This is a genomic window from Neorhizobium sp. 2083, from assembly GCF_031455615.1.
In the GTDB taxonomy this organism is placed as follows: domain Bacteria; phylum Pseudomonadota; class Alphaproteobacteria; order Rhizobiales; family Rhizobiaceae; genus Neorhizobium.
On the sequence record NZ_JAVDTC010000007.1, the window covers coordinates 228321 to 285991 of the forward strand.

General features: G+C 59.9%; 50 protein-coding genes, 2 pseudogenes and 1 riboswitch. Of the genes and pseudogenes, 40 read left to right on the forward strand and 12 right to left on the reverse strand.

Annotation, left to right across the window (positions count from 1 at the left end):
- The first annotated feature begins 8 nt into the window (after positions 1-8).
- The 10 genes from J2X76_RS25020 (at position 9) to J2X76_RS25065 (ending at position 10151) form a co-directional block, all read left to right on the forward strand.
- The gene (locus J2X76_RS25020; RefSeq protein ID WP_310220178.1) at positions 9-950 is read left to right on the forward strand and encodes a sugar ABC transporter permease; all 942 of its coding nucleotides are present in this window, start codon (positions 9-11) and stop codon (positions 948-950) included.
- 9 nt (positions 951-959) lie between these two features.
- Positions 960-1805 (forward strand): carbohydrate ABC transporter permease, encoded by an 846-nt coding sequence (locus tag J2X76_RS25025; protein ID WP_310220179.1) that lies wholly within the window; start codon positions 960-962, stop codon positions 1803-1805.
- Positions 1806-1855: 50 nt separating this feature from the next.
- Complete coding sequence (locus J2X76_RS25030; RefSeq protein ID WP_310220180.1) at positions 1856-3154, forward strand: sugar ABC transporter substrate-binding protein; 1299 nt, start codon at positions 1856-1858, stop codon at positions 3152-3154.
- A 290-nt stretch (positions 3155-3444) separates the two neighbouring features.
- Positions 3445-4473: an aldo/keto reductase gene (locus tag J2X76_RS25035; protein ID WP_310220181.1), complete on the forward strand. Its 1029-nt coding sequence runs from the start codon at positions 3445-3447 to the stop codon at positions 4471-4473.
- Between the two features lie 129 nt (positions 4474-4602).
- Positions 4603-5421 (forward strand): sugar phosphate isomerase/epimerase family protein, encoded by an 819-nt coding sequence (locus J2X76_RS25040; protein ID WP_310220183.1) that lies wholly within the window; start codon positions 4603-4605, stop codon positions 5419-5421.
- Entirely contained in the window at positions 5412-6239 is an 828-nt protein-coding gene (locus J2X76_RS25045) for a shikimate dehydrogenase (RefSeq protein ID WP_310220184.1), read from the forward strand. The genes J2X76_RS25040 and J2X76_RS25045 overlap by 10 nt, the downstream gene beginning before the upstream one ends.
- A gap of 30 nt (positions 6240-6269) precedes the next feature.
- Positions 6270-7202, forward strand: a complete 933-nt coding sequence (locus J2X76_RS25050; RefSeq protein WP_310220186.1) for a dihydrodipicolinate synthase family protein — start codon at positions 6270-6272, stop codon at positions 7200-7202.
- Positions 7203-7352: 150 nt separating this feature from the next.
- On the forward strand, positions 7353-8120 hold the full coding sequence (locus tag J2X76_RS25055; RefSeq protein ID WP_310220188.1) for a 2-keto-4-pentenoate hydratase: 768 nt from the start codon (positions 7353-7355) through the stop codon (positions 8118-8120).
- 184 nt (positions 8121-8304) lie between these two features.
- Positions 8305-9114: a sugar phosphate isomerase/epimerase family protein gene (locus J2X76_RS25060; RefSeq protein WP_310220190.1), complete on the forward strand. Its 810-nt coding sequence runs from the start codon at positions 8305-8307 to the stop codon at positions 9112-9114.
- Positions 9115-9359: 245 nt separating this feature from the next.
- Entirely contained in the window at positions 9360-10151 is a 792-nt protein-coding gene (locus tag J2X76_RS25065; protein WP_310220192.1) for an SDR family oxidoreductase, read from the forward strand.
- Between the two features lie 394 nt (positions 10152-10545).
- On the opposite strand, the gene J2X76_RS25070 is transcribed toward J2X76_RS25065, so the two are convergent.
- Positions 10546-11400: a GNAT family N-acetyltransferase gene (locus J2X76_RS25070; protein WP_310220194.1), complete on the reverse strand. Its 855-nt coding sequence runs from the start codon at positions 11398-11400 to the stop codon at positions 10546-10548.
- A gap of 302 nt (positions 11401-11702) precedes the next feature.
- On the opposite strand from J2X76_RS25070, the gene argE reads away from it, so the two are divergent.
- The 6 genes from argE to J2X76_RS25100 all read left to right on the forward strand — a co-directional run bounded on the left by argE (position 11703) and on the right by J2X76_RS25100 (position 18293).
- Positions 11703-12833 (forward strand): acetylornithine deacetylase, encoded by a 1131-nt coding sequence (gene argE, locus J2X76_RS25075; RefSeq protein ID WP_310220356.1) that lies wholly within the window; start codon positions 11703-11705, stop codon positions 12831-12833.
- Between the two features lie 22 nt (positions 12834-12855).
- Positions 12856-13779, forward strand: coding sequence for a glyoxylate/hydroxypyruvate reductase A (locus J2X76_RS25080; RefSeq protein ID WP_310220196.1), 924 nt, complete (start codon positions 12856-12858; stop codon positions 13777-13779).
- A gap of 24 nt (positions 13780-13803) precedes the next feature.
- The gene (locus tag J2X76_RS25085; protein WP_113127449.1) at positions 13804-14166 is read left to right on the forward strand and encodes a cupin domain-containing protein; all 363 of its coding nucleotides are present in this window, start codon (positions 13804-13806) and stop codon (positions 14164-14166) included.
- A 133-nt stretch (positions 14167-14299) separates the two neighbouring features.
- On the forward strand, positions 14300-15763 hold the full coding sequence (locus tag J2X76_RS25090) for an aldehyde dehydrogenase family protein (protein WP_310220198.1): 1464 nt from the start codon (positions 14300-14302) through the stop codon (positions 15761-15763).
- A gap of 14 nt (positions 15764-15777) precedes the next feature.
- On the forward strand, positions 15778-16818 hold the full coding sequence (locus tag J2X76_RS25095; protein ID WP_310220199.1) for a tartrate dehydrogenase: 1041 nt from the start codon (positions 15778-15780) through the stop codon (positions 16816-16818).
- Positions 16819-16835: 17 nt separating this feature from the next.
- Positions 16836-18293: an NAD-dependent succinate-semialdehyde dehydrogenase gene (locus J2X76_RS25100; protein WP_310220200.1), complete on the forward strand. Its 1458-nt coding sequence runs from the start codon at positions 16836-16838 to the stop codon at positions 18291-18293.
- A gap of 87 nt (positions 18294-18380) precedes the next feature.
- Here the strand turns inward: J2X76_RS25100 and J2X76_RS25105 are convergent, their stop codons facing one another.
- Both J2X76_RS25105 and J2X76_RS25110 read right to left on the reverse strand, forming a co-directional pair.
- The gene (locus J2X76_RS25105) at positions 18381-19655 is read right to left on the reverse strand and encodes an FAD-binding oxidoreductase (RefSeq protein ID WP_310220201.1); all 1275 of its coding nucleotides are present in this window, start codon (positions 19653-19655) and stop codon (positions 18381-18383) included.
- 17 nt (positions 19656-19672) lie between these two features.
- Complete coding sequence (locus tag J2X76_RS25110; protein WP_310220202.1) at positions 19673-20341, reverse strand: haloacid dehalogenase type II; 669 nt, start codon at positions 20339-20341, stop codon at positions 19673-19675.
- Between the two features lie 327 nt (positions 20342-20668).
- On the opposite strand from J2X76_RS25110, the gene J2X76_RS25115 reads away from it, so the two are divergent.
- The 7 genes from J2X76_RS25115 (at position 20669) to J2X76_RS25145 (ending at position 29110) form a co-directional block, all read left to right on the forward strand.
- Positions 20669-21505: a GNAT family N-acetyltransferase gene (locus J2X76_RS25115; RefSeq protein WP_310220203.1), complete on the forward strand. Its 837-nt coding sequence runs from the start codon at positions 20669-20671 to the stop codon at positions 21503-21505.
- A gap of 13 nt (positions 21506-21518) precedes the next feature.
- Entirely contained in the window at positions 21519-22895 is a 1377-nt protein-coding gene (locus J2X76_RS25120; protein WP_310220204.1) for an aspartate aminotransferase family protein, read from the forward strand.
- Positions 22896-23134: 239 nt separating this feature from the next.
- On the forward strand, positions 23135-23848 hold the full coding sequence (locus J2X76_RS25125; RefSeq protein WP_310220205.1) for an HAD-IA family hydrolase: 714 nt from the start codon (positions 23135-23137) through the stop codon (positions 23846-23848).
- 81 nt (positions 23849-23929) lie between these two features.
- Entirely contained in the window at positions 23930-25537 is a 1608-nt protein-coding gene (locus J2X76_RS25130; RefSeq protein WP_310220206.1) for an ABC transporter substrate-binding protein, read from the forward strand.
- Positions 25538-25619: 82 nt separating this feature from the next.
- Positions 25620-26609 carry an ABC transporter permease gene (locus J2X76_RS25135; RefSeq protein ID WP_405030089.1) on the forward strand — a complete coding sequence of 330 codons (990 nt, stop codon included), beginning with the start codon at positions 25620-25622 and terminating at the stop codon, positions 26607-26609.
- On the forward strand, positions 26606-27454 hold the full coding sequence (locus J2X76_RS25140; RefSeq protein ID WP_310220358.1) for an ABC transporter permease: 849 nt from the start codon (positions 26606-26608) through the stop codon (positions 27452-27454). Before J2X76_RS25135 ends, J2X76_RS25140 begins: the two co-directional genes overlap by 4 nt.
- Positions 27455-29110, forward strand: coding sequence for an ABC transporter ATP-binding protein (locus tag J2X76_RS25145; protein WP_310220208.1), 1656 nt, complete (start codon positions 27455-27457; stop codon positions 29108-29110).
- Between the two features lie 42 nt (positions 29111-29152).
- On the opposite strand, the gene J2X76_RS25150 is transcribed toward J2X76_RS25145, so the two are convergent.
- Positions 29153-29629, reverse strand: coding sequence for an Lrp/AsnC family transcriptional regulator (locus J2X76_RS25150; protein ID WP_105372329.1), 477 nt, complete (start codon positions 29627-29629; stop codon positions 29153-29155).
- A 247-nt stretch (positions 29630-29876) separates the two neighbouring features.
- Between J2X76_RS25150 and J2X76_RS25155 the strand changes: the two genes are divergently transcribed.
- Entirely contained in the window at positions 29877-31205 is a 1329-nt protein-coding gene (locus J2X76_RS25155) for an FAD-binding oxidoreductase (RefSeq protein WP_310220210.1), read from the forward strand.
- A gap of 59 nt (positions 31206-31264) precedes the next feature.
- A complete protein-coding gene (locus J2X76_RS25160) occupies positions 31265-32170 on the forward strand; it encodes a LysR family transcriptional regulator (RefSeq protein WP_310220212.1) in 906 nt (301 codons plus the stop codon).
- A 7-nt stretch (positions 32171-32177) separates the two neighbouring features.
- Here J2X76_RS25160 and J2X76_RS25165 read toward each other — a convergent pair whose 3' ends face one another.
- From J2X76_RS25165 to J2X76_RS25180, 4 genes are read right to left on the reverse strand one after another with little or no spacing between them, the layout of a single operon-like run.
- Complete coding sequence (locus J2X76_RS25165; RefSeq protein ID WP_310220214.1) at positions 32178-33545, reverse strand: FAD/NAD(P)-binding oxidoreductase; 1368 nt, start codon at positions 33543-33545, stop codon at positions 32178-32180.
- Positions 33542-33865, reverse strand: coding sequence for a (2Fe-2S)-binding protein (locus tag J2X76_RS25170; protein ID WP_310220215.1), 324 nt, complete (start codon positions 33863-33865; stop codon positions 33542-33544). Before J2X76_RS25170 ends, J2X76_RS25165 begins: the two co-directional genes overlap by 4 nt.
- Positions 33862-35850: a hydantoinase B/oxoprolinase family protein gene (locus J2X76_RS25175; RefSeq protein WP_310220216.1), complete on the reverse strand. Its 1989-nt coding sequence runs from the start codon at positions 35848-35850 to the stop codon at positions 33862-33864. Before J2X76_RS25175 ends, J2X76_RS25170 begins: the two co-directional genes overlap by 4 nt.
- A gap of 6 nt (positions 35851-35856) precedes the next feature.
- On the reverse strand, positions 35857-37941 hold the full coding sequence (locus J2X76_RS25180; RefSeq protein WP_310220218.1) for a hydantoinase/oxoprolinase family protein: 2085 nt from the start codon (positions 37939-37941) through the stop codon (positions 35857-35859).
- 214 nt (positions 37942-38155) lie between these two features.
- Here J2X76_RS25180 and J2X76_RS25185 point away from each other — a divergent pair, with 214 nt between their 5' ends.
- Complete coding sequence (locus J2X76_RS25185; RefSeq protein WP_310220220.1) at positions 38156-39277, forward strand: FAD-binding oxidoreductase; 1122 nt, start codon at positions 38156-38158, stop codon at positions 39275-39277.
- 136 nt (positions 39278-39413) lie between these two features.
- Here the strand turns inward: J2X76_RS25185 and J2X76_RS25190 are convergent, their stop codons facing one another.
- Both J2X76_RS25190 and radC read right to left on the reverse strand, forming a co-directional pair.
- Positions 39414-41294 (reverse strand): methyl-accepting chemotaxis protein, encoded by a 1881-nt coding sequence (locus J2X76_RS25190; RefSeq protein ID WP_310220221.1) that lies wholly within the window; start codon positions 41292-41294, stop codon positions 39414-39416.
- A gap of 495 nt (positions 41295-41789) precedes the next feature.
- Positions 41790-42440 (reverse strand): annotated as a pseudogene (radC, locus tag J2X76_RS25195) (DNA repair protein RadC); the annotation flags it as partial.
- Between the two features lie 253 nt (positions 42441-42693).
- On the opposite strand from radC, the gene J2X76_RS25200 reads away from it, so the two are divergent.
- The gene (locus J2X76_RS25200; RefSeq protein ID WP_310220223.1) at positions 42694-42900 is read left to right on the forward strand and encodes a hypothetical protein; all 207 of its coding nucleotides are present in this window, start codon (positions 42694-42696) and stop codon (positions 42898-42900) included.
- A 424-nt stretch (positions 42901-43324) separates the two neighbouring features.
- Here J2X76_RS25200 and J2X76_RS25205 read toward each other — a convergent pair.
- Positions 43325-44338 (reverse strand): annotated as a pseudogene (locus J2X76_RS25205) (3-methyl-2-oxobutanoate hydroxymethyltransferase).
- A gap of 131 nt (positions 44339-44469) precedes the next feature.
- On the opposite strand from J2X76_RS25205, the gene aztD reads away from it, so the two are divergent.
- The 5 genes from aztD (at position 44470) to J2X76_RS25235 (ending at position 50285) form a co-directional block, all read left to right on the forward strand.
- Positions 44470-45708 (forward strand): zinc metallochaperone AztD, encoded by a 1239-nt coding sequence (aztD, locus tag J2X76_RS25215; protein WP_310220225.1) that lies wholly within the window; start codon positions 44470-44472, stop codon positions 45706-45708.
- 307 nt (positions 45709-46015) lie between these two features.
- Positions 46016-46212, forward strand: a riboswitch (cobalamin riboswitch).
- A gap of 98 nt (positions 46213-46310) precedes the next feature.
- Positions 46311-47090 (forward strand): (2Fe-2S) ferredoxin domain-containing protein, encoded by a 780-nt coding sequence (locus tag J2X76_RS25220; RefSeq protein WP_310220228.1) that lies wholly within the window; start codon positions 46311-46313, stop codon positions 47088-47090.
- A gap of 21 nt (positions 47091-47111) precedes the next feature.
- Complete coding sequence (locus tag J2X76_RS25225; protein WP_310220229.1) at positions 47112-48608, forward strand: ABC transporter substrate-binding protein; 1497 nt, start codon at positions 47112-47114, stop codon at positions 48606-48608.
- A 7-nt stretch (positions 48609-48615) separates the two neighbouring features.
- A complete protein-coding gene (locus J2X76_RS25230; protein ID WP_310220230.1) occupies positions 48616-49530 on the forward strand; it encodes an ABC transporter permease in 915 nt (304 codons plus the stop codon).
- 80 nt (positions 49531-49610) lie between these two features.
- Positions 49611-50285: an ABC transporter permease gene (locus tag J2X76_RS25235; protein ID WP_310220231.1), complete on the forward strand. Its 675-nt coding sequence runs from the start codon at positions 49611-49613 to the stop codon at positions 50283-50285.
- Positions 50286-50595: 310 nt separating this feature from the next.
- Here J2X76_RS25235 and J2X76_RS25240 read toward each other — a convergent pair whose 3' ends face one another.
- Positions 50596-51165, reverse strand: a complete 570-nt coding sequence (locus tag J2X76_RS25240) for a DUF2478 domain-containing protein (protein WP_310220232.1) — start codon at positions 51163-51165, stop codon at positions 50596-50598.
- 641 nt (positions 51166-51806) lie between these two features.
- On the opposite strand from J2X76_RS25240, the gene J2X76_RS25245 reads away from it, so the two are divergent.
- The 8 genes from J2X76_RS25245 to J2X76_RS25280 are packed head-to-tail and all read left to right on the forward strand — an operon-like array spanning position 51807 to position 56941.
- A complete protein-coding gene (locus J2X76_RS25245) occupies positions 51807-51959 on the forward strand; it encodes a hypothetical protein (RefSeq protein WP_310220233.1) in 153 nt (50 codons plus the stop codon).
- A complete protein-coding gene (locus J2X76_RS25250) occupies positions 51959-52255 on the forward strand; it encodes a Fis family transcriptional regulator (protein ID WP_310220234.1) in 297 nt (98 codons plus the stop codon). Before J2X76_RS25245 ends, J2X76_RS25250 begins: the two co-directional genes overlap by 1 nt.
- A gap of 46 nt (positions 52256-52301) precedes the next feature.
- Positions 52302-52514, forward strand: a complete 213-nt coding sequence (gene napE / locus J2X76_RS25255; RefSeq protein ID WP_113131650.1) for a periplasmic nitrate reductase, NapE protein — start codon at positions 52302-52304, stop codon at positions 52512-52514.
- Positions 52515-52519: 5 nt separating this feature from the next.
- Complete coding sequence (napF, locus tag J2X76_RS25260) at positions 52520-53020, forward strand: ferredoxin-type protein NapF (RefSeq protein ID WP_310220235.1); 501 nt, start codon at positions 52520-52522, stop codon at positions 53018-53020.
- On the forward strand, positions 53013-53294 hold the full coding sequence (locus J2X76_RS25265) for a chaperone NapD (protein ID WP_310220236.1): 282 nt from the start codon (positions 53013-53015) through the stop codon (positions 53292-53294). The genes napF and J2X76_RS25265 overlap by 8 nt, the downstream gene beginning before the upstream one ends.
- Complete coding sequence (gene napA / locus J2X76_RS25270) at positions 53269-55773, forward strand: periplasmic nitrate reductase subunit alpha (protein ID WP_310220238.1); 2505 nt, start codon at positions 53269-53271, stop codon at positions 55771-55773. The genes J2X76_RS25265 and napA overlap by 26 nt, the downstream gene beginning before the upstream one ends.
- On the forward strand, positions 55743-56237 hold the full coding sequence (locus tag J2X76_RS25275) for a nitrate reductase cytochrome c-type subunit (protein WP_310220239.1): 495 nt from the start codon (positions 55743-55745) through the stop codon (positions 56235-56237). The genes napA and J2X76_RS25275 overlap by 31 nt, the downstream gene beginning before the upstream one ends.
- Entirely contained in the window at positions 56234-56941 is a 708-nt protein-coding gene (locus tag J2X76_RS25280; protein WP_405030084.1) for a NapC/NirT family cytochrome c, read from the forward strand. Before J2X76_RS25275 ends, J2X76_RS25280 begins: the two co-directional genes overlap by 4 nt.
- Positions 56942-57671 lie beyond the last annotated feature (730 nt).

The following is a 57671-nucleotide window of genomic DNA, read 5'->3' on the forward strand; positions in this document are numbered from 1 at the left end:
ATAACCGAATGTCGATACCTCCATTACAAGTCAGCACTGACCAAAGCGCGACACATCTGGCGAACGACGTCGTGGGCGCCACTGACGACGCCAACCGCTTCAGTTGGGCTCCCTTCCTTTGGTTTACGCCCGCGATCTTGATCCTGTTTCTTGTGACGCTTTATCCAACCATCTTTGTGATCTGGTTGAGCTTCCAGAAAACGAAATACTACGCTCTCGTTGGCTTTAATGGTCTCACCAATTACATTGAAGTTCTAGGATCATCCGCGTTCTGGGACACGACCGTCATTTCCCTCACGTACGTCGCGGGATCGCTCGCAGGTGCGATAATCCTTGGGATGGCCTCTGCGCTGGTATTGAATCGGGCGGGCATTACTGGGTCTGCGCTGCGCGTCTTCATACTTTTTCCCTGGACGCTATCCATGTCCGTCGTTGGTAGCATCTGGCTCTGGCTCCTCAATCCCTCGTTTGGACCCATACCCTACGTGATCCAGAAGCTGGGGATCGATCCCGGCCTGATGTTGGGGGATCCGGCCATGGCATTGCCCCTTCTCATCATCGTCACAGCTTGGTGGTCGTTCCCATACGTCATGGTCATGGCGACAGCAGCCATGCAGTCGATTCCCAAAGAACTTTACGAGGCAGTCGAAATCGATGGAGGCGGTGCGTTTGTGAAATTTCGTTACGTCACGCTCACCGAAATCCTGCCCACTTTGGGAAGCACGGCGCTGACCCTCTCCATCATGTACCTGACCTTGATGACATTGATCATTGTCATGACCGGCGGAGGACCGCTGGGTTCGACTACCACGCTCAGTTTCGAAGCGTTCCGCGGCACCGTCCAGGCGGTCAACATTGGGCCGACTGCCGTCGTCTCGATCGTCGTCCTTATCATCAATGTCGCCCTTGGTGCTCTTTATACCCGGCTGACCGGCCGCGTTACCGGATAGGATGCTAAAATGAGCAGCGCTCTCTCGAACCGCACAACCGGACAAATGCCCGCGATCCTGGGATCTTTGGTTATCGGGATTATCGTTCTCGGACCCGTGCTATGGGCCTTCGCGACATCCTTCAAGACAGAAGTAGAAGCGGTTGTTGTTCCCCCGACCTTGTGGCCGAATTCGCCAACCCTAGAAAACTATATCAAGGTCTTGAAGGACGCTGCTTTCTTCACCGACCTTTGGAACTCTGTCGCCTACTCCGTCGGCGCTGTCATCATCGCTCTTCTCGTTGGAATTCCTGCGGGCTACGCCGCCGCCCGCTTTTCATTTAAAGGGAAGCGAGCACTGATGCTCGTGGTCCTCGCGACGTCGATGGTGCCAGGGGTCGCGCTGCTGGTTCCCACTTATTACCTGCTGGAAACGATCGGTCTGCTCAACAGCGGAATCGTAGTGACGCTCATCCTCTCGGCAAGGATTATCCCTCAAACGGTCTGGTTCATCGCCAATTTCGTTGAAGCTGTTCCAGTTGAGATCGAGGATTCTGCGATGATCGACGGCGCATCCCGATTTCAAATTATCTGGGCTCTGATCTTGCCGCTCATCCGGCCAGGCATAGCTGCCGTCGCGACAATCGGCATTGTGACGACCTGGAATGACTATATCACGGTGGCGGTCTTTGCGCCCGAGGTGGCAAAACGGACCCTGCAGGTCGCCCTTGTCAATCAGGTTTTCGACGCTGTCGGCATTTCGTGGTCCTACATGATGGCCTTTGTGATGGTCGCATCATCACCAGTCATCCTCATGTTCGGCTTCGTCCAGAAGTGGTTCATCTCCGGCCTGACGGCCGGCGCCGTTAAAGGCTGATGACGCAAACAAACCATCCACACACCTTGTTCAACCTGGGAGGAAGACGCATGCAAACCATATCGAAACGGAAAATCATCAAATCGTCCGCGGCGCTGGCAATTGGGACCGCCATCTTCGCTTTCGCTGCTCCGCAAGCTTTTGCCCAGAGCACGAAGATCATTTACCAGACGTTCCTGGATCCGAACAATTCGAAGGATCCCCGGTCTGCTGCTCAGACCAAGATGATCGATGCTTTTCAGGCGAAGAACCCTGACATCAAGATCGAACTTCTTGTTGATCCGACCGGGGGAGCTGCAGCTCGCGCCATCAAATCCGGCGCCCAAACCCCAGATGTGATCCGCGTCGTCGGCTTCGCGGTTTCCGAATTCGCTGCCACCGGCAATCTCCTCGAGCTCGATGATCTGGTGAAGAAGGACGGCATTCCGGATGGGGATTGGCTCCTGCCGCTGTCGGGCACCAAGGTTGCCGGGAAGCTTTATGCTCTTCCCCAGGACTTCCGTATTCCAATCCTCTTCTATCGCAAGAGCATGTTGGAGAAGGCCGGGGTCAAGCCGCCGGCCACCTGGGATGAAGTGTGTGCACTAGGCGCCAAGTTCGGCCAGTCGGATACGATCACGTTCGCCGTTCCGTTGGGCGCCACCGGCGGCCTCGGGGGTGCTCAAAGCCTCGGAGAATTTTTCCTCAGTTCAATGTTACCGGGAAATGGCGGTAAGTATTTCACACCTGACGGAAAGATTGCTTTCTCGAAGGAGTCTTTCATCAAGGCAGCACAAACCATCAAAGACTTCTACACGAAGTGCAAGGTCACTCCGCTTCGCAGCGCTCAGATGGGGTTCAATGAGTTGCACGACGCGCTTCGTTCCGGCAGCGCCGCGACAGCGGTGTTCGGCGTTTATCGCTACAAAACTGTGCAGCAACAAGGGGGCGGTGACGATCTGGCCTGGGCACCTTCGCCTGGGTATGCGGCCAGCGACAAACAGACGGTCTACAGTTATAATATTGCGATCAACAAGAAGACCGCCAATAAGGATGCCGCCTGGACTTTCGTGAAGTACATGGTGTCTCCGGAAGCTCAGGCTCTCGCAGCCGAGGGTGGTGAAGTCGTTTCACGCAAGACCGCATACACTGCGCCATACTTCCAGACCGACGCCGGCAAGGATCAGAAGCAATGGGCTGATCTTGTCGGACAGCGTGGTCAAACCGTTGAGTATACACCGATCCTCTCGACCTATCACACCATTCTCGGCGAAGCATTCCAGAGAATGATCCTGAAAGACGGATCGCCGGCGGACGCCTACGATGAGCTGATCGAGCGGTACAACGCGGCGCTCGCTAAGGCACAGTAAATGACCTTGGCTTGAAATAAGACACTGGATGGATCCGGCTTGGCTGCTCCATCCAGCCCCCTGTCACAACACGACAACCCCTGACGTCGTCAAATCGGCGACGCTCGAATTAGTGGTTCCGGCTTCCGAATTTTCGCTTTTTCAAGGTTGAAGAGCGGACGGCATTATTGCGCCCTGCGATCGCGGATGCGCACGAGCTTTCTTCGGATTGAGCCGAATACAAACAAAGAGAGGCACCCGTTATGAGGTATCGTTTTCTTGGAAGAACCGGAGTTCAAGTCAGCGAGTACATGCTCGGTACCATGAGCTACGGATCAGATGGGAACACAGACGAAAACGAGTGCATAAACATTTTGCACCGAGCTCTTGATCGCGGCATCAACTTCATCGACACCGCTGACACCTACTCTCATGGAGAATCCGAAGAGATCGTCGGTAAAGCGATTGCCGGCCGCCGCGACAAAGTGGTGCTTGCGACGAAGTTTCGCTTGGCGGCCGGCGAAGGGCGCAACGAGCAAGGCGGCTCCCGCTACTGGATTATGAAGCAGATCGAAAACAGCCTGCGAAGGCTAAACACCGACCATATCGATCTTTATCAATTTCATCGACCCGACCTGCAGACTGATCTCGAGGAAACCCTCGGCGCTCTCAGTGACCTGGTTACTCAAGGCAAAGTTCGGTACATCGGCTCCTCAACATTGCCAAGCTGGTACCTCGCAGAGACGCTATCGGTAAGCCGATCGAATAAGATTGCACGATTCATCAACGAAAGCTCACCCTATTCGATCTTTCAGCGCGCCGCGGAGAGAGAGACCCTGCCCGCCGTTCAACATTACCGTATGGGTTTCACCGCCTGGAGCCCGCTGAACGGCGGCTGGTTAACTGGAAAATACAAAGCCGATGGCGCAACGCCGTCAAGCTCCAGGGCCGAGCGCGTAAAAGGACAGTGGGGACACCACTACCCGATCCTGCAAACCCGCTTCGACATGACACGCGAGGGTAATAGGCGCAAACTGGATTTGCTTCCGGAACTTGAGCGCGTCGCAACCGAGGCAGGTATGTCTCTTATGCACATGGCGCAGGCATTCCCACTCGCGCACGCCGCTGTGACGTCTGTGATCCTTGGCCCTCGCACAATCGAGCAATTTGAAGCCATGGAGGCCGGTTTTGAAGCCGTCCTTCAGCCGGCGACGCTTGACCAGATCGACGCACTTGTTCCCCCGGGTGTGCTCGTCGAGGAAGCCGACCGGGGCTACGTTTCTCCGTGGCTCGTGCCAGAGGTACGTCGTCACGGCGCAAAGGTTGCTAATTTAATCTGACTGCGACGGGGCTTCGGTATCAGCCGGAAAGCTCGCCCGTTTGCTAAAGGGCAAACGTGATCCTGATACCGAGCACCCCCCTCGCCCCGGTCTGAGAACCATCGATATTTAAGAACTGAGAAGGGGCCGATGACTAACATTGTCTTCAACCACGCGACTGTCCGCGAGAGAGCAGATATGTTGACCTTTCTTCGACTGAGCGCGGAGCGAGGACTGCAGACCGTTTCCATATGGGGAGACGAAATTGCCAAGGTCGGCGAAAATGACGCGCTCTCTGTTTTGCACGATTTCGGAATGACGGTCTCTGGATACAATCGTGTTGGACCGTTGGCAGCGGGTTCTCTTGACCGGGCCGAGGAAGAGCTCGAGCGGGCCGCCAGATTTGAGGCTGATCATGTCTTCCTGTTTACCGGGGGCTTGCGAGACAATGAAAAGGATTTGAGTTCAGCAAGACGAAGGACCGAGGATTCAATCGGCAAAGTGCTGGACATCGCACGCAAGATCGGAGTGAAACTCGCCATTGAGCCACTTCATCCTATGGTCACCGGTGACCGAACCCTCATTTCCAGTCTCTCGCACGCAAACTCTATTTGCGACGCGTTGGGCCCGGGTATCGGAGTCGTCATCGATGTCTACCATTGCTGGTGGGACGAAAGACTGGCAGCCGAGATCCAGCGCGCAGGCGACGCAGGCCGGCTCCTTGGTTTTCATGTCAATGACTGGCTCATCCCTACGCGGCATCTCCTGACCGATCGAGGCATGATGGGAGATGGGATCATAGACCTGCGCGGCATCTACTCGATGGTCCGAAGTGCCGGATACACGGGCACAGTCGAGGTGGAAATCTTCTCTACCGAATGGTGGTCTCGCGACCCCGCGGAGGTGATGGATATCGCGATCGATCGCTGCCGCAGCCTGTTTCAGCCCGGAATGAAATCATGCAAGTAAACATTCCCAACCTTGATGGAAACTCGCGTGTGTACGCTGTGTTTGGCGACCCTATACATCAGGTTCAAACGCCGCGTCTTATTAACCCGATCTTCGCGGACGCCGGGGTCAACATCTACGCGGTACCATTCCTAATCACCGCGGAACGTTTCGCTGCGACGTGGGATATCTTCTCTGCTATCCCCAACCTCTGCGGTATCAGCACCACGATCCCTCATAAAGTTGCGGCAGCCAAGAGATGCTCAACGCTCACGCCCACGGCGAAGGCTGTCGGTGCCGTCAATTGCGTCCAACGCGGAGAAGACGGCCTGATGAACGGCGCGCTCTTTGACGGTGTGGGTTTCGTTAACGGTCTCGGAGAGGAGAAGGTGCGGTTGCGCGGCGCTCGTGTGCTGATTGTCGGAACTGGTGGGGCTGGCCGGACTATCGCGTTTGCACTCGCGGAAGAAGGTGTCAGGAAGATCCATCTAATGGATCTCTCGGCTGAATCCGTCGCCTTTACCGCCGCGATGATCAATAGTTTCTGCGGTGAAGAATGCGCGGTTGCGGTCGATGGGTCGGCAGGGTGGGATTACGATATCGTCATCAATGCATCTCCCATCGGCGTGAAGGGAAATAGCAAATTTCCTATGCCGGAAGCCGCGATACGGCCAGAGATGCTTGTTGCCGATATCGCTAGTTTAAGTGAGGAAACGGCCCTATTGGCCGCCGCCAGGGCAGCCGGTGCAACGGTATCTGACGGCAATGACATGCTGCTCGCGCAGGTCCGCCTGATGGCGGGTTTTGCCGCAGGTCTGCCGGCAGGAACTGCGCTTTAAACATTCTCAGAAAGAGCGAGAGATTACATCATGAAAATCCAAGCCCAGGGCATCGTTCCCGTCATGCTTACCCCGTTCACCCCGGATAACCGGATTGACTGGGAAGGTCTCGAACGACTTGTTGAATGGTATATCACAAACGGTGCAGACACTCTCTTCGCCGTCTGCCAGTCGAGCGAGATGCAGAAATTGTCACTGGAGGAGCGAGTTGAGCTTTCCAGAAAAGTCGTCTCGTTGGCTGCCGGGCGCGTAGCGGTCATCTCATCAGGACATATCAGCGAGAGCCGGGATGACCAGCGCGCCGAACTGGAGGCGATGGCCAAGACAGGGATCGACGCGCTTGTCCTTGTCAGCAACAGGCTCGACACAATGAATGAAGGAACCGTAGCATTTCGCTCCAGCCTCGACGCGATCTTGAGTTGGCTTCCCAGCGACCTACCCCTCGGTCTGTACGAATGCCCGGCACCCTATCGCCGTCTCTTGAGCGATGACGAGTTCAAACTGTGCCGCGACACCGGCCGCTTCGTAACGCTGAAGGATGTCTCCTGCGACCTCGAAACGGTCAAGCGGCGCGTCGCGCTCTCCGGCGACTCCGGCTTTGCAATTATTAACGCCAACGCCGCCATAGCAGCAGCCGCCATGCGCGCAGGTTCGAAAGGCTTTTCTGGCGTCTTCACCAATATCCACCCCGACCTCTACGCTTGGCTCTACAAGCATGCTGCCGAAGACAGCGATCTGCGCCGCGATCTGGAAAATTTCCTGGCGCTGGCGGCGATGGCCGAGCCGATGGGCTATCCCGGTCTTGCCAAGGTTTGGCACAAGCGTCTTGGCACGTTCGAGAGCGTCCATTCTCGCGTGACAGATTATGACATTGCCGAGCGGCACTGGGCAGTCATGGATCTGTTGGATCATATTCAGCAAGGGACGGAACGGTTCCGCGAGCGGATCAAGCGGGTTTCCTAACGAGCACCGTCGAATTCTTCAGGGCGTCGCAAAGAGCGCCACGCCCTGAAGAACAGCAATTCTCCGCGAAACGCGCTTTTGTCGATGCGGTCACCATCGGATGATCCCGACCCTTCCGTCTTTCGAGCGCAGCCGTTCAAGAGGTAGGACATGTCCCTCACTTTAACAGCATCTGACCTGATTGCACTGGCTCATCAGCTGCGCAGGCTCCGTAGTGATGCAAGCCAAATTCCGACGGATCAACTCGTGTCTGTGCCGACAGCGCTTGAGGACGCAAAAGAGGTGCAGAGGCAACTGTCGAAACTCGAGGGAGCAGACGTCCCTGCGTGGAAAGTGGCCAAATCGCCCGAGGGCGAACCTGTTGTCGCTCCACTTCATCCATACTTCGATGATCCTTCCGATGCGGTCATTGCATGGCGAAAAGGCATGAAAATCGAGATAGAAATTGCCGTGGAGCTTTGCCAGGATCTTCCTGTCCGGGTCGACACATCCTATCACCGAGCCGACATCGAGGCCGCAATTTCAAATGTGTACCTTGGTGCGGAACTGGTTTGGAGTGGCATTTCGGAAGGCGCCAACATTTCCTTCCCGGCCTTCCTGGCGGACCGCTTGGGAAACGTCGGTTACGTAAAAGGGCCAGTCCTGACCGTGGCGGCTCTTCACCCTGGTTCGGCTTTCCCCCTTAAGCTCTGGCTCAACAAGCAACTCGCTTTCGACGCCGCTGGAAATCATCCGACGAAGGATGTGCTCACCTGGCTCTGCGAGTACGCGAACAATCGATCGAGGCCTGCCGAAGTGCTCAAAGCGGGCTCGGTTATCACGACGGGAAGCCTCTGTGGCGCACTCGAAGTTCCCGATCCGGGCGATGTATCCATCCAACTGGGCGAGTACGTTTTGCTGGATTTCGCGCTGTCATAAGTCTTTCAAACATGCCGAAAGGTGCCTGAGGCAATGCAGTTGAATGCTCTTTATACGAGCTTAGTTCTCGTTCGCCGCCGGCACGAGATATTGCTCCTCCAGGCTTCCAAACGTTCCACGCACTCCCTGAGTGTCAATTTCAACATTGCCTAGATGTCGCGCTGAAAACGACTAGGAGACGTCAATGATCATCAACACTTTTTCCTACCTTTGGAAATCCACTGCGATAGAGGCGATGTCTGAACTCATCAGCCATGGCTTTTCGGTATTTGAAGTTCCCGTGAGTTCCCCCCACTGCTGGCCGGACGAGATGTCGAAAAGTTCGCGTTCGGACGCGAGAAAGCAACTTCAGGACAACGGGGCGAGCGTCAGGTCGCTGAATGCTGGGGGATACGATATCAACCTCGCCAGCCCAGGCGCAAATATGAGGCGTAAAAGTACTGACCATATTAAGGACGTCATCCAACTGGCGGTCGATTGGGGGGTAACCGACGTCGTAATTTCCCCGGGAACGCGACGTCCGATGATTTCTCCAACAATTCCGCAAGCCCTTGGATGGCTATCTGAGAGCCTTGATGTGCTCCTGCCCGTTGCCAAGCAAGCCGGCGTGCGTCTTCTCATGGAGAACACGCCATATTGCTTCAGGCCGACGATCGGTGAGCTCGTCAGCCTCGTTGAGGAAATCAGAAGCGAAAACCTGAGTATCGTCTACGATGTCGCAAACGCTGCCTATATCGGCGAGGATCCGGTAGCCAGCCTTCAATCGCATCACGCTCACATAGGTCTCGTGCACATTTCGGATACGGGCACGGACGTGTGGGGCCATGATCCAATCGGCACAGGCATCATAGATTTCGTGGGACTGGGACGCGCCGTCGACTCAGTTTTTAGTGTCGACCGCGTCGTTCTCGAGATCATTCGCGAAGAAGAACCACTGCTGGAAGTCAACAACGCGCTGCAGGAACTCAAAAAGAGGGGCTGGCGCCTCGATTGATGAAGCCCGTTTCGCGACCACGCTGGGCGCGCGAAATCCGCGTTTGAAGGAGAGAAAGCTTGCCCGGAAACCATCTGAAGCAGTGGATACCCCTAGCCATAAGAATGTGCGCGAACGTTTCGGGACCCTCTGGTTAGACGCCGGCGCGCCAGTGCGGCTAGACATTGTCGCAGCTCATCTAGAATCGTATTGCGATATGGAAATCAATTCCATATTATTCTGTAACAACAGTTGGAGAAACGTCCATGAAAGTCTTAGTTAGTGGCGGAAGCCGCGGGATTGGCGCAGCGGTTTGTATTCGTATCGCAGAAGCGGCTGCAGCAAGGGGCGAGCGTGCTCAGATCGCCGTTTGTGGTCTGGGTTCATCCGAAGGGCAGGAGGACGTTGCACGTTCGGTGCGCGCGTTGGGAGGCGATGCTATCGCGCTATCGGGCGACCTGGGCAATGTCGATGTGGTCCCGGGCCTTGTGGAAACCGCAGTATCGGAATTCGGCGGCCTGGACGCTCTGGTCGCCAATGCCGGCGTAGCAAGCCCAGGAAATATTTGTGACTTGTCGGTTGCCGATTGGGATAACATGTTCGCGGTCAACCTTCGCGGAGCGTGGCTTTTAGCCAAATACTGCTACCCGCATCTGAAGCAGAGTCGGGGTGCGGCGTGCTTCACATCGTCAATGTCGGGACAGGTACCTCATGCCGGGTCAGGAGCCTATAGTCCAAGCAAAGCGGGGCTGACCATGCTTGCGAAAACCCTCGCCTTGGAATGGGCGCCAGATGGCATTCGTTCGAACATCGTCTCGCCGGGGATGACCCACACGCCAATGACTGAAAAGATGTACGCCGATCCAGCGATCAAGAGTGCAAGAGAGGCTCTGATCCCGCTGTCGAGAATCGGGGATCCCAAAGATATAGCAAACGCAATCGAGTTCCTGATAAGTCCGCTTGCAGCTTACATCACCGGTCAAGACCTCTGCGTCGACGGTGGCTTTTCAAAATCAATCCTGAGCCACATCCCTGGGCGTCCAAGCTCAAAACCATAGTCGGCAAGTTCGCCGCTCTGAACCCTGCCCAAAGTACTCCTAGACCCTCTGGGCCTGGTTGAGGGGCGAATGCGGACCCACACGGACGAACTCAACCTGAAACAGGAGGCTCGGTATGCTGAATAGACGTCAGATATTGGAGAGCGCCGCTGCAAGCACCCTTCTGTTTCTCACAGATCGGCGCGCCTTTGCGCAAACCGCGACCGTCTATCCTGGCGGATAGACGGTGCACTCAGGGCCGCGCCCGGAGAGCAAACCCAGCTTCGTCAAGGTTCGCGAAGGCCGATTGGAGGGTATCCTCAGCCCCGAGGGATTACGTTATTTCCGTGGCACGCATTCTTACGATTAAATGCCAAACGAAATCCAGGAAATTGACCAGAGGCGATACAAACAGTCAGCCGAGAGAATGCGAGGCCAAGGCATAGATAATCGGGCCGCCGTCGAGCCCCATGCCGTAAACGGCTTCTTCCCGGGTCACCATCGTCATTACCGTATTGTGGACACCGAGGCCGCATTGCTGGACGAAGGATGCAAAGGCGCCGTTGTCCAAATGCGTGTCGATGCGCAGGAAGCCGCCGACATGGGCGGCGACATGCGGGTGGGTGACCCGGATCGCATCGCCATCGCAAATGGCAACCACCGGGCCGACGACATGCCCGCGCCCGAAACGGCGGCGCATCGAATAGGCACGCAGCTTGTCGCCCTCGTAAAGACCATAGGTGATGGAACTGTCGAATAGCCGTAGGAGATGCTGGCGGCGAGCGGCACCGAAAGCCGGTGCGTCGAGCGCGATGATCGCTTCCAGATCGCCGCGGTCGAGCCGTCGCAGGGCAAGCCCAGCCTCGATTGGCGCAATCGGCGCCGGCGCAATTGCGGTTCCTTGGCACTGATACACCGTGCCCTTGGGGATGAAGCCGAGCGAGACATAAAGCCGACGGGCTTCGCGCGTGGAGTTCAGTCGCAGACAGTCGTGACCGCAATCGGTCATGATCCGCTGCATCAGCCATTTGGCCGCGCCATTGGCCTGCAGCCTGGGTGATGTGACCAGCATTCCAAAGGTAGCGAAGCTTTCGCCATGGGGAAACCACATGGCAGAGGCACCGACCCGGCCGATTTCGTCCAGCGCCACATAGCCCTTGCCGATATCAAGCAGATGCTGCCAGTCGGCCGCCCGGTGCGGCCAGCCGACGGAAATCGACAATGCCTGCAACTGTGAAACTTCGACATTCGCGATGTCGACGAAGCGCATCTCGAAATTATCAACATTCAATGTCCGAGGTAAATCGCTATCCATCATTTATCCAGCCGAACCGACACGCCCTCCTCCGGACAATGCGCCCGGATATCCCCATGGCTATCCTAATCATCATCCGACGGAACATTTCACTGCTGATGCGCGATGCAGCACAAGATTTGACCGTATCCCCTCCGCTTTCGGCAGCCATTTCATCTGCACCGCTCTAACCTTGATCCTTGAGATTGGTTCACCTGTTCTGCGCAAGCCGGTTTGCGGAGGTGAGTTGACACTGTCTGGAGGCAGAAACGATGGCGATGCGCGCCCTGGACATCTTGGAAAAGCTGGTCGGCTTTCCGTCCGTCGTCAGCACGCCGAATGGCGAGGTCGTCGAATGGATCGCCGATTATCTCAAATCTCTCGGTATCCGCGCGCATGTCCTGCCCGGTCCGGACGGCGACAGGGCAAATCTATTTGCGACGATCGGCCCGGATGACCGGCCAGGTTACATCCTCTCCGGCCACATGGACGTCGTGCCTGCCGCCGAAGCAGGATGGAACAGCGATCCCTTCCGCGCGCGGATCGAAGACGGCAGGATTTACGGCCGCGGCACGAGTGACATGAAGGGGTTTCTGGCGGCTGTCCTTGCTGCCGTGCCGGCGATGGTCTCCAGGCCGCTTTCCCGTCCCATCCATCTCGCTTTCTCCTATGACGAGGAAGCAGGTTGCCGCGGCGTGCCGCATCTGCTGGCCCGCCTGCCCGATCTCTGCACGTCTCCACTCGGCGCCATCATCGGCGAGCCGAGCGGTATGAAGGCAATCCTCGCGCATAAGGGCAAGGCCGCAGCCAGTTTGACGCTCAAGGGCCGTTCCGGCCACTCTTCCCGACCGAATCTCGGCCTCAATGCCATCCATGCAATGACCGAAGTGCAGCAGGCCGCGGTTGCGGCTGCCGCAACGCTGGCCCAAGGCCCGTTCGAGGCGGAATTCGAGCCGCCCTATTCGTCGCTTTCGATCGGCAGAATCAGCGGCGGCCAGGCCGTCAACATCATTCCCGAGCTTTGCAGCATCGAACTGGAGGCCCGCGCTATCTCCTCCGCCGACCCGGAAACTCTGCTTCAACCGGTGCGCGCCGCAGCCGAAAAGCTGGCGGCAAGGGGTTTCGGCGTCGATTGGCAGATCTTGAGCAACTATCCGGCGCTGCTTCTTTCCCACGGTTCGCCGCTTGCCCGCCTCCTCCAGGATCTGACGGGATGTGAGCCGCTCGCCGCCGTCAGCTATGGAACCGAGGCCGGCCTTTACCAGCGGGCGGGAATGGATGCGATCATCTGCGGACCCGGCGACATTGCGCAGGCGCACAAGCCGAACGAGTTCATCGAGACCGGCGAGCTCGCCGCCTGCCAGGCGATGATCGAAGCCCTCGGCGACAGGTGCCGAGCCGAAACCTGACGGCCCAGAACCGGAGCACAGAATGACATTCCTCTTCAACTCTGACACCGCCCGCGGCCAAGTCTTTCGCGATGTCTTCGCCCGCGAACTGCCGGACCTGCCGTTTTCCATGGATGCTGCTTCGGTCGATCCGGACGCCGTCCGCTACATCATCACCTGGACGGTCCCGTCCGATCTGGCGCGCTACCGCAACCTGGAAGTGATCTTTTCGATCGGTGCCGGCGTCGATCAGTTCCAGGCCGCCAAGATCCCAGATCATATCCGGATCGTAAGGATGATCGAGGACGGCATCATCCGCATGATGCAGGAATATGTCACGCTCGGCGTGTTGGCCCTGCACCGCAACCTGCCTGTCTATATCCAGCAGAAAAAGACCGAGCTCTGGCAGTCCCTGCCGCCGGTGCAGACGAGCGACCGCCGGGTCGGCATATTGGGGCTCGGCAGCCTGGCCCAGGCATCCTTCGACCGATTGAAGCCTTTCGGCTTTTCGGTTGCCGGATGGAGCCGCTCGGCCCGCGAGATCGAGGGAGTGCGTTGTTTCAGCGGCCCGGCCGGCCTGACGGCGATGCTGGCCGAAACCGATATCCTGATCTGCCTTCTTCCCCTCACCGACGAAACCCGTGGCTTCCTCAATGCGGATCTTTTCCGCCAACTGCCGAAAGGCGCCGGCCTCGTTCAGGTGGGGCGCGGACCGCAACTGGATGACCGGGCGCTTCTGGACGCACTCGACAGCGGACACCTGTCCGGCGCAGTCATCGATGTCACGGATCCGCAGCCTCTGCCGCCCGGTCATCCCCTTTGGCGGCATGAGCGGATCATCATCACGCCCTATACCGCCAGCGTCACCCAACCTCAGACCGCAGCCCTGGCCGTCGCGGACAACATCAAGCGGCTTCGCGCCGGGCTCGATCCGGTAGGCCTCGTCGATCGCCGACGCGGCTACTGAACACTCAACCCTAAAGGAACAGCAATGTCGCTTCTCAAGACCATCGAACACAACCCGTCCTTCGCGCCGCGGGAAGACAAGCCGACAGCCGAACGGCTGATCTCCGGCAGCCCGGAATTCAAGACCTGGGCACAGGACGCGTCCCATGACGAACTCGTCCGCACCGGCGTCTGGGAGGCAACGCCCGGCCTCACCCATTCGATCAAGGGAACGACCTTCGAATTCTGCCACATCATTTCGGGCGTCGTGGAAATCACGCCGAAGGATGGCGAGCCGGTGACCTATAAGGCAGGTGACAGCTTCGTCATGAAGCCGGGCTTCGTCGGCACCTGGAAGACGATCGAAACGGTACGCAAGATCTACCTCGTCGTGACGCCCAAGGCGTGATCCGGCGGCTTGCCAAACAATACGCCGTATGGCGCGGCTAAAACGGATTTTTCAGCCGCGCCAACTCCCTCTACCGGATCACGCAGATGTGCCGATACGGTAGCATTCTAGTCAGATGATCGGAGATGGACCGATGAGCCTTAGTTTTGATCCTGACAGCCTGTCGTTTCCAACAGGACATTTCATCGGAGGCAAATTCGAGACTGCCGACGGCGTCATTCCTATGCATCGGCCCTCCGATGGCAAGGCCTATGCCGATTGTCCGGTCGCCGACGCCGATCTGGTCGATCAGGCCGTGCAGACGGCCAAAAAGGCCTTGAAGGACAGCAACTGGGGCGGAATTCGCCCGCGCGAGCGGTTGAAGGCATTGCATCGCTGGGCGGATCTGATCGAACAGAACGCCGTGGAACTCGCAAAACTGGAGGCCGTTTCCTCTACGCGGCCTGTCGGCCATCTGGTCGATGGTGACGTCGGTATTTCGGCCGAACAAATCCGCTTCTTCGCGGAATTCGCCGACAAGGAAGGCAGCGATCTCGTGCCGACCGACGACGGCAATCTCGGGATGATCATGACCGAGCCCTATGGTGTCGTCGGCGCCATCACGCCCTGGAATTTCCCGATCAACATGGCAGCCTGGAAGCTCGGCCCGGCGCTTGCAGCCGGCAATGCGGTGGTGCTGAAACCGTCCGAAATGACGCCGTTCTCGACCATCCGGCTGGCGGAGCTCGCGGTTAAGGCCGGCATTCCGGCCGGGTTGATCAATATCGTCCTCGGCGACGGCATGGTGACCGGCAATGCGATCACCGGCCATCCGGATATCGCCAAGGTCAGCTTTACCGGCTCGACCCGCGCCGGCTCGGCGATCATGGAAAACATCGCCCGCACCGGCATCAAGCCGATGACGCTGGAACTCGGCGGCAAGAGCCCGCAGCTCGTCTTCGCAGACGCCGATATAGACAAGGCTGCCGCAGCGGTGACGGCAAGCATCACCAGCAATGCCGGCCAGGCCTGCGTCGCCGGATCGCGCCTGATCGTCGAGAAAAGCGTGGCACCCCGGCTGATCGAGGCCATCCTGAAAAAGATGGCCGGCATCGTTCCAGGTCCGACCTGGGATGCGGCCAGCCAGTATTCGCCGATCATTTCCGAGAGGCAGCGCCAGCGCATCGACGACATCATCGACGCCTCGGTTAAGGGCGGTGCAGAATGCCTGACGGGCGGGCGTTCCATGGACATGCCGGGATATTTCTATTCCCCGACGCTGATCGCCGGCGTCGACCAGAATTCTCCGGCCGTCATCGAGGAAATCTTCGGGCCCGTTCTGACCCTGCAGACCTTCGAGGATGAAGACGAAGGAATGAGCCTTGCCGACCATCCGAGCTACGGACTTGCTGCCGGCCTCTTCACCAGCGATCTTTCCCGCGCCATCCGCCTGACGCGGAGGCTGCAGGCGGGTACGATCTGGGTCAACCGCTATGGCCGTTCACGCGACCACATCCTGCCGACCGGCGGCTACAAGCAGTCCGGCATCGGCAAGGATCTCGGCCGGGAAGCATTCCAGGCCAACCGCAAGAGCAAGAGCGTCCTGATCAGCCTCTGAGGATTTTTGACAAAATGACGACACACAAGATTGCCCTGATCCCCGGCGACGGTATCGGCCGCGACATGGTCTCCGCCGCCTGGTCGGTGCTGCAGAAAGCCGCCGATGCGCATGGCTTCGACCTCAAAGGCACGGATTTCCCCTGGTCCTGCGCCTTCTACAAGGAAACCGGCGCAATGATGCCGGCGGACGGGATCGAGACTCTGCGCGGCTTCGACGCCATCCTGCTCGGCGCTGTCGGCTGGCCGGCCGAAGTGCCGGATTCGGTCTCGCTGCATGGTCTGCTCCTGCCGATCCGCAAGAGTTTTGTCCAATATGCCAATATCCGCCCGCATCGGCTACTTTCCGGCGTCGAGGGACCGCTGAAGACGACTACCTTCGATATTCTCTGCATCCGTGAAAACACCGAGGGCGAATATTCCGGCGCCGGCGGCCGCATCCATCAGGGCAGCGGCGATGAAGTGGCCGTCGAAACCTCGATCTTCACCCGCAAAGGCGTCGAGCGCATCCTGCGCTTCGCCTTCGAGCAGGCCCGTACACGACGCAAGAAGCTCGCCTCGGTCACCAAGTCGAATGCCCAAAAATATTCGATGGTGTTCTGGGATGATGTGACAAAGCAGCTTTCGGCCGAATATCCCGATGTCGAGGTCACCAGCTATCACATCGACGCCATGGCGGCGCGCATGGTGATGGCACCGGAAACGCTCGACGTGGTGGTCGCCTCCAACCTGTTCGGCGACATCCTGACCGATCTCGGCGCGGCGATCCAGGGTGGCCTCGGTTTCGCCGCCTCGGCCAATATCAATCCGGAGCGTAATGCGCCGTCGATGTTCGAGCCAGTACATGGCTCGGCCCCTGACATTGCCCATCTAGGCATCGCCAATCCGATCGCCACCGTCTGGTCCGGCGCCATGATGCTCGAACATCTTGGGGAAAAGGATGCAGCTGCCGCCGTGATGAAGGCAATCGAGAGGGTTACCGCAAGCGGTATCGGCACGGTCCCCGGCAAGGACAAGACAGATGCCATTACCGCAGCCCTGCTCGCTGCGCTCTGAACCCGAGGACCGGACTCATGCAAAATTTGAAGCTTCCTTCCCTGTTTCGCCAGCAAGGCCTGATCGACGGCAGCTGGGTCGCCGCCGGCTCCGGCAAGACGGTCGAGGTTCTCGATCCGGCCAGCCAAGCGGTGATCGGCACCGTTCCCGACATGGGCGGTGACGAGACCCGCGCAGCGATCGAGGCCGCCAACAAGGCCTATCCGGCGTGGAAGAAGAAGACCCATGCCGAGCGTGCCGCGCTGTTCGAAACCTGGTACGGCCTGATGCACGAGTACCTGGAAGATCTCGCGCTGATCCTGACGACCGAACAGGGCAAGCCGCTGGACGAGGCGCGCGGTGAAATCCGATACGGCGCCTCCTTCGTCAAATGGTTTGCGGAAGAGGCGCGCCGTATCGGCGGCTCGACCATTCCCTCGCCGACGCCGGACCGCCGCATCGTCGTGCTCAAGGAACCGGTCGGTGTCTGCGGCATCATCACGCCCTGGAATTTTCCGAACGCGATGATCACGCGAAAAATCGCGCCGGCGCTCGCAGCAGGCTGCACCGTGGTGGTCAAGCCCTCGGAATTCACGCCCTATTCGGCGCTGGCGCTTGGCGTGCTTGCCGAAATGGCCGGCATTCCCGCTGGCGTGGTCAATATCGTCACCGGCATGCCGAAGGAGATCGGCAACGAGATAATGGCCAATACGACGGTCAGAAAAATCTCGTTCACCGGCTCGACGCCGGTTGGCTCGCTGCTGATGCGCGGCGCGGCCGACAGCATCAAGAGGCTGTCGCTCGAACTCGGCGGCAATGCGCCCTTTATTGTTTTCGACGATGCCGATCTCGATCTTGCGATCGAAGGCGCGATCATCTCGAAATTCCGCAATGGCGGCCAGACCTGCGTCTGCGCCAACCGCATCCTCGTGCAGGCAGGGGTCTATGACCGGTTTGCCGAAAAGCTGACGGCCCGCGTCAATGCCATGAAGGTAGGTCCCGGCACGGAGGCTGGCGTTTCGATCGGCCCGATGATCAACGAGGCGGCGATCGCCAAGATCAATCGCCATGTCGAGGATGCCATCGCCCAGGGCGCCAAGGTCGTGACGGCGAAACCGAACCTGCCGGCAGGCAGCCAGTATACGGCTCCCGTCGTCCTGACCGGCGCCACGACTGACATGCAGCTCGCCAGCGAAGAAACCTTCGGCCCGGTCGCCCCCCTCTTCCGCTTCGAGACTGAGGAAGAGGCGATCGCGATCGCCAATGGCACGCCGTTCGGCCTTGCCGCCTATTTCTACACGGAAAGCCTGAAGCGCGCATGGCGCGTCGGTGAGGCACTGGAGTTCGGCATGGTCGGGCTCAATACCGGCCTGATCTCGACCGAAGTCGCGCCGTTCGGCGGCGTCAAACAGTCCGGCCTTGGCCGCGAAGGCTCGCAGCTCGGGATCGACGAATATCTGGAAGTGAAGACGTTTCACATGGGCGGGCTCAACTGAGCCTGCCTCCAAAGAGACGAACAAAAAAGCCGAGGCTGTGATCGCAGCGCCGGCTTGTTTTGTTTCCGATGATGACGAAAGTTCCAGTTATTGAACCTTGTCGAGCATCTTGTAATAGAGCCCGACCAGAGGCAGAAACCAAGGCTTGCCGAAATGGCCGGGCACAGCCGGCCATTCGAGCCCCTTCACCGGATTGCGGTCCGGGCGGCCGAGAATCGCGTCGGCGATCGTCATGCCGAGATGGGTCGAGAGCTGCGCACCGTGACCGGAATAGCCCATCGCGTACCAGAGCCCGTCATGGAAGCCGGCGCGCGGATAACGGTCCTTGGTGATATCCACCAGACCGCCCCAGCAATAATCGATCTCGACATGCGCAAGCTGCGGAAAGATCCGCGTTAGGCTTTCGCGCAGGATGGCTCCACTCTTGGCGTCCGAGCGCTGGTCCGAGGTCGCCGAAAACCGCGCCCTGCCACCGAAGATCAGCCGATTATCCGGCGACAGGCGCCAATAGTTGCCGATATTCAGGCTGTTGACGCAGGTGCGGTTGCCCGGCATCGTCGCGGCGACTTCCTGATCCGTCAGCGGCCGCGTAGCGATGATGAAACTGCCGACGGCCAGGATCCGGCGGCGGAAATAGCCGAAATTCGGCGTCGTATAGGCGCCGCTCGCCATCAGGACATTGTCGGCGGTGACCGAACCCCTGGTGGTCTTCAGCAAATGCCGACCGGCGGATTTCGAAATGTCGGCGACGGTCGCCTTTTCAACGATGATCGCACCACGCCGCTTGGCGGCTTCGGCAAGACCGACGACGTAACGCCCCATATGCATCATCGCGCTCTTCTTCGACAGCATCGCGCCATGGAAGGGCGAGCCGATCTCGCGTTTCAGGTCTTCCGGCGACAGAAGCGCCGTATCCGGATCGACCTCCGCATGCACGGCCTCGAAATTCTTCGCCAATCCCTCGAAATGCTGCGGCTTGGAGGCAAGCTTCAGCTTGCCCGCGCGGCGGAAATTGCAGTCTATGCCTTCTTCGGCAATGATCGCTTCCAGCGTACCGATCGAAGCGTCGAGCGCCTTGTAGAGTGCGATCGCGCGCTCCTTGCCGAGCTCCTGCTTCGCGGACAGATAGCTGTGCGCGAGGCCATTGTTCAGGTGTCCGCCATTGCGGCCGGATGCGCCGAAACCGACCATCTCCGCCTCCAGCACGATGACCCTGGCACCGGCCATCGCAAGCTGCCGTGCCGCGCCGAGACCGGTGAAGCCGCCGCCGACCACCGCGACATCGTAGTGACCTTCGATCGGCCCTTCGACGGCGCCTGTAAAACGGGGCGCCGTATCATGCCAGTAGGAGACGTATTTCATCGGCTTCCGCCTTTCCGTTAGAGACCGACGACGCCTGCAAGGCCGGAAATGTCAGCAATTTCCGTATAGCCATAATAGGGATTGGCCGGCTCGTGACCACGGTTGACCCAGACCTTGTTCTTGATGCCGAGATCATGCGCCGACATCAGGTCATAGCGGAAGGACGAGGAGCAATGAAGAATGTCTTCCGGGCCGCAGCCGAGCATGTCGAACATATATTCGAAGGCCTGGAAACGCGGCTTGTAGGCGTTCGCCTGCTCGGCCGTGTAGACGGCATGGAAGGGGGCGCCGAGCTTGGCGACGTTGGACGGGATCTGGTCGTTCATCGCGTTGGAGAGGATGACGAGCGGAATTTCCTTGGCGACCTTGGCAAGACCAGCCGGAACATCGGCATGCGGCCCCCAGGTCGGCACGCGCTCATAGACCATCCTGGCGTCCTCGTCCTTGAAGGCAACGCCATTGCGCTTGCAGGTCCGCTCCAGTGAATTGTGGACGACTTCGGCGTAAGGCTTCCAGGCGCCCATGATCTCGTCAACCCGGTAGCCCGCAAAGTTCTTGATGAATTCCAGCATGGCTGGCTCTTCAAGACGATCACCGTAGAGATCGCAAGCAGCTTCAGCCATCTGGAAGTTGATGAGCGTGCCGTGGCAGTCGAAGGTGATGTATTTCGGGCGGAATGTCGTCATGCGCTTCGTCCTTGCGTGATGGCCCATCGAGCCTTTCGGGTGACGACACGATCATAAAGCCGCTTCCGGCATCATCGCCGACTGATTTGCCGGAATCCGAAGCAGAAAGTTTCGTATCATAGCGCCCGTTTGGCATTTGCTCGCAGATCTGGCCGTCAGCAACGGCTTCCGGAAGGGCTTATCCCCGGCCCTGCTTGCGGTCGCACGGCATAAGATGCGGTCCCGCCCCGCTGCTTTGGCGAAAGATACCGCCACCGATACCGCCTTCGGATAATCTTCCGGTCCCTTCACCTCGAAACTCGAGGCAGAAAAAGGAGAGTATTGTCCATGCAAGTCGGGGACATCGAAACCAGAGCCTTCGGAGGCGAGCACCTGGATGGCGCAGTCCGCCTTTCGCGCGAAGCCGGCTGGCCGCATCGCCTGGAAGATTGGCAGGTCGCGCTTGATGTCAGCAATGGCATCGTAGCATTGGACGAGACTGGAAAGGTCGTCGGCACCACATTGATAACGCCCTATGGCGATGACTGTGCCACGATCAATATGGTGATCGTCGATGCCAGCATGCGCGGCCGTGGTGTTGGCCGCCGGCTGATGGACGAGGCACTTAGCCTTGGCGGGGTGCGCCCCCTTCGGCTCGTCGCAACCGCCGACGGCTTGCCGCTTTACGAAAAACTCGGCTTCCGCGAGACCGGCAGTGTATTCCAGTATCAGGGAGTGGTGGGTCAGGTCTCGCCTCCGGCCGATGTTGATGCTGCAACCGCGGCGGATGTGGCTGAAATTACGGCCATCGATCGGGATGCCTTTGGCGCCGACCGTTCTTCGCTGATTTGCAAACTTGCCAACATTGGAGAGTTCGCCGTCATCCGCCGCGACGGCAGGATCACCGGCTTTGCCTGCATCCGTGCTTTCGGACGGGGCGAAGTTATCGGGCCTGTTGTAGCGACCACGATTGAAGACGCCAAGGCGCTTGTAGCCCATTTCATGAACCGCAGGACCGGTGCCTTCCTCAGAGTCGATACCGGAAATGCCGCCCTTGCCTCCTGGCTTTCAGAACATTCGCTTTCCCATGTCGGCGGTGGCGTCGCAATGGCGCGCCCTGCGCTGACGCGCGCCCCTACCTCGACCTTCACCACTTTCGCACTGACCAACCAGGCCCTCGGCTGATCCGGAGACAATCATGCTCAGCAATTCGCTCATCGAACTCGATCGTGCCCATCTGGTCCATCCCGTCGCGTCCTATCGCGGCCATGAGCAGCAGGGCGTGCGCGTTCTCTCGTCCGCCAAGGGTGCCACCGTCACCGACGCACAAGGCCGCCAGCTCATTGACGGTTTTGCCGGCCTCTGGTGCGTCAACGCGGGTTATGGCCACGATTCCATCGTCGAGGCCGCGGCCCGCCAGATGCGCGAGCTTCCCTATGCGACCGCCTATTTCGGCCTCGGTTCCGAATCCGCCATCCGGCTTGCGGCAGAACTTGCCGAACGGGCGCCGGGCGATCTCGACCATATCTATTTCACGCTTGGCGGTTCGGACGCCGTCGACAGCACGATCCGCTTCATTCGCTATTACTGGTTTGCCAAAGGCCAGCCCCAGCGCGACCAGTTCATTTCCGTCGAACAGGGGTATCACGGTTCTTCGACTGTCGGCGCCGGCCTCACCGCCTTGCCGAATTTCCATGCCGGCTTCGGCATTCCCTTCGACTGGCAGCATAAGATTCCGTCGCCTTACCCCTATCGCAACCCGGTCGGCCAGGATCCACAGGCAATCATCAACGCATCGCTTGCCGCACTGAAGGCAAAGATCGAGACAGTTGGCGCCGATCGCATCGCAGCCTTCTACATAGAACCGATCCAGGGTTCCGGCGGCGTCATCGTTCCGCCGAAGGGCTGGATGAAGGCGATCCGCGACCTCTGCAAGGAATACGGGATTCTGTTCGTCGCCGACGAAGTCATCACCGGATTCGGCCGCACCGGACCGCTGTTTGCCTGCTCCGAGGACGATATCGTTCCCGATTTCATGACGACGGCGAAAGGTCTGACCTCGGGCTACGTGCCGATGGGCGCGGTCTTCATGGCCGACCACGTGTATCAGGTTATCGCCGACGGTGCCGGCGCTTCGGCAGTCGGGCACGGCTATACCTATTCGGCGCACCCGGTCAGCGCAGCCGTCGGCCTCGAAGTCCTGAAACTCTATGAAGGCGGCCTGCTGGAAAATGGCATCAAGGCCGGTGCGCGGCTGATGGCAGGACTTGAGACCCTGAAGGATCATCCGCTGGTCGGGGATGTCAGGGGGCGCGGCATGCTGGCGGCCATCGAACTGGTGACCGACAAGGCCGCCAAGACGCCGCTTCCAGCCGAAGCGGTGCCGGCTCGTCGGGTCTTTGACCGCGCCTGGGAAAACGGGCTGATCATACGTGCCTTTGCCAATGGCGCCATCGGCTACGCACCGCCGCTCTGCTGCACGGAGGTGGAAATCGACGCGATCGTCGAGCGCACCAAGAAGACGCTGGATCAGACCCTTGAAGATCCGGATGTCCGCAGGGCGGTAAAGGCCTGATCCCGGGCTTCGGCGCTCCCGCTGAAATACCGTCAGCAGCCCGAATTCGGAATTTTGTGCCGGGCTGCACGGTCAATTCGGCGAAAATCGTTCCGCCGAACTGGCAGTATCCTAGTTAACAAGACCTTGAGGCCCCGAAAAATCGGGATTTTCTGCAAAAGCGCCCAAGGTAGGGAACAGCATATTCTTTCGCAGGAGGTCTTCGAGACTGCGCCGCGACATCAACTGGGGATATGGAATTGGCGAAATCTCTACCGGAATTCAAATACATGAGCTTCGACGTGGTCGGCACGCTCATCGATTTCGAGGGTGGCCTGACGTCTTGTCTGCAGGCAATCGCCAGCGAGGCGAATGTCGCCATCGACAGCGAAGAGGCCCTGTCCCTCTACCGCACCGCCCGTTATTCGGAAAAGGCCGATCTCTTTCCGGATGATCTTGTGCGTGTCTATCTGGCGATCGCACCGAAGCTCAGGCTGCCGGCAGACGAGGCTTATGGCATACGCCTCAGGGATTCCGCCAAAAGCTGGAAGGCTTTCCCGGACAGTGCCGCGGCCATGGCCGAGCTTGCGAAAAATTACCGCCTGATCGCCATGACGAATGCACGCCGCTGGGCTTTCGAATATTTCTCCGAAGCACTTGGCAATCCGTTCTATGCCGCCTTCACTGCCGACGACACCGGCACGGAAAAGCCCGATCCGGCTTTCTTCCACCAGGTGTTCGACTTCGTCTCGAAGGACGGCGGCAGCAGGCAAGATATCCTGCATGTCGCGCAGAGCCAGTATCACGATATCGGCGTTTCCCGCGAACTCGGCATGACCAATTGCTGGATCGAGCGCCGCCACGCGCAAAAGGGTTACGGCGGCACGATCGAGCCGGCCGAATTCACCAAGCCCGACTACCACTTCACCTCGATGGCCGGATTGGCCGAAGCCGTGAGGAACGCCCACGACTGACTGACGCAATTTTCGGTTTTCAAAGCATCGGGCCAAACCACGAAGATGGGTTGCCCGCTAACCAGCGAAAAGGGGAATGACATGAACGACAAGATCACCAACTGGACCGCGTCGGACGACGCCATGATCGAGAATGCCATTCGCCGGGGCGCAAGCCGCCGCGAACTGCTGACGATGATGCTGGCAGGCGGCATTGCCGCATCAGCCGGCGGCCTCATCCTCGGCCGTGCCTCGAACGCGGTCGCCGCAACGCCTAAATCCGGTGGCGCGCTCAAGGCCGCCGGCTGGTCGTCTTCGACCGCCGACACGCTCGACCCGGCCAAGGCTTCGCTCTCGACCGATTACGTCCGCTGCTGCGCCCTCTACAACCGCCTGACCTTCCTCGATCAGGCCGGCACCGTGCAGATGGAACTTGCCGAAAGCATCAAGAGCGGCGACGCCAAGGTCTGGACCGTCAAGCTGCGTTCCGGCGTGACCTTCCACGACGGCAAGGCACTGTCCTCGAAGGACGTCGTCTTCTCGCTCAAGCGGCATCTCGACCCGGCCGTCGGCTCCAAGGTCAATGCGATCGCCAAGCAGATCACCGACGTCAAGGATCTCGACGCACTGACAGTCGAAATCACGCTTGCCAACCCGAATGCCGACCTGCCGACCATCCTGTCGCAGCATCATTTCATGATCGTTCAGGACGGCACGACCGACTTCTCCAAGGGTATCGGCACCGGCGCCTTCAAGATGGAGACGTTCCAGCCGGGCGTAAAATCGATCTTCACGAAGAACCCGAACTACTTCAAGGGCGGTGCCCAAGTCGACTCGTTCGAATTCTTCGCGATCAGCGACGATAATGCCCGCGTCAACGCGCTTCTGTCCGGCGACATCCATCTCGCCGCCTCGATCAAGCCGCGCTCGATGAAGCTCGTCGAAAGCCAGCCGGGCTTCGCACTGTCACAGACGACCTCCGGCAACTATACAGACCTCAACATCCGCCTCGACCTCGCCCCCGGCGACAAGGCGGATTTCGTGGCCGGCATGAAATACCTGATCAACCGCCAGGCGATCCAGAAATCCGTCCTGCGCGGTCTGGCCGAGATCGCCAACGACCAGCCGGTTTCGCCGGCCAGCGCCTATCACAACGCCGATCTGAAGCCGAAGGCCTATGACCCCGACAAGGCGAAGTTCCACTTCCAGAAGGCCGGCCTCATCGGTCAGTCGATCCCGATGATCACTTCGGAAGCCCCGACCTCGGCCGTGGAAATGGCGACGATCGTGCAACAGTCGGGTGCCGAGATCGGCATGAAGTTCGACGTGCAGCGCGTGCCTTCGGACGGCTACTGGTCGAATTACTGGCTGAAGGCGCCGGTTCACTTCGGCAATATCAACCCGCGTCCGACGCCGGACATCCTCTTCTCGCTCCTCTACGCCTCCAACGCGCCGTGGAACGAAAGCCAGTACAAGTCGGAAAAATTCGATAAGATGCTGGTCGAAGCGCGCGGTATGCTCGACGAGACCAAGCGCAAGGAGATCTACAACCAGATGCAGGTGATGATTTCCGAGGAAGCCGGCACCGTCATCCCCGTCTATATCTCGAACGTGGATGCGATCTCGGCGAAACTGAAGGGCCTCGAAGCCAATCCGCTCGGCGGCATGATGGGTTACGCCTTCGCCGAATACGTCTGGCTCGACGCGTAAGGCTTATTGCCGGCGGCAGGGGAGACCATTCTCCTGCCGCCCTTGCTGCGCCTGAGGCACCATCCCGGCTTGCCGGTGGATGATGCCGGCGAATTCGAACTCTTCAGGCAGGGAAATCATATTGCGCACCTATGTCCTCGGACTCATCACGAATAGGCTCGGAAGCTCCGCCCTAACGCTGCTGATCGTGTCCTTCGCGGTCTTTTTCGCCACGGCCATGCTGCCGGGCGATACCGCGACGATCCTGCTTGGCCAGGCCGCGACCCCGGAAGCCGTCGCCGGTCTCAGGGCGGCGATGCATCTCGACGAGCCCGCCTTCTTCCGTTTCGCGCGCTGGCTGTTCGGCCTGCTGCAGGGAGATCTGGGGACATCCTATGTCAACAATGTGCCTGTGGCTCAGCTGATCGGCGCCCGTTTCGTCAACACGATGCGCCTTGCCGGCATCGTCACGCTGATCGCCGTGCCGCTTTCCCTTGTGCTCGGCATCACATCCGCCATGTTCCGCGGTTCGGTCTACGACCGGATCGTCACCATCCTGACGATCGGCGTCATCTCCGTGCCGGAATTCATGATCGCAACCTCGGCCGTCCTCCTGTTTTCCGTCTATCTCAAATGGCTGCCCGCCTTGTCGTTTGCGGGTGACGTCGCCTCCTTCTGGCAGGTGCTGAAGATCTATGCCATGCCGGTCATCACGCTGACCTTCGTCGTGTCGGCGCAGATGATCCGCATGACCCGCGCCGCCGTGATCGACACGATCAACACGCCCTATGTCGAGGCCGCGATCCTCAAAGGTGCATCGCGCTGGCGCGCGGTGATAATCCACGCACTGCCGAATGCGGTCGGCCCGATCGCCAATGCGATCGCGCTCGCCCTGTCCTATCTCGTCGGCGGCGTCATCATCGTCGAGACGATCTTCAACTATCCCGGCATCGCCAAGCTGATGGTCGATGGTGTTTCGACCCGCGACCTGCCGCTCATCCAGTCCTGCGCCATCATCTTCTGCATCGGCTATCTCGCGCTCATCACCTTCGCCGACATCGTTGCAATCCTGGCCAATCCGAGGGTGCGCTGACCATGACCACATCCGTTACCATGCCGCTCCGCTTGAGCTACCGGTTCAGCTGGGTCGGATTGATCGGCTTTACGATCATTCTCTTCTGGGCGGTGATCGCCTTAATCGCACCGCATATCATTCCCTATCCGGTCGGCGAGATCGTCGATGAGGATTATTTCGGCCCGATGAGCAGCAAGCTCCTGCTCGGCTCCGACTACCTCGGCCGCGACATGCTCTCGCGCATCATCATGGGTGCGCGCTACACGGTCGGCATTTCGCTTGCCGCCGTCTGCCTTGCCTGTTTCACCGGCGGTGCGCTCGGCATGGCGGCTGCCGTCATCGGCGGCTGGTTCGATACGGTCCTGAGCCGTTTCCTCGATGCCCTGAACTCCATCCCGAGCAAGCTTTCCGGCTTGGTCATTGCCGCCGCCGTAGGATCGTCGCTCAGCGTCCTCATCGTGATGCTGGGTGTAATCTACATACCGGGCGCCTACCGTTTTGCCCGCTCGCTGGCCGTCAATATCAACACAATGGACTACATCACCGTTGCCCGCACCCGCGGCGAAGGCATTTCCTATGTCGTGTTCTCGGAAATCCTACCGAACATCATCGGGCCGCTGCTGGCCGATTTCGGCATCCGTTTCGTCTTCATCGTTCTGCTCCTGTCCGGCCTCTCCTTCCTCGGCCTCGGCGTGCAGCCGCCCTATGCGGACTGGGGCGCTCTGGTTCACGAAAATATCGGCGGCCTGCCCTTCGGCGCGCCGGCCGTTATTGTTCCCTCGCTGGCGATCGCGAGCCTCACCATCAGCGTCAACCTGCTGATCGACAATCTGCCCAAGAAGATTCGCGATCGGAGTGCGTGAATGGAAAATCTCGTCGAAATCCGCGATCTGAAAGTCGAGGCAACCACCGATGCGGGTCGCCGCATCGAGATCATCAAGGGTGTCGATCTCGACATCGCGCCGGGCGAAATCGTTGCTCTGATCGGCGAAAGCGGATCGGGCAAGACGACGATCGCGCTGACGGTGATGGGCTATGCCCGACCCGGCTGCAGGATATCGGGCGGCACCGTGATGGTGGCCGGCAAGAACATGGTGGCGCTCAGCGAAGGCCAGCGCGCCCGGGTGCGCGGCCTCGAAGTGTCCTATGTGCCGCAATCGGCGGCTGCCGCCTTCAATCCGTCGAAACGGATCATCGATCAGGTCATCGAAGTCACCCGTATCCATAAGCTTATGTCGCCGACGGAAGCGAAAGACAAGGCGATCGCGCTGTTCAAGGCGCTGTCGCTGCCGGATCCCGATGGCGTCGGCAACCGTTATCCGCATCAGGTCTCCGGCGGCCAGCTGCAGCGCCTCGCTGCCGCCATGGCGCTGATCTCGGATCCGAAACTCGTCATTTTCGACGAACCGACCACCGCGCTCGACGTGACGACCCAGATCGAGGTGCTGCGCGTCTTCAAGGCGGTGATGAAGAAGAGCGGCATTGCTGGCATCTACGTCTCGCACGATCTCGCGGTCGTCGCCCAGATCGCCGACCGCATCGTCGTCCTGCGCGGCGGCGAGGTCCAGGAAGTCGGGACCACGGCCGAGCTTCTGGCCGGTGCTAAACATCCTTATACGCGCGAACTCCTGTCGGCTTTCGAGCCGAAGCCGCGCGGCGAAAGCGTGGCGGCGGCGCTGGAAAGCCGGCCGCTTCTGCAGGTCAATGGTCTGATCGCCGGTTATGGCCCGGTTCAGGCGGACGGCCTGCCGCTCGTCAAGGCGGTGCAGGAAGCAAGCCTGATGCTGGAACGCGGCCGCAATCTCGGGATCATCGGCGAATCCGGTTGCGGAAAATCCACGCTCGCGCGTTCGATCGCCGGCATCCTGCCGGCCTCGGCCGGCAATCTGACCTTGGACGGGCATGAACTTGCCCGCTCCGCCCGTCAGAGAAGCCGCGAACAGCTGCGTGAGCTGCAGATCGTTTTCCAGCACGCAGACACGTCGCTCAATCCGGCCAAGTCGATCGAGGAAATCCTCGGCCGGCCGCTGAAATTCTATCACGGCATGAAGGGTAAGGCCCGCGACGCGCGGGTCGACGAGCTTTTGGATATGGTTCGCCTACCGAAGGCACTGCGCAGCCGCACGCCGGCCGAGCTTTCAGGCGGACAGAAACAGCGCGTCAATTTTGCCCGTGCGCTTGCGGCCGAACCGAAACTGATCGTCTGCGACGAGATCACCTCTGCGCTCGATACCGTGGTTGCCGCCGCTGTCATCGATCTCCTGAAAGAGATGCAGCGTGAGCTTTCGCTCTCCTATATCTTTATCAGCCACGATCTGTCGGTCGTCGAGGCCATCTGCGACGAGATCGTCGTGATGTATAACGGCCGCAAGGTCGAGGAAATCACACCGGCAGTTTCGAAAGTGCCGCAGCACCCCTATTCGAAACTGCTGTTCTCGTCCGTACCGAAGCTCGATCCCGGCTGGCTCGATCGCCTGGAACGGGATCCGGAACTGGTGAAGACCTACGTGCAGGGTTGAGCCGCAAAAGCCGTCTCACCTTAATGGGAAGCGTATTGCCAGTCAGACCAGAAACAGGCTGGTCAACGGCATATGCGCCTTGACGATTGGCGACTTCAAAACGACGAAACTGAAATATTTGTCGATACCGATATCCATGTCGGTCAACCGTTCCATGATCGTCTGATATTCGCCGATGCCGGCAGTGACGAACTTCAGCATGTAGTCGTAACCACCGGAAACCAGGTGGCATTCGATCACCTGATCGACCCGCTCGACGGCTGCGAGAAACCTGGCAAAATCGATCTGCCGATGGTTCTTCAGCGTGACTTCGGTGAAAACCGTGAGCGTCTGGCCGAGCTTGCCGATATTGATCTGCGCCGAATATCCTTCGATATATCCTTCCTGCTGCAGCTTCTTGACGCGCATGAGGCAGGGGCTCGGTGACAGATTGACCAACTCGGCCAGTTCGACATTGGTGATGCGGCCGTTCTTCTGCAACTCGTAGAGGATCTTGATATCGATACGATCGAGCTTCATCAGCTGACACCTTCCAAGGCACCCGGCGGCTTACAGCATTTTATGCCGCAAATTTCCGGTATTGACTTTAACACGTTGGCTTCTCTTGTCTATTTCATACTGCGTAGAGACGCGCAGCACAATAAGCTGGATGTGCGGCCATTGTCGGAATCTTGTGCTGCCCGGCCAGGATGTGCGGTAACCACGGCGTCGACAGCGCCCTTATGCTGATACATCGACCCTGTTGCGTCCCAGGAGATTGAACATCATGCCAGCACCGCTTACGCTCGTGGAAACCGATGCCGGATTGCCGCGCTCCGCCGATGCGGTCGTCATCGGCGCCGGTATCGTCGGCGTTTTCACGGCCTACTATCTCGCCAGGCGCGGCCTGAAAGTGGTGCTGATCGAAAAGGGTCGGGTCGGCGCAGAACAGTCGAGCCGCAACTGGGGCTGGTGCCGTCAGCAGAACCGCGATGCGCGCGAGCTGCCTATGGCAACCAAAAGCCTTGATCTCTGGGATCGTTTTGGCGCCGAAAGCGGTGAGGATACCGGTTTCCGGCGTTGCGGCCTGCTTTACCTGAGTGACAGCGAGGAAGAACTCGCTGGCTGGGCGCGCTGGCGCGATTTCGCCCGCACCGTTGGTGTCACGACCCACATGCTCGACAGTGCCGAGGCAAGCGCCCGTGGCAAGGCGACAGGCCGAAGCTGGAAGGGGGGCGTCTTCTCGCCGACGGATGGCACTGCGGACCCAGCCAATGCCGCGCCAGCCGTCGCTCGAGCGATCGTCAAGCTCGCCGGCGCGGTGATCCAGAACTGCGCGGCACGTGGCATAGAGACGGAAGGCGGAAGATTGTCGGCCGTGGTGACCGAACACGGAACGATCAGGACCGCGACCGCGATCCTCTCCGGCGGCGCCTGGGCCTCGTCCTTCTGCAGACAGCTCGGCATCCGTTTTCCGCAGGCCTCGATCCGCTCCTCAATCCTCTCCGTCGGCCCCGGTGAAGGCGAGCTGCCGGACGCGCTTCACACAGCCCGCGTTTCGGTGACCCGCCGCGGCGATGGCGGCCATACGCTGGCGATCAGCGGCCGTGGCCGGGTGGATCTGACACCGCAGAACATCCGCTTCGCCGGCCAGTTCCTGCCGATGTTCATGCGCCGCTGGCGTAGCCTATCGCCAGGCGGCCTCGAAGGTTTGCGCAGCGGCCATGAGACGCTCGCCCGTTGGAGGCTGGACCGGCCGACGCCGATGGAGCAGATGCGCATCCTCGATCCGGCTGTCGACGACGGAACGATTAGGCTGGTGCACCAGCGCGCCATCGAACTTCTGCCGGCGATCGGCACGCGCCGCATCACCGCGCGCTGGGCCGGCTACATCGATTCCACTCCCGATGGCGTGCCGGCAATCGGCGAAGTGGCGAATGTGCCCGGCTTCATTCTCGCGGCCGGCTTCAGCGGCCATGGTTTCGGCATCGGGCCGGGCGCCGGTCACCTGATCGCCGATATCGTCACCGCTGCGGCCGAGCCGATCGTCGATCCGGTTCCCTACCATCCGCAACGCTTCGAAAGCTCCTCCTGGGGCAAGGTCGCCGACTTCTGAATTGCAATTCTGCGCGCTAGAGTGCCGGGGAGATAGCGACAGAAGCCAAGGGAAGATCAATGCAGGCACGCCAGCTCGAGGTTTTTTGCATGCTGATGCGCACCGGAACGGTCACCGGCGCGGCTGCCATGCTCAACATATCGCAGCCGGCGCTGAGCCAGATCCTGCTGCATGCGGAGGACCAGCTTGGTTTCAAGCTTTTCACCCGAGTGCGCGGCAAGCTGGTGCCGACCCGGGAGGCGGAAGAGCTTTATCCGGAATGCGAGCGGATCTTTTCCGAACTCAGCGCCCTTCGCCGCCGCACGACCGACATGCGTTTCGGGCGCACCGGGCTGATCCGGATCGCCGCGTCCGCACCGCCGGCTATGTCGATCGTGCCGAAAGCCCTGTTCGCGTTCCGCGCCTTGCATCCCGATATCGTCGTGCGCTCGCTGATTGCACCGCTCGTCAATGTCGTCGACATGATCCGCGACGGTGACGCGCCGCTCGGTATCGTCATGAACAATGCCGCCAGGCCGGGGATTGATGTCGAGACGCTCGGGCATGCGGAACTCGTCTGCATCATTCCCGAGAACCACCGCCTTGCCGAACTTGAGCGTATCGGCTTCGCCGACCTGCAGAACGAGATGCTGATTTCCTATCGCGCCGGCACCCTGCCCGGTCGGTTGCTGGTGAGTGCGGCCGCCGCCGAGAAGCAAATCTTCAACCCGGCGATCGAGATCGACATTTCCATCACCGCGCTGCCCTTCGTGCGAGACGGTTTCGGCGTCGCCATCGTCGATGGACTTCTACCCTGGGAACAGTTTCCCGGCCTCGTCCGCCGGCCGCTGCAGCAGAAGATTTCCGTGCCAATCGCGCTTCTGACGAGTCGCGACCGGCCGCTAACCGGAAGCCATCTCGCCATGCGCGACAATCTTCGCGAGGCCTGCGCCGCGGTCCTGAAGGGAAGCGAACTGGAGGCCTGACACCCAGTCAGGCGTCACGAACCCAGGAGCCGATCGGCAGAGGCCGAACAGGCGCCTGTTCGCGAAGCCGTCCGGCATCACAGACTTCGATGCCGGCCTTGTCGGCGATCAGCTCCGCTCCCGCGATCTGGCAGAAACGCCCCTGGCAGCGGCCCATGCCGACGCGTGCCAGCGACTTGACCCGGTTGGCCTCCGCCCCGCCATAAGAAACGCTCTCGCGCAACTGTCCGGCCGTCACGCCTTCGCAGCGACAGACGACGGTCTCGTCAGGAACGGCGCGAACGATGTCTCGTGGCCAAGGAAAGGCCCGCGCCATGCCGCGGGCAAAACGCTCGAGGCGATCGAGCCGGCGCAGGTCCGACGTCGCATCCGGTACGGGCAGGCCCATATCGGCAAGACAGGCGGTCGCCGCAAGACGGCCGGCGACTTCTGCCCCGTCGGCACCCAGAATGCGCAGACCGTCACCGGCGAGGTAAAGCCCCTCGGCCGCCCTACCCATACGATCGGCGCGCGGTAACCATTGCGACCAGCTCTGATCATAGTCGAATGTACAGCCGGCCAGACCCGCCAGTTGCGTCTCTGCACGCAGATGCCAGCCGAGCCCAACCGTATCGCATGCGGTGAGCTGCGCCCTGCCCCGCGCATCACGCCAATGCATGGCGACGGGGCCTCGCTCATCGCTTTCGATGCGGTCGAGCTTTACGCCGGCATGATAGAGCCGCCCGAGCTTCGCACGCATCAGCAGGCCGCGCAGAACGAGGCCCGGTCTTGCGAGCATGCCCGGCAGGCCGGCCGTCTGGTCGCGCAGCGAGGATGTGTCGAGAATGGCAGCAATATTCGCGCCGGCCTTCAGCAATTGCGTCGCGACCAGCGTCAGCAGCGGGCCGGAACCGGCAAGAACGATCTTTTCGCCGAGCGCGACGCCTTGCGCCTTCAGTGCGATCTGCGTTGCGCCGAGACTGTAGACGCCCGGCGCCTGCCAGCCGGGGATCGGCGCCAGACGGTCCATCGCTCCAGTGGCCAGGATAAGGCGATCATAGGTAAAGTCCTTGCGGCCATCAGATGTCAACGCCTGCAGCAGATTGCCTGCCGTCGCTAGGACGGAGCTTTGCCGGTGATAGTCGATCTCTCCTGCGGCGACCATCCGGTCGAACGCCGTATGCAGAGCCACCGCCTTGCTCGCCTCGGATCCGTAAAGCTGTTTGAGCGGCCTCGTAAAACCCTGCGGCGGGCGCCGGTAGATCTGGCCGCCACCTTTCAGGCCCTCATCGATGACGACGGGTTTGATACCGGCCTTGACCAGAAGCTCGGCGGCTCGGATACCGGCCGGGCCGGCGCCGACGATCACGACCTTTTCTGCAGCGGGGGGTGTCATTGCCATCCTTCCGGCGGAGCGGTCCGCAACTGCATGCCGTCGGCGATCAGGGTCGAACAGCCACGCAGCCGGCCGCCATCCTCAGACCAGAGCCAGCAATCCTGGCAGGCGCCCATCAAACAGAAGCCCGCCCGTTTTTCCGGGCCGAATTCCGATTGCCTGACGGCTGGAGCTGAAACCAGCACAGCCGTCAAGACGGTGTCGCCGGAGAGCGCCTGACAATCGACGCCATCCAGCCTGAATCGGACCTGCGGCCTGCCCTTTTCCGCAAGGCGCACAATTCGCCCTGCTTGCCGCGCAGGCCGCAGATCCGCTGTCATTCGGCGGCTTCCTTGCGTTCGAGCGAAGGCTCCGGCATTTCCTTGAAACGGACCCGGACGTCTGCGAAGGCTTCAGCCACACCTTCCGGCCCGACCCGCCCCTTCATGCGACGAAAAATTTCCGTCTTGGTGAAGAAGCGCCAATGGATGGGAAGGCCGGCCAGAAGTTCGGTCAGCAGGTCATAGGCTGCCGGCGTCCATTGCGCTTCGTAGCCATCCCGCTCGGGACCGTAATGGAAATGCGCCTCGGGTAGGGCGCGAGCGGCCCTTACCTTTTGCGTTTCCGCCTCGTCCACCACGCCGTCACGGATGACGACACCATATTCGCGTTCAGCGGCCTCCGCAGAAACGTAACCGCGGGCGACATCCCGCGCCACGCGCCAGGTCTCGCGCTCGATCGGATTGCCACGTCCACCGCCGCCGGCCGAGCGAATTTCAAGTACATCGCCGGGCTGCAGGATCGCCGTGTCGATATTGCCGAGCCGCTTGAAATCGTCGCGGCCGGGATTGAGCACCATGTCTGACAGGCCGGCCGCCCGGCCGCCGAGCGTGCCCCAGGGGCGAAAGAAACTCCGGTCGCGGTTGCGGGCGGTGATGCGGCTGCCTGGCGAAAAGACCCTGAAGGCCATTTCGGTAGCAAGCCCGCCCCGCCAGCGACCGGCACCGCCACTATCTTTGGCAAGGCCGTATTTGACGAATTCGATCGGCACTTCCGTTTCGGTGATCTCGATCGGCGTGTTCTTGAGATACGCTGCATCGGCACCGGAACCGTTCGTGCCGTCGCGATAAGGCATGCCGCCACCGCCACCAACGACGGGGTTCACGGCTGCGATGATGGTGCGGCCGTTGCGTTCGTCGGTTGTCATCACGTTGACGATGCAGTTGTTGCCGGCTGGTGCGGCCGGAAGCTTTTCTGGAACGGCCTGATTGAACGCGCCGAAGATGACCGAACGCAGGCGCGCGCAGGTGAGCGACCGCATGCCGACGGCGGCTGGCGCGATCGGGTTGAGCACGCTGCCTTTCGGCGTGACGCAGGTGAACGGCCGGGTCAGGCCGGTATTCAGCAGGATTTTCGGATTCAGTGTGTAGAGAACGTAATAAACGCCGACCAGAAGCATCGTGTGGCGCGGATCGCCGCCGGAGGGCACATTGAGCGAGGAGCCGAGCTGCGGATCCGAACCGGTGAAATCGAGCAAAGCCTCGTCGCCACGGATCGTCAGTGTCAGCTTCAGGCGGCAGGGATTGGCCTCGACGGAATCTTCGTCGGCATAATCGACGAATTCCCAGGTTCCGTCGGGCATGGAGCGCAGAAGGTCGCGCGCCTGCGCCTCGGCATGATCGAGCAGGACTTCGGTGCCTTCCAGAAACGCCTCCTTGCCGAACTTTTCCACCATGGCGAGGATCTTTCGCTCGCCGGTGTTGAGCGCGCCGACCAACGCCTTCATGTCACCGATATTGAGATCGGGCTTGCGGACATTGGTCGTCATGATCCTGAGGATCTGTTCGTCGAAGACACCTTCGTTGACGAGCTTCATCGGCGGAAAACGAATGCCTTCCTGATGGATTTCCGTAAGCGCCCGCGACAGCGAGGCAGGCACGGCGCCGCCCATGTCGGTATTATGGATATGGCCACCCGTCCAGGCGATGATTTCGCCCTCGTAGAAGACCGGCTTCCACAGATGGGTGTCCGGCGCATGGGTGGCGACAAAGCAGGAATAGGGGTCGTTGGTGAAGGCGACATCGCCGGGCTTGTAGTCATCGATCATCTCGATCGCGCGGGTATAGGTGAGGCCCGGATACCAGGTGGCGCCAAGCCCCATGGGTACACCGAACGTCTCGCCCTTCCGGTTGATCAGCATGACGGTAAAGTCTTCCGTCTCCTTGACGAAGGCGGAATGGGCGGTGCGCTGCAGCGTATAGGCCATGTTTTCGGCGGCAGCGCGGGTGTGGTTGGCGAACACCTGAAGGTTCAAGGGGTCGAACATGGGCTGTTACTCCGAAAAGGTGAGATGCAGGTTCAGGTGGCTGTCGACTTCGACCTGTGCGCCGCCAGGAATGGCAAAGGTCGTGTCTTCCTGGGCGACGACCGCCGGGCCGGTAAACCGGCTGCCGGGGCGAAGGCGCTCACGGGGATAAAGCCCGATCCACTCGAAATCCTTGCCGGTGAATACCGGGATCTCACGTTCCGGATCCACGGTCTCGCCCCCCTCGCGGGCCTCGACCGGGAATTCCAGCGCCGGACCGGCGCCGATCGCCGAAAGCCGCAGGTTGACGATTTCAATCGCGCCATCGGGATCGTAGAAATCGTAGAGCCTTGCATGCATGGCTTGAAACGCTTCCTCGATCGCCCCGAGCTTGCCTTCGCCTATCCAAGCCGCCTGGATCGGCACTTCGATTTCAAAGCTCTGTCCGAGATACCGCATGTCGGCCGAGACGTTCAGCGTCGCGGCTCCTGCATGTCCTTGCTTGGAAAGCCAATTGCGACCTTCGACGGCAAGCTCATCCAGTGCAGCGCGCAATTGCGACGCCGCTTCGTCAGAGAGATGGGTGAAGACGGTGCGAATGAAATCGCCGCGCAGGTCGGCAACGAGACCGCCGAGTGCCGAAACGACGCCCGGCCGCGGCGGGCCGATGACCTTCGCCATCTTGAATTCGCGGGCAAGGAAGGCGCCGAGCATCGGGCCGCCGCCGCCGAAGGGCATCAGGGTGAATTCGCGCAGATCAACGCCGGCCCGTGAGGCAAGCTTTTCGACCTCGACGAACATTTCCGAGATGGCGATCTCGAGAATGGCCTGGGCGGCTTCTTCCGCCGTGCGGCCGATCTTGTCGGCGAGTTTCGTGACGGCAGCGCGGGCGAGCGCCACATCGATCTGCAGCTGCCCATAGGCCATCTGGCTGTGGCCGAGCCAGCCGCAGACGGCCATGGCGTCGGTAACAGTCGCCTGTGTGCCGCCGCGACCGTAACAGGCCGGCCCAGGCGTGGAGCCTGCCGATTCCGGCCCGACCCTCAACACACCTTGCGCATCGACGCTGGCGATCGAACCGCCGCCGATGCCGATCGAGCTCACCGAGACCGACGGGATATGCAGGGGGAATTCGCCGATCAGTTCGCCGGTGCCGAACTGCGGCTCGCCGTCGATGATCAGCGCGAAGTCGGCCGAGGTACCGCCGATATCGAGTGTAAGGATATGTTTCTCACCGGCGCGACGAGCGAGCCAGGCAGCGCCGATGACGCCTGATGCCGTGCCCGAAAGCAGCATCTGCACGCAGGAGCGCTTGCCCTCGTCGGCATTCATGACGCCGCCATTCGATTTTGTGAGCAGCGCGGGCGCAGTGACCCCGCGCGACAGGAGCTTTTCTTCGAGCGCCGTCAGGTAACCGGAGACGCGCGGATGGACGTAACCGTTGAGAATGGCGGTCGTGGTGCGCTCGTATTCACGGATGACCGGCCAGACCTCGCAGGAGGTGAAGACGAAGAGATCCGGCGCGATGCGGGCGATCTCCTGCTTCACTGCCGCCTCATGGGCATCATTGCGCCAGGAATGAAGAAACGAGATGATGATGCCTGCGGCGCCATTGGCCTTCGCCTTTTCGACCGCGGTTGCGACGACGGTGAGATCCGGCGCCTGGGCTTCGCTGCCATCGGCCCTCAGACGCGCCGGAATTCCAAAAATCATATCGCGGGCAATCAGTTGGTCCGGCCGCGCGCAAAACAGCGAATAGACGTCCGGCATTCTGAGGCGCGCCAGTTCGATCACGTCCTCGAAACCGGCATTGGTCATCAGCGCCAGCGAGACGCCTCTGCGCTGGATGACGGTATTGATGCCGACGGTCGTGCCATGCACGAAGCGGCTGACAGAGGACGGTTCGAGCCCCTCGCGCTCGGCCAGAAGCGTCAGGCCTGTCATCAGTTCGGCGCCCGGATCATCCGGCGTCGTCAGAACCTTGAGGGAGGCTACACGGCCGGAGCGCGTTTCGAGCGCGCAGAAATCGATGAAGGTTCCGCCGATATCGACGCCGATCTTCCAGTTCTGTTGATCGTGGCTGCCTTTGCCATGCGAGGCCGCATTGTCCATATGTTCAAGTCCCTTTCTGATCTGTATTATGAAGCTGACATGGAAGCAGGAACCCAGTCCAAGAGCGAAACGGCGGAAGCCCATAAGTGGCGCTTATGCTTCATTTGACGCATCCCATAGGCGGGACTTATGGGCGGTCGAGGTTCTCGACTTTGACACTGTATGCGCGGACCTGAATGGTAGCCCTCATGACAGATATCGCGGGGGCAGCCGAATGGATGTGATCGTGCTCGGTGGCGGCCTGATGGGAAGCGCTTCGGCGTATTTTCTAGCCCGGCGCGGCGCGGATGTGACGCTGATAGAACGGAACCGCGTCGGCAGCGGCGCAACGGTTGCCTCCTTCGGTAATATCCGTCGCAGCGGTCGTTACCTGCCACAGCTTCCACTTGCCCGGCGTTCTTTGGACATCTGGAACAAGGCCCATGAGATGCTGGGGCGGGACGTGGAGTTTCGCGCGACGGGGCATGTCCGGCTGGTGTTCACCGAAAAGGGGCAGGAGGAAATGAAAACGTTTTCCGCCGCCGCTCGTCCTTGGGGGCTAGATCTGGAAGAACTGACACAGAAGGAGCTGCGTGACCGTTTTCCCCTTCTCGGGCCGGAGGCAATTGGCGCATCCTTTTCGCCGCAGGACGGCAGCGGCAATCCGCGGCTGATCGCGCCGGCCTTCGCCGATGCGGCAAGACGCAACGGCGCCAGGATCGTCGAGGAAGTCGACGTGAAGGCGATCCGCAAGAGCGCCTACGGTTTCGAGGTGGAGACCTCCGCTGGCATTCATGCCGCCGCCATGCTGCTCAACACCGCCGGCGCCTGGGGGGCGCGGATATCGGCGCAGTTCGGTGAAACGGTACCGATCCGCGCTCGAGGTCCGCAGATGGGCGTGACGGAGCCACTGCCGCATCGCATCCTGCCGGTTGTCGGCGTCTGGGCGCATGATCACGGCGGCGGCTATCTGCGCCAGGTCGAGCGCGGCAATATCGTTTTCGGCGGCGGAGCCGAGCGCACGGACGTCCCGCTTGAGACCGGCCATGCCAAAGCGGACCCAGCCCGCCTGCCGGGCCAGTTACGATCTCTCCTGCCGATCCTGCCGGCGCTTGCCAATGTGTCCGTCATCCGCACCTGGTCCGGTTGCGAAGGTTATATCGAGGACGGGCTCCCGGTCATGGGAGCTTCCGCGACGACTGCAGGTCTTTTCCACGCCTTCGGCTTTTGCGGTCACGGCTTCCAACTCGGCCCGGGCGTCGGCGACGTGATGGCCGAACTGATTACGGGTGGCAAAACGGAGACACCGATCGAAGATTTCCGGATCGGGCGATTCAAATCGACGTCTTCGCCTTGAAAGGGATGTGAACGGACTGTCAGCAGTTTTCCACCAGCGAAGTAAACAGGTGGTCGTGGGGCATTGTCGTCGACCTCAACCCAAGCCTGGCTGGTGCAGTCGCGCCGAGGTCACGATCGATTTTGGCTTTTCTAGGTTATCGCCGAGCGATACGGCGTGCAGCAACCGGATCGACGACTACGTTGTTTCCTACCGATTGCGGGCTCCGCCCAGGAACGTTCGCTCGGCTGGAGGCGCCTTGAAGCTGAAACTGGCTGACCAGCTCGCGCAGGCGGCCCGCTTCTGATGACAGTGACGCGGCGGCGGCGGTTGATTGTTCGACCATCGCCGCATTCTGTTGTGTCGACTGATCCATCTGGTTGACGGCGATGTTGATTTCAGCAAGTCCGGTCGACTGCTCGCGTGCCGCCGTCGCGATGGCATCCATGACCTGATTGATCTGCGCGACATAATCACCGATTGATTTGAGCGACGCTCCGGTTTGGAGAACAAGTTTCACCCCGATTTCCACTTCGGCAGAGGACTGCTGAATGAGCCCTTTGATCTCTTTGGCCGCTTGCGCGGCGCGCTGCGCAAGCTCCCGGACCTCTTGGGCTACGACCGCGAAACCCTTGCCTGCCTCGCCTGCGCGGGCCGCCTCGACGCCCGCATTCAACGCCAAGAGATTGGTCTGGAAGGCGATTTCGTCGATCACTCCGATGATGTTCGATATCTGTTGGGAGCTGTTCTCGATGCGCCGCATCGCCTGCTCCGCCTCCGATACAACGGCCGCTGACCGCTGCGCGCTGGCATCGGCTTCCCTCGCCACGTGACGCGCTTCATCGGTACGTTTGGACGCGGTCGATACGGTCGAGGTGATCTCGTCCAGGGCGGCCGCCGTCTCTTCGAGACACGCTGCTTGCTGCTCGGTGCGCTTCGACAGATCCTGAGCGCCCGATGCAATTTCGCTGGTACCATTATCTATGCTGTGTACCGTCTGAAGCACAGCGCCAATCGTTGTCTCCAGTTGGCGCAGTGAAGCGTTGAAGTCCTCGCGCAGCACTTCGTATTTGGTCGCAAATTGTTCGCAAAGCTGGAAGGATATATCGCCTGCGGCTAGGCGCCTTAGCCCTCCACCCAGCGTCGTTGTCGCGAAGCGCAACTGCTCCGCCTCGCGCTCAGCCTGCTGTTCAGCCGCTGCGCGCGCGGCTTCAGCTTCGGTGCGCGTTGCGGCGGCTTCTCTTTCCAGCTTGACGAGATTGAGGGCGTTATGTCGGAAGACCTCGACGGCGCCGGCCATTTCGCCGATTTCATCCGCACGACCGGCGTAGGGTATATGGCTATCGAGGTCTCCCGAAGACAACCGTCCCATTGCGGATGCGATAGTTCGGATCGGCCCGGCGATTCCCAAAACTGCGAACAGCATGCCCGCCGCGGCGACGATCACAGCAAGCGAGGCAATCATCGCCGTCAACGTGAAGGCCGACTTCGCCGAAGCACTGCTCGTGGCTACAAAACTCTCCGCCTGATCAAGAATAAAACCGACGAGATCAGCGACGCGGACGTCCACGATCCCGGACTGCGGCGCCATCTTTTCCTTGAAGAACCGCACTGCCTCGGCCGATTTGCCGCTGGTCTGCAACGCCAGCATCTGCTGCGCCAACTGACGGAACTTGGCAAGTTCCGGCTTGATTTGATTGATCAGTTCACGGCCACGCTCTGTACGGACACCGTTGTCATATTCGGCAACAACCTTGTCGAGAGCTGCGGTAGCCTTGTCGATTTTTTGCTTTCCGGCGCTCTGCTCGTCGCCAGTCGTCTCGACGAGCGCGCCAGAATAGGCCAATTCCAGGCTGAGGAAACTGTCCTTGATCTCGCGCGCCGTCACAAGCCGCTGCATCCAGAAGCTTCCGATCTGCTCCGTGTGGGAACTGATCGTGGAGATCGTGCTCAGCGAGACGTAGGACAGAACGACGACGGAAATGCTGAGGATGGATAGCTTTAGAACCAGGAATTGCTTGATGCTCGGGCGTCTCATGCGGGTCTCCATTGAAAGCGACCTGAATGACCGTCTTGTCGGTCGAATGTTAAATCTCACACCACATTGATAATTTAGTATTAACTAAAAAAGATTTCTCAATTGCACATTCAGGCTAATGCGCCTGTTTTGATGGACGGGCAACGTGCGTGGTTCAGGCGAGGGCTTTATGAGGGCATTTTCCTCCTTAGCTGGAAGCATCCAGCAAGGTGGAAGCGGAGCGGTCGTAGCCCGCAACCGCGGCGTGGATCCCGAAACACGTGTTCAGGAAGATCCTTCGTTGTGGAAGATGTCGCCTCCGCAGATATTTCGAAATTCGCCTGGCCGCACGGATGACCACTTGGGTTTTCGGAGGGCATGAGAATGACCGTGATGATCGTGGAGTCTAACGGGAAGACGCCTGCCGCTGGTGCGCCGCCGCTCCGTAGCCCGCGATCCCGTTCGGCCTTAGATACAGATGCGGCCCTCTTCTCGCTCCCTTTCCGCCGTCAGGGATCAGATCACGCTCAGTCTCTTTGGGCTGACATGGCGTCCTTACCGACGATGATATGATCATACACGGCGATGCCTAAATGCTTGGAGGCGCCAATTATTCTCTTTGTCATATCGAAATCAGAATTCGATGGCGTAGGGTCACCGCTCGGGTGATTGTGGACGAGGATGACGCCGGTTGCCGAAAGTTCGAGCGCCCGCCGCATCACTTCGCGCGGATAAACCGGCGCGTGATCGACAGTGCCATGTCCCTGTACTTCGTCGGCGATCAGCATATTGCGCTTGTTCAGGAATAGCACGCGCAACTGCTCGGGGTTCGTACGCCATCGCTGCGCGACAATAATCGATGACCGTCGATGAAGAGCTGAAGACTTTCTTGCTACGCATCTCGTTTTTGAGCATACGCTGGCCAGCTATCCCTATGAACTTCAATTCCAACGCGATCGCCTTGCTGACGCCGTTGACCTCCTGCAGCAAGGCGACGGGCGCACTAAAGACGCCGGCGAGCGTGCCGAAGCGTTCAAGCAATCCTGTGGCGAGCATCTTGGTATTTCGCTCAGGAGTGGCGTGAAAAAGAAGAAGCTCAAGGATATCAAAATCGTCCAGCGCGGCTTCGCCACAGTTTTGATATTTCTCGCGAAGGCGATCGCGATGGTCGGGAACCTTCATTAATACCCCAAAATCACACGCATGACGTCCGCCGTCGCGAGGCATTCGGCTCAATCAAGTACAAACTTGGGTTGCATTCTGTCACCCCTCATTTTAGGGTGTGGCAAAACATTAAAATGCGCTCGATGTATTGGAGGAAAGACCAAGCCGGCCGTTGATGCCGTGAGCTTGAAGATGCCAAGGCTGTATCGTCGGACAGTTCGTTATGAGCTTTGGGCCCAAGCAAGACAGAGAAAACATGAAAACCGTGAAAATAAGCACCCGTAGTGATTTCGCCCTGGGGGCAATCGAACGGGCCCGAGAGATCGTAACATCCGAAGGAGCCGCATTCGCGATGGCTGCTCGCGAAATGGACGAGGAAGCGCTTGGAAAAACGCAGCCGCGCTCGGCAAGGCGATCAGCGATGCTGATGCTGAAAGTGTTTGATGTTCTGACGGTAGATTAACATTCGGCGTGATGGCTGATCGACGGTGGGACGTTCACCAAGAGCTTGATAACCTGTTCAATGCCCGCGATTTTGTCACCTGCCTAAATGTATGGCGGACGAACCTGCGCATGCTGATTTCCGTCTTCCTGCCATCGGCCTGATTGCCTTCCGCTTCTGACTTTCAGGAAGCGATCGGTCGGCAGGTATGATGCTCAAACGGAGAGCTTTTTGGAGGCCGACCTAGATTAGGAAGACGTCCGCACGCGCACCTCAAACAAAAGGGACTGAGTGATTGCGTGATCCATCGATGCGATGGCCCTTTTGGCGGCACATTCCGGAAACGACGGCAGTCGAATACCAGCGTGTCCCTTTCTGAGGCCTTCCCGGACGAGGAACTCGTGCAACAAGTTGCAGGACCTCAAGGCTGTTCATGAGCATCCGGTCACGACCGTCGCTTGAATGTACGTTCGTTGCGGGGAAACGCTCGTGAGCGCACCTCTTCCGCATAGCCCCCAGCCGCGGCCCCAATCCTATTCCCGAGTTCGTCATACCGTTTGACGAAGCGTGGTGCGAAGTCGTTGAACAGACCGAGCATGTCGTCAGATATCAGGATCTGGCCGTCGCAGGCTGCTGAAGCACCGATCCCGATTGTCGGAACCGGGATAGTCCCGTTACCTCCCGGGCGAAGGTCTCGACCCTACCCTCAATGACAACCGCGAAGGCTCCTGAGTTTCTGACGGCCTCGGCGTCACGCCTGATCTTCGCAACCTCTTCGTCGGAATGACCGACGGACCGGTATCGGGCCCGCAATATGAACCTGCTGGGGCATCAGGCCAATGTGAACAAGAACGAGGACGCCCCGAGAAGTGAGGAAGGAAATGGTCTCGGCCATTTCCTCACCACCTTCAAGTTCGACCGCATCGCATCCGGTTTCCTGGAGAATGCGCACAGCATTGCGATAGGCCAGCTCCTTGGATTCCTGGTAGCTTCCAAATGGCATATCGACGACCACGCAGGATTTGCCGACACCTCGCATCACCGCCCTGCCGTGCGCAATCATCACGTCGAGCGTCACCCCCACGGTGCTGTCCAGACCGTAAAGCACCATGCCGAGGGAATCTCCGACAAGCAGGAGATCGCAATGTTCATCAACGAACCGCACCATCGGCGTTGTATGGCGGTCAGGCATACGATCGGCGTTCCACCCTTCATCGCCCGGATACGACTGGGGTTTAAGCGTGTGGCGGAGCCCGCGGCACTCATCGCGCCTCTCCTGTCCCACACTCGCGCCTCTTTCGCGATCATCCGGTTGTCGAGGAGCTTGGTCTTGCCGATCCGCACGAACAGTGCAACGACGACCGGATCTTCTATCCTGCCGACATTCTGCAATGCGCATGGGATTTTTCGAGTTCCAACCAAACCTTGTTCGTGCCGCCCCAGGAGATTGACAACTCATGCCTATGTAATGTTATTACATCCTTGATGAATGTAACGTAATAACATTATTGATCGCACGATTGACCGCCGGGCGCTATGCAGCGGCAGTACGTCGTTCGTGGAAAACCTAACAACAACGGAAGGAACCCAATGAGACCAGTTCACCCCCGTGCACGCATCATAGCCGTTGTGGCTGCAACTTTTTTTCTCGTTGGCACTGGCGCCATAGCGGATGAAGATAAGGAAACGAAGGAGGCTTGGCGTCTCTTCATCGCCGATCATACTCATCCGGTTGTCCGAGCCATCGATTTTTCCGACGGCAGGGAACTCGGCCGCTACAATGTAAAGGGTCATGCCGCTTTGACGGCGAGTGCGTCGGGCCGGACGGTGTTCGTCGCCCAGAGCGAAGCCGATATCGTCCATGTCATAAAGACCGGCATCGACTTCTCCGATCACGGCGAGCATCGTGACCTTGACGTTTCCGATCCAGCCCTTCTGCCCGTCAGCTTCGAAGACAAGCGGCCGGGACATGTGGTTCCGCACGACGATCACGTGATCGTATTTTACGACCTTGGCGGCAAGGCCGACGTTATCGACGAGATGGCTCTTCTCAAAGGCGAAGCCGAGGTCCGAACCGTCGACACGACTAAACCCCATCACGGAGTGGCCGTTGCGATGGGTCGCCATGTACTTGTCTCGGCGCCGAACGCTGAAGTGGAAACGACGCCGAATGAACTGCCGCCACGCGTCGGCCTTCGCGTGATTGATGAGAACATGAGGCAAGTCGGCGAAATCAGCAAATGCACGGACCTTCACGGCGAAGCGACCTCAGCTCGTCTTGTCGCGTTCGGATGCAAGGAGGGTGTGCTCGTTGCCCGGCCCGGAGGAATCGACGGACCGAAAATCGATATCCTTCCCTATCCGCCCGAATTTCCGAAGGGCTATACAGGCACGCTTCTCGGCGGCAAGGCGATGCAGTTCTTCCTGGGCAATTACGGCGAGGACAAGGTCGTTCTGATTGATCCCGATAACGAGCACCCGTTCCGGCTGATCGAGTTGCCAACCCGCCGGATCGATTTCCTTGTCGATCCCGCGATGCCCCGCAACGCTTACATCCTCACGGAAGATGGCGACCTCCATGTGCTCGACGTGGTCAAGGGCGGAATCGTCCGCAAGGCAAAGATCACCGAGCCCTATAGCAAGGATGGCCATTGGCGCGATCCACGTCCTCGCCTGGCGGTGGCCGATGGGCATATTGCCATAACTGATCCCAGGCATTCGCTTGTCCGGATTGTCGATGCGCAAACCCTAAAAGAGACCCGAACGATCGCCGTGCAAGGGAAGCCCTTCTCGGTCGTCGCGGTCGGCGGTTCCGGCTTAGCACACTGACATCGCGGGAACCACGGTCGGAATCCGGGAATTCCGCTTCCGATTCCGACCAATTCGCTTTGAAATGACGATACCGCACGCCTTGGCTGACGGCCTGAAACTGACGAACCGGGCCTCCTGCCGCCGGCTGCGATCGTCGATCAGCGGTCCAGTGCTTCCCGAATCCTGCATCGTCTCCACAATTATGGTCTAAAAGCGCCGCTTCAGGATCTTGCCGGTGGAGCCGAGGTGAAGAGGCGCGTCGGGATCGTCAGCCAGCGTGACCGTGTGCCATCCGATGGCTGGTTGACACCCGGCTACGGCAGTATACGGTCTGCGCCGTCAAGGTTCTTCCGTCTCTGCGACGGAAGCTAAGAGGGAATCCGGTGTAAACCCGGAGCTGTCCCGCAACTGTGAACGGCGAGCCGTTCGTCCAACATGTCACTGGCAGAGAATGCCGGGAAGACGGACGATCAAGGCTTTGACCCGTAAGCCAGGAGACCTGCCTGACGTTTGGGATTTCCGTGGTCGGGGTGTGCCACAGGAATGAAGGTGCTTTTGGGCTCGCGCCCGATCGCGCCGTCATTTTTGCTGCCTCCTCGCAAGTGATAGAGATTGAGGCAGTGGGCAAGGACGACAACCTCACCGACACGATATCGAGGCGTGCGATCCTGCTGATCGCCAAGTCCGCGTTTGCGGCTTCGCCGCATCTCGAAATGCAACGCCTGGCCCATCGCATCGCGGTGTTTCACCCTGGTGCCAAAGTCCGTTTCGCATTTACCGAACAGGGCACGCCATCCCTCCGCGAGGCCTTGTCGAGCCTGTTGGACCAGGATGTCGATGCCGTCGTGATCGTACCACTCGTCCTGCCCATGGAGCCGAGCTTTCATATCTGGCTGACGAGATCCCTGAAGCGGTGGAAGGCTTTGGCCGAGCGGCCGTGGCCGGCCCTGTCGATCACAAGGGACATTGCATCCAGCCCGCTGATGGCTCCGCTTCTTGGCGATCTGCTTAAAACGACAGAGGCGCTAGCAGAAACACCCGGGCGGAAATTCTCTGCCGAGGGTTCGTTGATCCCACCACAGAAACGGCGTGTCCTCGTTTGCGAAGGCGGAGCCTGCAACAGCGCCGGTGCCGACGCCATCTGGAACCACATCCGCAACCAGCAGGAACGCCGCAATCTGCGTGTGGTCGGCGACGGCACGATGACGGTCAAATCCACCTGCCTCGGTCCCTGTGGTCTGGCGCCGGTCCTGCAGGTCTTTCCCGAGGGCACTTATTGCGGCGGCGTCACCGAAGAGGCGGTCGACCGGATCATCACAGAACATCTGCTCGGCGGCCATGTCGTCGAGGACTTTGCCTATCACCCGACTGGCCGCAAGCAGCGACTTCGCGTGCGTTAAAACAAGACTAAGGAGAGAGACTTGCCTTCGAAAATCCTATCCGGCCCCACGGCGGCCTTGCTGGCCGCCTCGGTATTCGTCGTCGCATCCGCTGCTGTTGCGGCCGAGCCGTTGCGGATCGGCGCGACATATATCACCAGCGGCACCGATCCGGCCAGGGCATCGAACGGCTGGGCGCTGACCAGCCATGGTGTCGGCGAAAACCTCTTCACCGTCGACAAGGAAGGCAAACTTGTTCCCGAACTTGCGGAAAAGGCAGAACGTACCGGCGATCTGACTTGGACGATCACGCTGAAGGCCTACCGGAGGTTCTCCGATGGAACGCCGGTCACCGCCAAGACGCTCGCGGCGGGTTTCGACAACACCTTCGCCAACAACAAGGCGGCGCTCGCCACAGGCGGCAAGCTAAGCTTCGAAGCGGCCGGCGACCTGACTCTCAAGGTCACGACCGAGAAGCCGGTTCCACTCATCCAGTCGCTGTTCGCCGAATGGCCGCTGATTGCCTACAAGCCGGTTGGCAACGGCAATGCCGTGTTCACCGGCCCCTACAAGATCGCCGGCTTCAAGACGGATGCGTCGATCAAGCTCGAACCGAACGCCTATTTCGCTGCCTCGGAAAAACGCTCGCCGGTCGAGTTCCGCAAATTCGGCGAAGCACAGACGATGACGCTGGCGCTGGAATCGGGCGAACTGGACCTCGCTTTCGGCCTCCCGTCGGAAGCGGTGACTCGCCTGAAGGCGAATCCGGAACTCACCATCAAGTCGTTCCCCGTCGGTTATCAGTATCTCGCGTTTTTCAACACCACGCGCCCGCTGCTCGGCGACGTGAAGGTGCGCCAGGCCCTGGATTTCGCTTTCGACCGCAAGGAACTGTCGGCCGCGATCAGCGGCGGCGAGCCGGCAACCGGCGCCTTTGCCTCCTATTTCCCGTTCGCGGGCAGGCAAGCCCGACCAACGGACCTTGCCAAGGCAGCGGCGCTTCTCGATGCGGCAGGTTGGACGAAGGGTGCGAGCGGGATACTCGAAAAGGACGGCAGACCGCTTCGCCTCCTTGCGATTACCTATCCTCAGCGTCCCGACCTCGTGACCATGCTTCCGGTCGTGAAGGCTGAACTCGCGAGGATCGGCATTGCGGTCGACACACAGGTGGTCGAGAACATTTCGCAGGTCGCAGCCGCTGGTGATTTCGATATCGCGCTCTGGGCGCAGCATACCGCCCCGAGCGGCGACGCCGCCTTTTTCCTGAACTCGATGCTGAGAAGCGGTGCTTCGCTTAACTACGCGAAATATGCTTCACCGGATTTCGACGCGATCCTCAATCGCTTCGCAGCCGAAGGCGATCCGGCGAAACGCGTCGCGATCGCGCTGGATGCCCAGGCGCGGCTTTTCGCAGATGCACCGGCTTCCTTCCTCGTCTCACCGGTTTGGTATGTCGGCATGTCGAAGCGGTTGAAGAATTACGAACCTTGGGGTTCGGACTACCACGTTCTGCGGGCCGATATAGGCGAGGCAAAGTGAGATAGACATGCATCCGGTTCGGCTCGGGATCCAATCCATCACCGGTATGTTGGTGATTTCGCTGGCGTCTTTCACCGTCATCAATTCGATGCCGGCCGATCCGGTCGCGATCGCCATTCGTGTCTGGAACCTGCCGGCGACGGATGAAACCGTCGCTGCGCTGCGAGCGGAATGGGGGCTCGATCAACCCCTGCTGTTTCGTTATTGCGATTGGCTTACGCGTTTCCTAACGGGAGATTGGGGCCGCTCGTTCCGCACGGGAGAGCCCGTGCTCGGTGAATTCCTGGAGCGCCTGCCCATCTCGCTTTCGCTGGGTATTGCGGGGTTGGCGCTTGCCATCGTCTTCGCAATCCCGCTCGGCTTCTTCGCCGCCGCCCATCCCAAAGGCGTCGCCGATCGGTTTAGCCGGACCCTCTCCGTTTTCGTTCAGGCCGTGCCGGGATTTTGGCTCGGCCTTGTCGTGCTATGGGTGCTCGGCGTGCAGCTTCGCTGGATCAGGCTCCTCGCCCAGGATTGGACGGCCGCGGTCCTGCCGATCCTGCTGATCGCCCTGCATTTCGTCGCGGTCCTCGCACGGGTCTATCGGCGTGACCTGATGGAGACCGCAACCCAGCCCTATTTCCGCACGGCACTCGCCAAGGGCCTTTCGGAGCGCCAGGCGCTGTGGCGGCACGGACGTTGCGGAGCACTGTATGCTCTGCTGGCTGCTGTGCGATCCGAAGCCGGCTGGGTAATCGGCAGCACGGCGACGATGGAAATTCTCTTCGGTCTGCCCGGCATCAGCCAATTCCTCGTGCAGAGCATCGCCGCCCGCGACCAGATGGTGCTGCAGGCTTACGTCATGGTCATCGTCCTCTGGATGCTCGTCATGAATCGCGGCGCCTATCTCGCAATGCGCTTCCTCGATCCGCGTCTCGCCTGATGGTCCGATATTGCCTGCTTGCGGTACTTGCCGTCTTCCTGGTCCTCGGTGGGTTTTGGCAGCCATATGATCCGGATGCCGTGGATATCCTCGCCCGTCATTCAGGCATGACGGCAAGCCATCTGCTTGGGACCGACCACCTCGGCCGTGATGTTCTGTCCCGCATCATGGCAGGTGGCTGGCGGACGACCTGCGTCATCCTTGCCGTCGGTCTGACCGGGTTCACGGTCGGCACGTTTCTCGGCACCGCCGCTGCCGTTCTCGGGACCTGGCGCGAAACGCTCATCCTGCGCTCTTGTGAATTCTTCATCATGGTGCCGACGCTGGTCGTGGCTTTGACGGCAGCGGCGATCTTCGGCCTTTCGCCGCTCAGCGCCGCCCTGGCACTCGGTCTTGCCGGTGTCGGGCCGCATGCGCTGCTCGCCCATACGCTGAGCAAGCGGGTGCTGGGCCAACCCTTCATTCTCGCGGCACAAAGCCTCGGCGTCTCGTCATTCGGGATGATTTCCCGTCATCTGCTTCCGAATACGCTGCCCTTGATGTTTGCCTATGTTGGAAACCAGGCGGGCTTGGCGGTGGTGGCCTATGCCTCGCTCGCGTTCATCGGTCTCGGTGCGGATCCCTCGCAGCCGGATTGGGGTGCGATGGTCTTCGAATACCGCGTCTTCATCTTCGACCATCCGATGCTGATGATCTGGCCGGGCACAGCAATCGCGATCACCGTTTCGGCACTCAACTGGGCTTTTGACGATTAGCATGAATGCCAGCCACAGTCCGAACATCGCCGTCATCCACCAGTACTCCGGATCGGCAAATCGATCCCAGATGTCCATCCTGTAGGTCATCCAGATACCGGTTGCGCCCGAAAGCGGGATCGAGATGCGCACCTGTTGCGAAAAACGCCGCTCTATATTCTCGAAAAGAGACCAGGCTTGCTCGACCGTTCCTCGTGATCGGGACATCGGGAGAACGATTAGCGTTACGAAGGCCAACCCTCCGATCCAGTGGATGATGGCAAGAACGTGCAATACGCGCACGACCGCGATATCATCCATCACCTGACTCTCATGCTCTTGCCCACATCGCCTCATCTACCGGCCTGCATGTTGTTCGCAAATACTCGGCCGCCACCTGTCGATCGGATGGAAGTTCCGACAGTTCGATTTCTCGCGCGAGGTCGCCCGCGAACGCACGAAACGGAACCAGATTGATCGCGGGGACGCCGATTAGAACCGGAACCGATAGATCGAGCGCCTTGACCATCAGCGACCTGAAGCCGCCGCCTTCAACCTCAGCCTTTCCGAATTTGGAGAGGACGAGCAGATCGGCTTGCGGCGAAAGGCCCGCTTCAGCCGCCGTGCACGCGTTCAGGAGCCGCTCTGAATTCAGGACGCAACCTCTGGCATAAAGACCACGATCGTCGGATATCCGGTGGAGTGCACCAGTCGCCAGATCCCTTACGGACATATCGCATTTTGCGCGACCGGGCTTCTGCTCACGATGTTGAACAAGTCCGGCCAACCGCATGCCCAGAACGGACATCATTTCCGTGATTTCTCCCGCAAAAACCTCGAAGTCCGCCCCGGTTGGATAGACGATCGCGGTGATCCGGAAGCCCTGATGAGTGGCCTGCATGATTGTCTCCCTTGATTAAGATGCCAGCGGCGACCGGGCCAACGCGATTTTGATCCTAAAACCGGCTCTCCATAGAGAAACCGATGCCGGGGACGACGGCGGCCGCGTCCAAGCGTCATTCGATATATTGTTTTTCGAGCCACCGTTTGCGCTACCGCAAACAGGGGCGATCAGCGGCATGGCACAAGAAAGGAACATTCAGGTTTAGGAGAGCTGGGAATGTTGTCTTGACGGTTACTCGATCTTTTACCCGATGCCCTTCTCTGCGGTCGCTCGGTTTCTTTGCCAAGCCGGGAAGCCCATCTTGAACCACGGGCCGGGGTAGCTGAAGCACGCCCGAGATCATGCATCGATCCACATCACATCAGACACGACGAGGTCGTGACCGGAAATTCTTTTGCCATGCTGAACCTTTTACGGTACAGGGGATGAAAATGAGGCGACTTGTTGCGCGTTTCTACAGGACAATGTCCGGTGAGGAACCCGTTCGGGATTGGCTTTCGACAATGGACAGTTTGGATCGAAAAACCATCGGGATAGACGTTGCGTCGGTGGAATTTGGGTGGCCCCTGCATGTCCCTGAACACGAGGTTCTCGGCAGGGGTGTCTTCCGGCTCAGATCCAACGTCAGGCACGGACGAATGGAAGCGCGCACGTATTTCGCCATCCAGGCCGAAACAATGCTGCTCCTGCACGGCGAGTGCGGGGAAAACGACGGCGAAGATGTGGCGAGCAGACGACTGCAGGACTATCGGCGCAGGGGTCTTGGCTCGATGGAAAGCGAGGATGTTTGATGGCAGAGAAAGCCAATACTGCAGCAGGCGGAACCCTCGAGGAATATCTCGATATAACGGGCGAACGAGAAGAGGTTTATGGAGCGGCGATCAAGCGCGTGCTCGCACTACAGCTCGAATCGGCCCGCAAAGGCAGGGCGATCAGCAAGTCGGCGATCGCGAGCCGCCTGCACACCAGTCGTAGCCAGATCAACCGGGTCCTCGACCCGAACCATGTCGCAGTATCGCTCGATATGCTGGACAAAGTGGCGCGGTCTGTCGGGAAGCGTTTGAATGTTGAGCTTGTGGACGTCTGAGGCATTTTTCGGTGCGTGGGCGTAAGACATTTTAGGGAGACGTGTCTTGGAGGCGATCGGATCGAATGACAGAGCGGACTTCCGCTCGAAACGGCGACGCGAACTGCTCACCTTCGTGGTTCTGGCCTTCGCCATCTGGCCGGTCGTGGCTGTTGGAACCGTCGCGAGTTATGGCTTCATGGTCTGGGCCTACCAGATCGTCTACGGCCCGCCCGGCCCGCACGACATCACGCCGGCACGGCCGAATTCGGCGGAGTGATAGGCATGGCTGAAGTCGCCACTACACGTCGCGCCTTTTTAACCGGCGGAGGCCTGCGCCCAAGGCAAGGTTACTATCCGCCGGGGGTAACGGCTACATCCATTGCTCACTGTTCAGGTTGCGGCGAATGCGCCGACGCCTGTCCTGCGAAGATCATCGGCATGCGAGATGGCGTGCCGACCGTCGATTTCAACGCGGGCGAGTGCACATTCTGCGGCGAGTGCTCGAAACGATGTCCGGAGCGGGTTTTCCCGCCTGAACCCGCGACCGCATTCGCCCATCACGCCTTCCTTGCAGACACCTGCCTCGCCGTGAATTACGTCGACTGCCAGGCCTGTCGCGATGCCTGTTCAATCATGGCGATTCGATTCAAACCGCGGCTGGGCGGCCCTTTCGTGCCTGTCCTGGACGCTGACGCCTGCACCGGTTGCGGCGCATGCGTTTCAGTCTGCCCTACTCAGTCCATCACCATGACAGTCCGCACGGTGGAGGCTGCCCATGCCTGAAATCCATTATCACATTTCAAGCGCGGTGGTCGTTACGCGGCCGGAAGCGGTTCAGGCCATGTCCGCCACCCTTGCCGGGATCGAAGGCGTCGAGGTGCATGCTACAGGCGGCGGCAAGATCGTCATCGTCATCGAAGGCCCCAGTTCCGGGTTCCTTGGCGAAACGTTGATACGGATTTCGGCGATGGACGACGTTATCGCCGCCCACATGGTTTTCGAGCAGACAATTTCAGAGAAGGAGATGTCGGATGACGGCAGAACTCACGCGGCGTGATGTGCTGAAAGCGCAGGCTGCTGCGATCGCGGCATCGACCGCCGGCATCGCCCTGCCGGCTGCGGCACAGTCGGTTCCTGGCGGTGTCACGGCGCTGGAAATCAAATGGTCCAAGGCGCCTTGTCGCTTCTGCGGCACCGGCTGCGGCGTCATGGTCGGTGTCAAGGAAAACCATGTCGTTGCAACGCATGGCGACATGGAGGCGGAGGTCAATCGCGGCCTCAACTGCGTGAAAGGCTACTTCCTGTCAAAGATCATGTACGGCAAGGATCGTCTGACGACGCCGCTTCTACGCAAGCGGAACGGTGTATTCGACAAGGAAGGCGAATTCGAACCGGTCACCTGGGAAGAAGCCTTCGACATCATGGCCGAAAAGGCCAAAAAGACGTTGAAGGAAAAAGGCCCGACCGCCGTTGGCATGTTCGGCTCAGGCCAGTGGACGATCTTCGAAGGCTATGCCGCCACCAAACTGATGCGCGCCGGCTTCCGGTCCAACAACCTCGACCCCAACGCGCGCCACTGCATGGCGTCAGCGGCCTACGGCTTCATGCGCACCTTCGGCATGGACGAACCGATGGGATGCTACGATGACTTCGAACATGCCGACGCCTTCGTGCTGTGGGGCTCGAACATGGCCGAGATGCATCCGATCCTCTGGACCCGCGTTGCGGACCGGCGGCTGGGCCATGAGCATGTCAAAGTCGCGGTGCTATCGACCTTCACTCATCGCAGCATGGACCTGGCCGACATACCGCTGATCTTCAAGCCAGGAACGGATCTTGCGATCCTCAACTACATAGCCAATCACATCATCCAGAAAGGCCGGGTCAACCAGGAATTCATCGACAAGAACACCAAGTTCATGAAGGCTACGACCGACATCGGTTACGGCCTGCGTGCGGAGAATCCGCTGGAGGTGAAGGCGACCGGCGCGGCAACGGCTGCCGATATGACCCCGATCGATTTCGAAGCGTTCAAGAAGCACGTTTCGGAATACACGCTCGACAAGGTCGCCGACCTGTCCGGCGTCGACAAGGCCTTCCTGGAACAGTTGGCTGAACTCTACGCCGATCCTAAAATCAAGGTCATGTCGCTTTGGACCATGGGCTTCAACCAGCACGTCCGGGGCGTCTGGGCGAACCAGATGGTCTACAACATCCATCTGCTGACCGGGAAAATTTCCGAGCCAGGCAACAGCCCCTTCTCGCTGACCGGTCAGCCTTCCGCCTGCGGCACCGCCCGCGAGGTCGGCACGTTCGCCCACCGGCTGCCGGCCGACATGACGGTGACCAACCCGGAACATCGCAAGCATGCCGAGGAATTGTGGAAGATCCCGCACGGCATCATCCCGGAAAAGCCCGGATACCATGCCGTCCAGCAGGACCGCATGCTGCATGACGGCAAGCTGAACTTTTATTGGGTTCAGGTGAACAACAACATGCAGGCGGCAGCCAACAACAGTAACGAGGCGTACAAAGGATATCGCAACCCGGACAACTTCATCGTTGTCTCGGATGCCTATCCGACCGTCACCGCCATGACCGCCGATCTTATTCTGCCGGCCGCCATGTGGGTTGAAAAGGAAGGCGCCTATGGCAATGCCGAGCGCCGCACGCATGTCTGGCATCAACTCGTCAACGCACCGGGCGAAGCCCGTTCCGATCTCTGGCAACTGGTCGAGTTTTCCAAGCGCTTCAGGACCGAAGAGGTATGGCCGCAGGAAATTCTCGACCAGAATCCCGACTACAAGGGCAAGACCCTGTATGAGGTGCTGTTCCAGAACGGTCAGGTGGACAAATTCCCGGTCGCCGAAATCTCGCCGGACTATGAAAACCGCGAGGCCAAGGCATTCGGTTTCTACCTCCAGAAGGGCCTGTTCGAGGAATATGCCAGCTTCGGGCGAGGCCATGGCCACGACCTTGGCCCGTACGACCTCTATCACCAAGTGCGTGGCCTGCGTTGGCCGGTCGTCGACGGCAAGGAGACGAAATGGCGTTATCGCGAAGGCTACGACCCCTACGTCAAGGCCGGTGAAGGCTTGAAGTTCTACGGCCAGAAGGACGGGCGCGCCGTCATCCTTGCGGCCCCCTACGAGCCTCCGGCGGAAAGCCCCGACGAGGAGTTCAATTTCTGGCTGGTCACCGGGCGGGTGCTCGAACACTGGCATTCCGGCTCGATGACCATGCGTGTGCCCGAGCTTTACAAGGCATTCCCGGGCGCCCGCTGCTTCATGAACGGTGATGACGCGCGCCGGCTTGGGATCAACCAGGGGGCCCAGGTGAAAATCCAGTCGCGGCGCGGCGAGATCATCAGCAGGGTGGACATCCGCGGGCGTAACCGCATGCCGCCTGGCGTAATCTTCGTCCCGTGGTTCGACGCCAGCCAGCTGATCAACAAGGTTACGCTGGATGCTACCGATCCCATCTCCAAACAGACGGATTTCAAAAAATGCGCAGTCAAAATCCTCTCCGTCGCCTAATGGTCCGGCGTACATGGACGATCGCGGCGCTCGGCCTTAGTCTTCTGACGGGCACGGTCGTGCTCGCGCAGACAGTCCCGCAGCTGTCCGGCCGGCCAAATCCCATGGAGAATACCAAGAGCGAGCCCCTTCCCCGCTGGGTCGTCGATGATATCCGCAAGATGCGCAACTATCCGGACCAGCCGCCGATCATTCCGCATTCGATCGAAGGCTATCAGCTTTCGGTGAACACGAACCGCTGCATGTCGTGTCACAAGAGAGAGCTGACCGAGGGCTCGGGCGCACCAATGATCAGCGTGACCCATTACATGAACCGGGAGGGCCAGATGCTGGCGGACGTCTCGCCTCGCCGCTATTTCTGCACGGCTTGTCATGTGCCCCAGGCCGATGCCCGCCCGTTGGTCGATAACACCTTCAAGGATATGAGCGAACTGGGCTTCAAACCGGCGGGATCCGGGCAATGATCAGCACGGTCAAAGCAATCATCCTCTGGGCTTGGCGCATTCTGAGCACACCTGCCGCGACCTTAAGTCTTGGCTTTCTGACCCTTGGCGGCTTCGTCGGCGGCGTCATCTTCTGGGGTGCATTCAACACGGCCCTGGAAGTCACCAATACGGAAGCCTTCTGCACGGGCTGCCACGAAATGAAGACGAACGTCTATCAGGAACTGACCAGCACGGTGCACTTCTCAAATCGCTCCGGCGTGCGGGCTTCCTGCCCGGATTGCCACGTTCCGCATCGGTGGACCGACAAAATTGCCCGCAAGATGCAGGCGTCAAAGGAGGTATGGGGCAAGATCTTCGGCACAATCAACACCCGTGAGAAATTCCTCGATAAACGACTTGAGCTGGCGCAGCACGAGTGGGCTCGACTGAAAGCCAATGACAGCCTGGAATGCCGGAACTGCCACTCGTCGATCGCGATGGATCTGACGAAACAGACCAAGCGCGCCGGCGAGATCCACACGCGCTATCTCCTGGCGGGCAAGGCAACCTGTATCGACTGCCACAAGGGCATTGCCCACGAACTTCCCAACATGGACGGTGTCGATCCGGGGTGGAAGGTACCGGCCGAGCTGCTGGGAAAAGTCACCGAGGACAGCTGGCATGACGGCTTGAAACTGACGGCATATCTCAATGGAGTTTCGGGAGAGTTGGCCAACGACTAGGCTGACAATCATGCCTTGGCGGGGCGACGATGACGCCGCACAGACACAATGAAGATCGATGCCACCGTGCTGGTCATGCGACGTTTCGCCAGAACTTGCCCAGTCGAACCGCGCACGACGAGCGAAGCCTTGGTGATGGTCGTGGGGGTGATGGGGTTTCCTTCGCGGATGCTCTCAAGCACCACTTTGGCGGCCGTTTCCTCGAGTTGACGGGCAGGCGTGTCGACCGACCTTCGCAATCGGGCAGAGGCGCTCCTGAAGTCTCTCGTTAAACGCACCTTTCAGGATGGCCGACTTCGCAGCGGTCTGGCTGAGCGCGACATTGTCTTCGCGATGATTCACTTTGCAAGGCCACTTTCGATTGGACTGCCCGTGAGCGAGGAACGGGCCATTGCCCATCGGCACCTGGACTTCTACATCGACGGGCTCTGCACCCGGCCAAGTGGCTAAATTGGCGCTCCTAACGCCATGTTCTCGTCGTCTAGAGCATCCTGGCACGAAGGGACGTCTTGGGTATGTCGCCCTGTCGGGATCCGGCTCGCGGCCGTTGGGTCGAAATGCCTCTTCGAAGACGCATTAGATGTTAGGCGCCAAAGCCCGGAGTTAGGGCCGCTCGCATCATTGCCTATACCCGTATGCGCAATGCGGCCGCGGGCGGCAAAGCCAGCTATATGTGTCCATACTCGAGAATCTGACGGGCAGAGTTCTCTGCGAGCCACAACTGACAACG

Excerpts from the sequence above, each read along its gene's own strand:
- J2X76_RS25165 (WP_310220214.1), bottom strand. The coding sequence starts at position 33,545 with ATGACACCCCCCGCTGCAGAAAAGGTCGTGATCGTCGGCGCCGGCCCG.
- J2X76_RS25030 (WP_310220180.1), top strand. The coding sequence starts at position 1,856 with ATGCAAACCATATCGAAACGGAAAATCATCAAATCGTCCGCGGCGCTG.
- J2X76_RS25230 (WP_310220230.1), top strand. The coding sequence starts at position 48,616 with ATGCATCCGGTTCGGCTCGGGATCCAATCCATCACCGGTATGTTGGTG.
- napF (WP_310220235.1), top strand. The coding sequence starts at position 52,520 with ATGGCTGAAGTCGCCACTACACGTCGCGCCTTTTTAACCGGCGGAGGC.
- J2X76_RS25095 (WP_310220199.1), top strand. The coding sequence starts at position 15,778 with ATGACGACACACAAGATTGCCCTGATCCCCGGCGACGGTATCGGCCGC.
- J2X76_RS25085 (WP_113127449.1), top strand. The coding sequence starts at position 13,804 with ATGTCGCTTCTCAAGACCATCGAACACAACCCGTCCTTCGCGCCGCGG.
- argE (WP_310220356.1), top strand. The coding sequence starts at position 11,703 with ATGCGCGCCCTGGACATCTTGGAAAAGCTGGTCGGCTTTCCGTCCGTC.
- J2X76_RS25020 (WP_310220178.1), top strand. The coding sequence starts at position 9 with ATGTCGATACCTCCATTACAAGTCAGCACTGACCAAAGCGCGACACAT.
- J2X76_RS25115 (WP_310220203.1), top strand. The coding sequence starts at position 20,669 with ATGCAAGTCGGGGACATCGAAACCAGAGCCTTCGGAGGCGAGCACCTG.
- J2X76_RS25150 (WP_105372329.1), bottom strand. The coding sequence starts at position 29,629 with ATGAAGCTCGATCGTATCGATATCAAGATCCTCTACGAGTTGCAGAAG.
- J2X76_RS25120 (WP_310220204.1), top strand. The coding sequence starts at position 21,519 with ATGCTCAGCAATTCGCTCATCGAACTCGATCGTGCCCATCTGGTCCAT.
- J2X76_RS25145 (WP_310220208.1), top strand. The coding sequence starts at position 27,455 with ATGGAAAATCTCGTCGAAATCCGCGATCTGAAAGTCGAGGCAACCACC.
- J2X76_RS25155 (WP_310220210.1), top strand. The coding sequence starts at position 29,877 with ATGCCAGCACCGCTTACGCTCGTGGAAACCGATGCCGGATTGCCGCGC.
- J2X76_RS25245 (WP_310220233.1), top strand. The coding sequence starts at position 51,807 with ATGGAAGCGCGCACGTATTTCGCCATCCAGGCCGAAACAATGCTGCTC.
- J2X76_RS25240 (WP_310220232.1), bottom strand. The coding sequence starts at position 51,165 with ATGCAGGCCACTCATCAGGGCTTCCGGATCACCGCGATCGTCTATCCA.
- aztD (WP_310220225.1), top strand. The coding sequence starts at position 44,470 with ATGAGACCAGTTCACCCCCGTGCACGCATCATAGCCGTTGTGGCTGCA.
- J2X76_RS25035 (WP_310220181.1), top strand. The coding sequence starts at position 3,445 with ATGCTCGGTACCATGAGCTACGGATCAGATGGGAACACAGACGAAAAC.
- J2X76_RS25200 (WP_310220223.1), top strand. The coding sequence starts at position 42,694 with ATGAAAACCGTGAAAATAAGCACCCGTAGTGATTTCGCCCTGGGGGCA.
- napA (WP_310220238.1), top strand. The coding sequence starts at position 53,269 with ATGACGGCAGAACTCACGCGGCGTGATGTGCTGAAAGCGCAGGCTGCT.
- J2X76_RS25110 (WP_310220202.1), bottom strand. The coding sequence starts at position 20,341 with ATGACGACATTCCGCCCGAAATACATCACCTTCGACTGCCACGGCACG.
- J2X76_RS25185 (WP_310220220.1), top strand. The coding sequence starts at position 38,156 with ATGGATGTGATCGTGCTCGGTGGCGGCCTGATGGGAAGCGCTTCGGCG.
- J2X76_RS25280 (WP_405030084.1), top strand. The coding sequence starts at position 56,234 with ATGATCAGCACGGTCAAAGCAATCATCCTCTGGGCTTGGCGCATTCTG.
- J2X76_RS25105 (WP_310220201.1), bottom strand. The coding sequence starts at position 19,655 with ATGAAATACGTCTCCTACTGGCATGATACGGCGCCCCGTTTTACAGGC.
- J2X76_RS25170 (WP_310220215.1), bottom strand. The coding sequence starts at position 33,865 with ATGACAGCGGATCTGCGGCCTGCGCGGCAAGCAGGGCGAATTGTGCGC.
- J2X76_RS25045 (WP_310220184.1), top strand. The coding sequence starts at position 5,412 with ATGCAAGTAAACATTCCCAACCTTGATGGAAACTCGCGTGTGTACGCT.
- J2X76_RS25135 (WP_405030089.1), top strand. The coding sequence starts at position 25,620 with ATGCCGGCGAATTCGAACTCTTCAGGCAGGGAAATCATATTGCGCACC.
- J2X76_RS25090 (WP_310220198.1), top strand. The coding sequence starts at position 14,300 with ATGAGCCTTAGTTTTGATCCTGACAGCCTGTCGTTTCCAACAGGACAT.
- J2X76_RS25160 (WP_310220212.1), top strand. The coding sequence starts at position 31,265 with ATGCAGGCACGCCAGCTCGAGGTTTTTTGCATGCTGATGCGCACCGGA.
- J2X76_RS25175 (WP_310220216.1), bottom strand. The coding sequence starts at position 35,850 with ATGTTCGACCCCTTGAACCTTCAGGTGTTCGCCAACCACACCCGCGCT.
- J2X76_RS25275 (WP_310220239.1), top strand. The coding sequence starts at position 55,743 with ATGCGCAGTCAAAATCCTCTCCGTCGCCTAATGGTCCGGCGTACATGG.
- J2X76_RS25180 (WP_310220218.1), bottom strand. The coding sequence starts at position 37,941 with ATGGACAATGCGGCCTCGCATGGCAAAGGCAGCCACGATCAACAGAAC.
- J2X76_RS25250 (WP_310220234.1), top strand. The coding sequence starts at position 51,959 with ATGGCAGAGAAAGCCAATACTGCAGCAGGCGGAACCCTCGAGGAATAT.
- J2X76_RS25265 (WP_310220236.1), top strand. The coding sequence starts at position 53,013 with ATGCCTGAAATCCATTATCACATTTCAAGCGCGGTGGTCGTTACGCGG.
- J2X76_RS25130 (WP_310220206.1), top strand. The coding sequence starts at position 23,930 with ATGAACGACAAGATCACCAACTGGACCGCGTCGGACGACGCCATGATC.
- J2X76_RS25050 (WP_310220186.1), top strand. The coding sequence starts at position 6,270 with ATGAAAATCCAAGCCCAGGGCATCGTTCCCGTCATGCTTACCCCGTTC.
- J2X76_RS25040 (WP_310220183.1), top strand. The coding sequence starts at position 4,603 with ATGACTAACATTGTCTTCAACCACGCGACTGTCCGCGAGAGAGCAGAT.
- J2X76_RS25080 (WP_310220196.1), top strand. The coding sequence starts at position 12,856 with ATGACATTCCTCTTCAACTCTGACACCGCCCGCGGCCAAGTCTTTCGC.
- J2X76_RS25190 (WP_310220221.1), bottom strand. The coding sequence starts at position 41,294 with ATGAGACGCCCGAGCATCAAGCAATTCCTGGTTCTAAAGCTATCCATC.
- J2X76_RS25055 (WP_310220188.1), top strand. The coding sequence starts at position 7,353 with ATGTCCCTCACTTTAACAGCATCTGACCTGATTGCACTGGCTCATCAG.
- J2X76_RS25070 (WP_310220194.1), bottom strand. The coding sequence starts at position 11,400 with ATGCGCTTCGTCGACATCGCGAATGTCGAAGTTTCACAGTTGCAGGCA.
- J2X76_RS25060 (WP_310220190.1), top strand. The coding sequence starts at position 8,305 with ATGATCATCAACACTTTTTCCTACCTTTGGAAATCCACTGCGATAGAG.
- J2X76_RS25025 (WP_310220179.1), top strand. The coding sequence starts at position 960 with ATGAGCAGCGCTCTCTCGAACCGCACAACCGGACAAATGCCCGCGATC.
- J2X76_RS25100 (WP_310220200.1), top strand. The coding sequence starts at position 16,836 with ATGCAAAATTTGAAGCTTCCTTCCCTGTTTCGCCAGCAAGGCCTGATC.
- J2X76_RS25065 (WP_310220192.1), top strand. The coding sequence starts at position 9,360 with ATGAAAGTCTTAGTTAGTGGCGGAAGCCGCGGGATTGGCGCAGCGGTT.